This window comes from Streptomyces sp. NPDC037083, assembly GCF_055606485.1.
On record NZ_JBVJSQ010000004.1, the window covers coordinates 458414 to 516084 of the forward strand.

Here is a 57671-nt window from a genome sequence, read left to right on the forward strand (position 1 = left end):
TTTTTTTTTGTTTCTCGGGGGGGGGGGCAGGGGGGGGGGGGGTGTGTGTTTGTCCTCTCTGGGGGGTGGTCGTCGGAATGTGGCCCACGGTCCGGGCCCCACCCACGCGCGAGTGCCGCTACACGAGCTCCAGCAGCTTCTCCGCCGGGGCCTGCGCCGCGATCCGCGACGTCCGCCACAGCCACATCACGTCACGGCCGAACGACCACACCAGCGAGCCCAGCGCCAGCAGCACCACCGCGAAGTTGGCGGCGTAGGGCAGCAGGTTCGCGCCCGCCAGCAGCAGCAGGACGCCCTGCAGTGCGGCGACCGTCTTGCGGGCGGTGCTCGGCGGGAGCGGGGCGTTGAGCCACGGGGCCACGCGGGCCGCGGCGACGAAGCCGTAGCGCATGCCGCCGATCAGCAGGACCCACGGGCCCAGCGCCATCGAGACGTACACGCTGAGCACCAGGATCAGGAACGCGTCCACCTCCATGTCGAAGCGTGCGCCCAGCGCCGTCGAGGTGCCGGTGCGCCGGGCGACCTTGCCGTCGACGCCGTCGAGGATCAGGGCCACGGCCGTCAGGCCGACCAGCAGCGTCACCGGGGGCGTGCTCTCGAAGGAGTCCGCGACCAGCGCGGTCACCCCGCCGACCAGCGTCGCCCTGCCGAGGGTGACCCGGTTGGCCGGGCCGAACGTGCGCAGGCTGGAGCGGTGCAGCGCCCGGGAGAGCACCGCCCAGGTGGCGATGGCGAAGACGAGACCGGTCACCCAGCCCGCCGGCCCCATGCCGATCGCCGTGCCGAGCAGGGCCAGCAACAGGATCTGAACGCCCGCTCCCACAGCGGTCTCCTGCTGGACCAGCCTTGCGTCGTAAGTGTTGTTCAGGGCCACCGCACATTCCTCCGGCCAGGTGACAGAGATGATCAGTGCCGCGTACTGTGCGCGGACTGTGCACACCTCGGTACGTGAACAGGTTCCCGATCGTTCAGGAGGATGTGGATGTCGATCGCCGCACGTGCGTTCTGGGTCGGCTCTCCCGGTGAAGGAGAGATCCGCGAAGTCGTCGTTCCGGAGCCGGCCGAGGGCGAGGTCCTGGTCCGCTCGCTGTGGTCCGGCGTCAGCCGCGGCACGGAGACCCTCGTCTTCCGCGGCGGGGTGCCCGAGAACCAGCGCGCCGTCATGCGGGCGCCGTTCCAGGAGGGCGACTTCCCCGCGCCCGTGAAGTACGGCTATCTCAACGTCGGGGTGGTGGAGCGGGGTCCGGCGGCGCTGGTCGGGCGCACGGTGTTCTGTCTGTATCCGCACCAGACGCGGTACGTGGTCCCGGCGTCGGCGGTGACGGTCGTACCGGACTCGGTGCCGGCGCAGCGGGCCGTGCTGGCCGGCACCGTGGAGACGGCCGTCAACGCGCTGTGGGACGCGGCCCCGCTGGTCGGCGACCGTATCGCGGTGGTCGGCGGCGGCATGGTCGGCTGCTCGGTGGTCGCGCTGCTGGCCCGCTTCCCCGGGGTGCGCGTGCAGTTGGTCGACGCCGACCCGGCGCGGGCGAAGGTCGCCGAAGCCCTCGGCGTGGACTTCGCCGTCCCTCAGGACGCGCTCGGCGGCTGCGACCTCGTCGTCCACGCCAGCGCCACCGAAGAGGGCCTGGCCCGCTCGCTGGAGCTGCTCGCCGACGAGGGCACCGTCCTCGAACTGAGCTGGTACGGCGACCGGAAGGTGTCCCTCCCGCTCGGTGAGGACTTCCACTCCCGGCGGCTGGTCGTCCGCAGCAGTCAGGTCGGCACCGTCTCCCCGGCCCGCCGTTCCAGCCGGACGTACGCCGACCGGCTCGCCCTCGCCCTGGAACTGCTGGCAGACCCGGCGCTGGACGCCCTCGTCACCGGAGACAGCGCTTTCGAGGAGCTGCCGGAGGTGATGCCGAAGCTCGCATCGGGCGAGATCCCGGCGCTGTGTCACCGCGTCAGGTACGAGCAAGAGCGCCTGACCTGAGAAAAGAGTGAGATCCGGCTGAACAGGGGGAAGCGAAGAGCCGTACTACACGGCATCCCCCGGCGGCCATCGGCCGGGGGACCAGAGGCGCCGCACCTGGAGGGTCGTCCGTTGTTCAGTGTCACCGTCCGCGATCACATCATGATCGCCCACAGCTTCCGCGGCGAGGTCTTCGGACCCGCGCAGCGCCTGCACGGAGCGACGTTCCTCGTGGACGCCACCTTCCGCCGCGAGCAGCTGGACGACGACAACATCGTCGTCGACATCGGACTGGCCACCCAGGAGCTCGGTGCGGTGGTCAGCGAGCTGAACTACCGCAATCTCGACAACGAGCCCGATTTCGCGGGGGTCAACACCTCCACGGAGTTCCTGGCCAAGGTCGTGGCGGACCGGCTCGCGGAGCGGATCCACAAGGGCGCCCTGGGCGAGGGAGCCCGGGGCATCGCCGCCGTCGCCGTCACCCTGCACGAGTCGCACGTCGCCTGGGCGAGTTACGAGCGTGCGCTGTGAGCGACGTGACCCTGGAGAAGGCCGCCGTGCAGGCCGTGCAGACCGTGCAGAAGACCCCGCTCGCGTACGTGCCCGTGCAGGCGGCGCTTCCCAAGATGGGCGGGATCATCCCCATGTCCCTGCGCTCCGTGCAGTTCGTGATGCCGGGCGGCGTCGACGATCAGGCGAACCCGAGCGGCGGCAACGCCTACGACCGGCGTCTGTGCCTGGACCTGCCCGGTTTCGGCTGGCAGGTCCACAAGCACCTGGTGTCCGGCTCCTGGCCCCGCCCGGAGGCGGAGGCCCGCGCGGAACTGGCGCGCACGCTGCGTGAGTTCCCCGACGGCACGGTCGTCCTCATCGACGGCCTGGTGGCCTGCGGGGTTCCGGAGATCATCGCTCCCGAGGCGGAGCGGCTGCGGCTCGCCGTCCTCGTGCACCTGCCGCTGGGCGACGAGCGGGGGCTGGCGCCCGAGGTGGCCGCCGAACTCGACGCCAGGGAACGGGCCGTGCTGCGGGCCGTCCCCGCGGTGATCGCCACCAGCGACTGGGCGGTCCGGCGTCTGGTCTCCCACCACGGCCTCGCCCCCGAGCGCGTGCACGTCGCCGCCCCCGGCGCCGACATCGCCCCCCTCGCCTCGGGCACCGACGGCGTCTCCCGCCTGCTGTGCGTGGCCGCCGTGACCCCCCGCAAGGGGCAGCACCGGCTGGTGGAGGCGCTGGCCGCGGCGCGGGACCTGCCGTGGAGCTGCGTGTGCGTGGGCGGTCTCGGGCAGGACCCGGAGTACGTCGCCCATCTGCGCGGCCTCATCGCGAAGTACGGCCTGCAGGACCGGCTGGAGCTCGCGGGCCCCAAGGCCGGCGCCGAGCTCGACGCCGCGTACGCCTCGGCCGACCTGATGGTGCTCACCTCGTACGCGGAGACGTACGGCATGGCCGTCACCGAGGCGCTCGCCCGCGGCATCCCCGTCCTCGCGACGGACGTCGGCGGACTGCCCGAGGCGGTCGGACGCGCCCCCGACGGCGGCGTCCCCGGCATCCTCGTCCCGCCGGAGGACCCGGCCGCCCTCGCGGCCGAACTGCGCGGCTGGTTCGGCGAGGCCGACGTACGACGGCGGCTCAAGGCGGCCGCACGCGGCCGCCGGGCCGCCCTGAACGGCTGGGCGTCCACCGCCCAGAGCCTGGCCGGCGTTCTGGGCAGGCTTCCCAGCGAACCGCGGAGGGCGGCATGAGGAAGACGACGGCGACCCCGGCCGACGTGGCACGACGCGTGGGCGGCATCCCCGCCCAGCCCGGCCGCAAGGAGGCTGCTTCCGTGGTGGAGCCCGCACTTTCCGCAGGCGGCCCTGGTGTGCGGGCCCTGGCCGCGTCGCAGCCGGAGGCGTCCGACGCCGACTCCGTGGCCCTGCCGGTGAACGCCGGTTCCGTGCCGCAGGCGGTGGCGCCGGGCGCGGACTCCGGGCCGCGGGCGGTGACTTCCGGCGACGTGCCGCAGACCGCCGGCGACGGCTCCGTGCCGCGCACGGCCGTGCTCGCCGCCGGTTCCGCGGCGGACGTGGTCATCGCCGGCGCCGGACCCGTCGCCCGGACCGGCGAACGGCCCACCGTGCGGCTGCGGGACGCCGGACCGGACGAGCAGCCCCGCTACGCGCCGGAGTGGCTTGAGCTGCGCGAGCCCGCCGACGCCGCCGCCCGGTCCATGGAACTGCTGGACCCGCTGCGCATCCGGCTCGCCAACCTGCCCGGCCGCAGCGGCCTGGCCATCCACGACCTGGGCTGCGGCACCGGCTCCATGGGCCGCTGGCTGGCCCCGCGGCTGGACGGCGCCCAGCACTGGGTCCTGCACGACCGCGACCCCTACCTGCTGCACTTCGCCGCCGTGGCCTCCCCCCGCGCGGGCGCCGACGGCAGCCGGGTCACCGTGGAGACGCGGCGCGGCGACGTCGCCCGCCTCACCCCGGACGCCCTGCTCGGCGCCTCGCTGGTCACCGCGTCCGCGCTGCTCGACGTCCTCACCCGCGAGGAGGTCGAGACGCTCGCCGCGGCCTGCGCGGGCGCCGGCTGCCCCGCGCTGCTGACCCTCTCGGTCGCCGGACGCGTCGAATTCGGCACGCCCGACCCGCTGGACGACGAGATCGCCGCCGCCTTCAACGACCACCAGCGGCGCGGCGGCCTCCTCGGCCCCGACGCGGTCTCCGTGGCCTGCGAGGCGTTCGCCGACCAGGGCGCGACGGTCAAGGTGCACCCGAGCCCGTGGCGGCTCGGCCCCGAGAACGTCGGCCTGACCGCCCAGTGGCTGCGCGGCTGGGTCGGCGCGGCCGTGGAGGAGCGCCCCGAACTGGCCGAGCGCGCCGAGGGCTACCTCGCCGCACGGCTCGCGGCCTGCGCGGCGGGCGACCTGCACGCCACCGTCCACCACAGCGACCTGCTGGCACTGGCCCGGCCGACGGGCAGGGCCTGATGAGCGCGGAGACGATCGGCCCGCCGGTGACGGCCGCGCCGCCCGTGCTGTGGAGCGAGACGGCCTCCCCGGTCGTGCGGCGGCCCCCGCGCGGCCCGGTGGCGATCCGCACCGGCTCCGCCGTGTCACCGGCCCGCATCGGCGTCATCGTGACCGAGCCGCACACCGAGCGGCCCTCGCGGCTGCGCGCCCTGCTCGGCAGCCGCGCCCTGCGCACGCACTTCGGGACCGTCGCCGGAGTCGCCATCCTCACCGTCCTGCTGTGGCGGCTGGGCACCGGCGTCTTCCTGGACGGGCTGCGGCGGATCGACGCGGCGACCCTGCTGGCGGCGCTCGCCATCGGCGCGGTCACCACCGTGTTCAGCGCCTGGCGCTGGGCGTTGGTGGCCCGCGGCCTGCGGATACGGCTGCCGCTCGGTCCGGCGGTCGCCGACTACTACCGCGCCCTGTTCCTCAACGCGGCGCTGCCCGGCGGGATCCTCGGCGACGTGCACCGCGCGGTGCGGCACGGGCAGAGCGAGGGCGACGTCGGACGCGGTGTGCGGGCCGTCGTCCTGGAACGCACCGCGGGTCAGCTCGTCCTGGCCGTCGCGGGTCTGACGGTCCTGCTGACGCTGCCCTCGCCGGTCATGCAGGACGTCCGGCAGATCACGCCGCTGGTCCTGCTGGCCGGCGCGGGCGCCTGCGCCGTCGTCCTCGCCGTGCGGATGAACTCCTCGGCGCCGCGCCGCGGCACCCGGCTGCGGGCGGCGCTGGCCGAGGCGCGCGAGGGGCTGCTGTCGCGGCGCAACGGGCCGGGCGTCGCCGTGTCGTCGGCGGTCGTGCTGGCCGGGCACCTCGGCATGTTCGTGGTGGCCGCCCGGGTGGCCGGCTCGGCCGCCTCCGTGCTCACGCTGCTGCCCATCGCCGTCCTCGCCCTGCTCGCCATGGGCCTGCCGCTGAACGTCGGCGGCTGGGGCCCCCGCGAGGGCGTCACCGCCTGGGCGTTCGGCGCCGCCGGGCTCGGCGCGAGCACCGGCCTCGCGGTCGCCGTCGTCTACGGAGTGCTCAGCTTCGTGGCGGCGCTGCCGGGGGCGGTCGTGCTGGTGGTGCGCTGGTACGCGGGACTGCGCACCCGGGCCGCGGGACCGGCCGGCCCCGGCGCCGACGAGCGGCGCTACGACGAGGCCGCGTCGCCCGCCGCGATGGCGTCGGCGCCGGTCGCCGTGGCGCCCGAAGTCAGCAACGAGAAATACGCGCCGAAGGAATCCACCAGGCTCGCCAGGAGTTCCTTTCCCTTTTCCGCCGAACCCAGGGAAGGACGGCCGATGACGCCCGAATCGGTATAGGCGGACATTCCGAGCGAGAGCAGATGGCGACGGTCGTCCGCGACGAAATCGGCCGACTCGTAACCGGGCCGGACGAATTCGGGACGATCGTGCAGCAGGATCGAGGTCTCGATCTCCCCGGCGTGCATGTCGGTGAGCAGTGAGGTCGACACCCCGGACCGCTCCAGCGCCGCCTCCCAGTCCTCCGGGGCCGGGAAGAGCGCCATCCGCTCGCCGCGGGCGGAGGACTCCTGGACGACGTTGCCCAGGACGTAGTTCCCGCCGTGTCCGTTGACCAGCACCAGGGCCTCGACGCCCGAGCGGCGCAGCGAAGCCGCGATGTCCCGTACCACCGCGTGAAGGGTCACGGAGGAAATGCTGACGGTTCCCGGCCAGGCCGCGTGCTCGTGCGAGCAGGCGATGGTCACCGGCGGGAGGAGGTGTACCGGATACGCCTCGGCGATCTCCCGCGCGATGGCGCAGGCGACCAGCGTGTCGGTGGCCAGCGGCAGGTACGGACCGTGCTGTTCGAAGCTTCCGACGGGCAGGACCGCCACCTGTGTCGAGACGCCGGCGCCCCTGGCCCGTACGTCTTCGGTAGTGTCCGTCGGCACCAGTCCGTGCGCCGCCGACCGTATGTCCGAACCACTCATTTCTTCCCGGCCCTTCGTCTCTGCTTAGGAACCAGATCATGACAGAAAAAATTGGCGTACTCGGCACGAAGACCCCGCAGCGCACCGGTGTGGAACGCGTGGTGAATGCCCCCCTGCCCACCGTGTACGGGAAATTCCAGGCGATCGGTTATATGGACCACGACCGCGGTGACGAGCAAGTCGCCCTGGTCTACGGAGAGATCGGCACGGAGGACGTGCTGACCCGGCTGCACTCGGAGTGCCTGACCGGCGACGCGTTCGGCTCCCAGCACTGCGAGTGCGGCGACCAGTTGGAGTCCGCGCTGCGCGCGGTCGTCGCCGAGGGCCGCGGCATCGTCGTCTACCTGCGCGGTCACGAGGGCCGTGGCATCGGGCTGCTGGGCAAGCTGCGGGCGATGGCACTGCAGGCTGAGGGCCTGGACACCGTCGAGGCCAACGTCGCGCTCGGCTTCCCGGTGGACGCCCGCGACTACAAGGTGGCCGCCGACATCCTGCGCGACCTGGGCGTGCGTTCGGTCCGCCTGATGTCGAACAACCCGCGCAAGCGCGAGGCGCTCGTGGACAACGGCGTCAAGGTCGCGGAGGAGGTGCCGCTGCTGATCGAGCCCTGCGAGAACAACATCACCTACCTGCGGACCAAGCGCGAGCGCATGGACCACCGGCTGCCCCACCTGGACGCGGTGGCGCACTGGTCCTGAGCGCGCTTCGCCGCCGCCGCCCGGACGGGTAGGGATCACGGCGGCCATGCCGTACGACAGCCTCGGCCTCGGTGCACGGGCCGGGGCCGCCGCCGGAAGGAGCCGCTCGCGTGAACACGCATGCCTCGGTCGTCGTCATCGGCGGCGGGGTGATGGGCACCAGCATCGCCTACCACCTCGCCGCCGCCGGTGTCCGTGACGTCCTGCTGCTCGAACGGGACGAGCTCGGCGCGGGCTCCACCTCGAAGGCCGCCGGAGGGGTCCGTGCCCAGTTCTCCGACGAGCTGAACATCCGGCTCGGGGCGCGCAGCCTGGAGGCGTTCGGGCGGTTCGGGGAGGAGATCGGGCACGACATCGGGCTGCGCCGGGTCGGCTACCTCTTCCTGCTGTCCACCCCGCAGGAGGTCGCCGCCTTCGAGGCGGGCGTGCGGCTGCAGAACGCGCTCGGCGTGCCCAGCCGGATGATCGACCCGGCCGAGGCCCGGCGCCTCTCCCCGCTGATCGACTCCGACGGGTTACTGGCGGCCGCGTTCTCGCCCGACGACGGCCACTGCACCCCGGAAGCCGTCGTCCACGGGTACGCGGCCGCCGCCCGCCGGTGCGGTGCGCGCATCCTGCGGCACACCGCGGTCACCGGCATCGAACGGCAGGGCGCCACCGTCACCGCCGTGCAGACCACGCTCGGCCGGATCGCCACGAACACCGTGATCTGCGCGGCCGGCGCCTGGTCCAGGGCCGTCGGCGCGATGGCCGGCGTGGATCTGCCGGTGCAGCCGCTGCGCCGCCAGATCGCGGTCACCGAACCGGTCCCCGGCCTCCCGCCGGACCTCCCGATGACCATCGACTTCGCCAGCACCCTCTACTTCCACTCCGAGGGCCCCGGCCTTCTGGTCGGCATGTCCGACCCGGACGAGCGCCCCGGCTTCGCCACCGACACCCACGACCGGTGGATCCCCCGTCTGGCCGGGGCCATGGCGCGCCGCGCCCCCGCCCTGCTCGACCTGCGCCGCACGGGCGGCTGGGCGGGCCTGTACGAGGTCACCCCGGACCACAACGCCCTGATCGGCGAGGCGTCGACGGTCTCCCGTTTCCTGTACGCGACGGGCTTCTCCGGGCACGGCTTCCTCCAGGGCCCGGCCGTCGGCGAGGTCGTCCGCGACCTGTATCTGGGCCGCGTACCCTTCGTGGACGTCACCCCCCTGAGCGCCGACCGTTTCGCGGCCGGCGCCCCGCGTCCGGAGGTCAACTGCGTATGACCGAACTGCACCTGTGGCTGCGCCACGAGGCCCGCACCACCGAACGGCGCACCCCGGTCGTCCCCGACGACGCCCGCCGACTCGTCGAGGCCGGCGTCCGCCTGACCGTCGAGGACTCCCCGCAGCGCGTGTTCCCGATCGAGCAGTACGACGTCGCCGGCGCGCGGATCGTCCCCGCGGGCTCCTGGGTCTCCGCGCCGCGTGACGCAGTCGTGCTCGGCCTGAAGGAACTCCCCGACGAACCGGCGGAGCTGACGCACCGGCACATCTTCTTCGGGCACGCCTACAAGCAACAGCCGGGCGCGGACGCCCTGTTGCGTCGGTTCGCCGACGGCGGCGGAGCGCTGCTCGACCTGGAGTACCTGGTCGACGACGACGGCCGTCGCCTCGCCGCGTTCGGGTTCTGGGCGGGCTATCTCGGCGCGGCCCTGGCGGTCCTCCAGCACCGGGGCAGGCTGACCTCTCCGCTGCGGCCCACCGACAAGGACGAGTTGGACGGGACGCTGCGTCCGGAGCCGGGCGACGAGGAGTTCACCGCCGTCGTCGTCGGCGCCCTCGGGCGTAGCGGCCGGGGCGCGCGGGCCGCGTTCGCCACGGCCGGCGTGGACCCCTCCTGCTGGGACCTGGCGGAGACCCGCGACCTGGACCGGCGGGCCCTGCTGGCGCACGACGTGCTGGTCAACTGCGTCCTCGCCACGACTCCCGTGCCGCCGTTCGTCCGCGAGGAGGACCTCGACGACCCCGCCCGACGGCTGCGCACCCTCTCCGACGTCACCTGCGACGTGGGCTCGCCCCTCAACGTCCTGCCGGTGTACGACCGCACGACCGAGTGGACCGACCCCGTGCGCCGTCTGCGCAAGGAACCGGCGCTGGACCTGATCGCCATCGACAACCTGCCGTCCCTGCTGCCGCGCGAGTCCAGCGTCGACTTCTCGGCGGCCCTCACACCCCAGCTGCTCGGCTTCGGCGCCGACGGGCCGTGGGGCCGCTGCCTGGCCCGCTTCCAGGAGGCGAGCCGTGAACTCGGCCTGACGCAAGGGCACTTCGGCGCGGAAGGACGCTCCGGCCGTGTCTGATCCCGTACCCGCCACCGGAACCGTCCACTGGGTCGGCGCGGGCCTGTCCACGGGCAGCGGCCTGGCCGCGCTGTGCGGGCACGGCGCCCGCGTGCGCCTGTGGCACCGCACCGCGGAGCGGGCGGCCGGGGCCCTCGACCGGCTGGGCCTGACCGGACGTGCCGAGCCCCGCGCGTACACCCTGGACGCGCTCACCGCCGAGCTGGCCCCCGGGGACGTCGTCGTGTCGATGCTGCCCGCGCCCGAGCACGCCCCGCTGCTGTCGGCGTGTCTGGCCCGGCGAGCCCACTTCGCCTGCTCCAGTTATGTCTCCGACGCGCTGCGGGAGCAGGCGACCGCGGCGGCCGGGGCCGGGATCGTCGTCCTCACCGAGGCCGGACTCGACCCGGGAGTCGACCATCTCTTCGCGCACAGCCTCGTCGCCCGTGCCCGGGCGGCGATCGGGGACGACACTCCGGCCTCGTACCGCCTCACCTCGTACTGCGGGGGCGTTCCCGCGGTCCCCGACGACTTCAGGTACCGCTTCAGCTGGGCGCCCCTCGGCGTCCTCAACGCGCTGCGCACACCGGCGCGTTACGTCGAGGAGGGGGCCGAGACCGTCGTCGAGCGGCCCTGGGAGGCCACGCGCGCGCACCTCGTCGGCGACGAGAGGTTCGAGGCCTACCCCAACCGCGACAGCGTTCCGTTCATCGAGCAGTACGCACTGCCCCGGGCCTGGAGGCCGCGGACCTTCGTGCGCGGCACGCTGCGCCTGGACGGCTGGCTGCGGGCCTGGGACGCGGTGTTCGAGGAGCTGCGGACCGGCGACGACGCCCGGATCGCCGCCCTGGCCGGGGAACTGGCGGCCGCCCACCCGACCACGGACGCCGACCGCGACCGGGTGGTCCTCGCCGTGTCGCTGGAGGTGCGCGCGGACGCGGGAGGGGGCGTCGGCGACGGCCGCTCGTGGTCCGGCGGTTACCTCCTGGACCTGGAGGGCGACGAGGAGGAGAGCGCGATGGCCCGCTGCGTCTCCCGGCCGCTCGCCCTCGGCGTCCGGCACATCCTGGACGGCTCCCTGCCGCCGGGCCTGAACCGGGCGGCCGGGACGGCGGCCCGGTCCGAACAGTGGCTGCGCGAACTCCAGGACGACGGACTGGAGTTCAGCCTGCGGATCGCGGACTGACGGTCGGGGCGGAGGGCGGACGGCGGAGGCCGGGCCGGCCCGGTCCGGTAGTGGTCCGGACGGGGGGCCGGTCGGGGGACCGGTCGTCGTCCGCCGCCCGCCGGCCGACGCGTGTCTGCCGGTCCTCGGCCGCCCGCCGCTGCCGGCCTCCTCGCCTCGGGGCCTGGCGGTCAGCCCGTGATCGCCTCGTGCACCAGACGCTTGAGGTCGGGGTAGAGCTTCAGGGACTTCCGGGGCCTGAGCTGGGTCAGGAACTGGACGCTCACGTCGTGGGCCGGGTCGATCCAGAAGGTGGTCGTGGCGACGCCGCTCCAGCCGTAGGCGCCGAGACCGGAGGGGGCCTGGGTGCGGCTGGGGTCGACGACCACGGAGACGCCGAGCCCGAAGCCGACGCCGTCGTTGCCGGGCTCGTCGTGGGCGGGGCGGCTGCCGAAGGCGCGCAGGTCGGCGCCGCCGGGGAGGTGGTTGCGGGTCATCAGGTCGACCGTCTCGGGCGCGAGCAGGCGGACGCCGTCGAGCTCGCCGCGCCGCCGCAGCAGCTCGCTGAACCGGTGCACGTCGTACGCGGTCGCCACCATGCCGCCGCTGCCCGACAGGAACCGGGGGCGGCCGGACAGCGGCAGGCCCGGGATCGGCTCGATGCCGCCGCCGTCCGCGTCCCCGTACAACTCCGCCAGCCGGCCGGCCTGCTCGTCCGTGACCTGGAAGCCGGCGTCGGACATGCCGAGCGGGCGGAAGATCCGCTCGGCGAGGAACTCGTCCAGCGGACGGCCGGAGACCACCTCGATGATCCGGCCCAGGACGTTGGTGGCCACCGAGTAGTTCCACTGGGTGCCCGGCTCGAACTGCAGCGGCAGGCGCGCGTAGGCCTCGACGGTGGTCGCCAGGTCCGAGCCCGGCAGCACCGCCGACTCCAGTCCGGCCTCGCGGTAGAGGGCGTCGACCGGGTGGCAGTGGTAGAAGGCGAAGGTCAGGCCCGCGGTGTGGGTCATCAGGTGCCGCACCAGCATGGGCTGCTCGACCGGACGGGTGGTGAGGCCGGCGCCGGAGCCGCCCGTGTACACGCGCTGGTCGGCGAAGGCCGGCAGATGGTCGGCGACGGGGTCGTCGAGCCCTAGCCGGCCCTCCTCCATCAGTATCAGCGCGGCGACCGAGGTCACCGGCTTGGTCATGGAGTAGATCCGGTAGAGGGTGTCCGCCTCGACGGGCAGCCCGGCGGCGATGTCGCGACGGCCGTGCGTGGTGAGGTGCGCGACCCTGCCGCCGCGCGAGACGGCCAGGAGGAACCCGGGAAGGCGCCCCTCGTCGACATAGTGGGCGACGTGCTGGTCGAGGCGGTCCAGCGCCTTCCCGTCCAGCCCGACCTCGCTCGGGTCGACCTCTTGTCGCAGCAGTGCCATCGTTCTCCTCCGGTGCGCTCGTTCAAGGTGCGCTCCCGGCCTACCCGCCGGGACGACCTCGGACCTCATCGTCGCTCAGGGAACGCGCGTGCGGACCCCTTTCGACGCCGTGATCCGTGTGCGTTGCGTCGCTTGCCCCAGCCGGGTGACCTGCGGGGCGGACGGCGGAGGCGGGCCGCGAACGGCCCGGCAGCGCCCGGCAGGCCGCCGGAGCGGCCGCGGCCGCGCACGCCAGCACCAGCAGGGGCGCCCGCGGCGCGCCGAGGTCCATGAGCACGGCCGCCGTCGCCACGCCGAGCACCGGTCCGACGTTCATCGCCGTCTGCTGCAGCCCGCCCGCCACGCCGGCCGACTCGGCGGGCGCCGCCCGTACGACGACATGGGTCGCCGCCACCATCACGGCGCCGAACCCGGCTCCCACCAGGGCGAACCCGGTGCAGAACGCGGCCGGTCCCGACGCCGCGGAGAGCACGAGGAGACCGGCGGCGAGGACCGTCGTCGCGCCGCAGACCGTGACGCGGGCGCCGGCCCGGCGCAGCAGGACCGCGGCGGCGGGGGCGGCGGCCACCAGCAGCACGGCCAGCGGCAGGCTGAGCAGCGCGGTGCGCAGTGGGGTCAGCCCCAGGCCGTCCTGCAGCAGGTAGACACAGGCGAACAGCCCGCCGTTCAGGGCGGCCGACGCGATGACGAGCACGCCGAGCCCCGCGCCCACCGCCGGCGCCCCGACGACCTCCGGGGGCAGCAGGGGAGCGGCGGCGCGGCGCTCGTGCCGTACGAAGGCGACGCCGCCGACGAGGGCGACCGGCGCCGACCAGCTGATGCCCGGCAGGGTGACGAGGGCGTGCACCAGACAGGCCAGGGCCACCGCCGCCAGCAGGGCGCCGGGGAGGTCCAGCGGGACGCCGGCGGGCGGACGGGCGCGCTCGCGCCGGGCGAGGGCGAGCGCGCCGCACAGCAGGGCGGGCAGGACGTTGAGGAGGAACACGGCACGCCAGCCGAACTGCGTGGCCAGGGCGCCGCCCACCACCGGTCCGGCGGCCGCGGCCACCCCGATGGACGCGGTGCGCACGGCGATCGGGGTCCGCAGCCGCTCGGGCGGGTACGCGGACCGCAGCATCCCGAGCGTGGCCGGCTGCAGGAGCGCCCCGAACACGCCCTGCACGATCCGCAGCCCGATCACCCAGCCGATGCTCGGAGCCCCCGCGATGCCCGCCGAGGCGGCGCCGAAGCCGAGCATGCCGAGGGCGAAGGCACGACGGTGCCCGTAGCGGTCGCCGAGCCGCCCGGCGAACACCAGCAGGCCCGCCACCGCGACCAGATAGCCCGTGCCGGCCCACTGCACCTCGGCGACGGAGGCGTGCAGGTCGTGCCGCAGGGCGGGCTGGGCGACGGTGAGCACGGTGCCGTCGAGGGCGACCACCACGGCACCGGCCACACTGCCGGCCAGGGTCAGCCCCGGGGAGCGCGAGGAGGACGTCACCGGCCGGCCTCCGGGCCCAGGTGCGCGTCCAGGGCCGTGCGCAGCAGGGGCGTGAAGTCATCGCTCCCGGTGGCGAGTTGGAGACTGCCCCAACGCCACAGTTGCGCGATGCCGTGCAGGTTCGCCCACAGCACGCCGGCGACCGCCCGGGCGTCGGCGTCCGCGCGGACCCGGCCGACCAGCTCCACCAGGACGCCGAACAGCGGCAGGCTGGTGTCCCGGAGCCGCAGATGCCCGCTCTCCAGCAGGTCGTGACGGAACATCAGCTCGTACATTCCCGGGTTCTCGGCGGCGAACTCCAGGTAGACGCGGCCGAGTTCGGTGAGCTGCTCGCGCGGGCCCGCCGTCCCGTCGCCGCGAGCCGCCGTCACGCGCGCGGCGAGATCGGCGAAGCCCCGGTGTGCGATGGCCGACAGCAGTTCCAGGTGGGTGGGGAAGTGGCGGCGCGGCGCTCCGTGCGAGACGCCTGCCCGCCGGGCGATCTCGCGCAGGCTCAGCGCCCCGGCGCCCTCCCGGGACACCAGGTCCACGCCGACGTCGACCAGACGGGTGCGCAGGTCCGGATCGCCCGCGGCCCGGTCCGGGGCGGGGGGCTCGGGTCTCTTCATGGGCACTGTCTACCAGGGGTCGGTAGACAGTGTCTACTCTCTTCGGTGGGGGGAATGCGCCCCCGGGGGGCGCGGGTTGTGCCAGGCATGACTCAGGACATGACGCAGAACGCACTGCTCGCGCTGCTCTCCGAGGGACGCGGCGGGGTGCTGGTGACCCTCAAGCGCGACGGCCGCCCCCAGCTGTCGAACGTCAGTCACCACTACTACCCGGACGAGGGTGTCATCCGGATCTCCGTCACCGACGACCGCGCCAAGACCCGTAACCTGCGCCGCGACCCCCGCGCGTCGTACCACGTCACCGCCTCCGACCGCCGCGCCTACACGGTCGCCGAGGGCACCGCCGATCTCTCGCCGGTCGCGGCGGACCCCTACGACGAGACGGTCGAGGAGCTGATCCGCCTCTATCGCGACGTCCTGGGCGAGCACCCCGACTGGGAGGACTACCGCGCCGCCATGGTCCGCGACCGCCGGCTGGTGCTGCGCCTGCGGGTGGAGCGGGCGTACGGCATCCCCAAGGGCGCGAACGACGGCTGAGGGGTCGCACGACGACGGTCGTAGGCCGACGGTCGCACGACCTGGGTCCGCAGACGCAGGACCGACGGCCGATGCCCCGGCCGGCGCCCGACGCCCAGGCTGCCGGAGCAGTCCGCCCCCCTCGTGAGGAGAAGTCGCGATGCCCGTCGACGGCCGTAGTCACATCCGGTTCGCCCGGCCCTCCCGCGACCTGGTCGCGGCGGAACGGTTCTGGGGGGAGGGACTCGGGCTCGGCGTGCTGTGGCGGGCCGAGGGCGGCACGGAGCCCGGCGAGCACGACCTGCTGATGCTCGGCTGGCCGGACGCCGACTGGCACCTGGAACTCGTCCATGAGCCGGCCCGTCCCGTGGAGCCCCGCCCCACGGAGGAGGACCTTCTGGTGATCTACGTCGACGGTCCCGTCCCCGACGACCTGGTGGCCCGGCTGGAGCGGTGCGGGGGCAGACAGGTGCGCTCGCCGAACCCGTACTGGAACGAGTGGGGCGTCACCGTCGAGGATCCGGACGGATACCGGCTGGTGCTGTGCCGACGCGGATGGTCGAACGCCTGACGCCCCCGGGCGACGCGCGGCCCGGCGGGGTTCACGCGTCCCTCGCCGCCAGGCGCACCCGGCGGCGGCGCGCCCGGGATCCCGGAGCCGGTGGGCTCCGGGATCCCGGGCGGGGGTGGACCTGACGGTCCGCCGGGTCCGGCGGTGCGCTCGGGGACCGCGGTCCGCCCGGGCTTGGCCTCCGGGCGACTCGGCGGTTCGCTCAGGCGGTCACCGTCTCCGGCCGGGCGGCCTCCGGACGGTCGCGCTCGCCGAGCCGCTCCGTCGGGATCCTTGCCGTCTCCCGGGCCGACAGGGCCGCGATCACCGGAGGTACGCACAGCGCCGCCGTGAAGAAGGCCACCGAGGACCAGTCGTCGCCGTCCGGGCCCGCGAGCTCCGCGGCGAAGGTGACCGCGAAGCCGGCCACGGCGAAGCCGATCTGGGTGCCGATCGCCATGCCGGACAGCCGGACGCGGGTGGAGAACATCTCCCCGTAGAGCGAGGGCCACACGCCGTTGGCGGCGCTGTAGACCACGCCGAAGGCGAGGACGCCCAGCAGCAGGATCAGCGGGTAGGAGCCGGTGGAGATCGCCCACAGGTAGGCGAACATCGTCACCGCGCTGCCGGCCGCGCCGAGCAGGTACACCGGACGGCGGCCGATGCGGTCGGAGAGCGTGGCCCATGCCGGGATGGCCGCCAGCGCGACCAGGTTGGCCAGCGCGCCCACCCACAGCATGGAGGAGCGGCTCATCCCGACCGAGTCGCTGGTGGCGTAGGCCAGCGCCCACACCGTGAAGATGGTGCTGACCGAGGCGACGAGCGCCCCCGCGATCACCCGCAGGACGTCGGCCCAGTGCTCCCGCAGCAGGACCGCCAGGGGCAGCCTGACGACCTCGCCGGTGGCCTGCTGCGCCGTGAACGCGGGGGTCTCCTCCAGCTTGCGGCGGATGACGTAGCCGGCGACGGCGACCGCGATGCTCAGCCAGAACGGCACCCGCCAGCCCCAGGACAGCAGCTGCTCCTCGGGGAGGGCCGCGATCGGGATGAAGACGAGCGTGGCGAGGAGCTGACCGCCCTGGGTGCCGCTGAGGGTGAAACTGGTGAAGAAGCCCCGCCGCTCCGACGGCGCGTGTTCCAGCGTCATCGAGTTGGCGCTGGCCTGCTCCCCGGCCGCGGAGATGCCCTGGAGGACGCGGCACAGCACCAGCAGGACGGGCGCGAGCGTGCCGACCTGCGCACGGGTGGGCAGACAGCCGATGAGGAACGTCGAGACGCCCATCAGGATCAGCGTGAAGACCATGATCTTCTTGCGGCCCACGCGGTCGCCGAAGTGCCCGAGGAAGAGCGCGCCGACCGGACGGGCGGCGTAGGCGACGCCGAACGTCGCCAGGGAGAGCAGGGTCGCGGTGGCCGGGTCGGACTCGTCGAAGAAGACCTTCGGAAAGATCAGTGCTGCCGCGCTGCCGTAGATGAAGAAGTCGTAGTACTCCAGAGCGCTGCCGATCCAGGCCGCCGTGGCGGCTTTCTTCGGCTGGCCGGGAGGTGCGGCGGGGACGGACACGGCGTGCTCCTTCGAGGGGACTCCAACATAGGTGGAGTGAGGGAAGGGGAGAAGGGCCGGTTCCCTGGGGTGCGGGGCGGCTGCGCCGGGTGCGTGCCCGGCTAATTAACCCACTGGGTAGTTAGTAGCGGATGGCTACGGATGTTGCGCTGATGTTTCTCGGCTGTCAATAGGTCCTGCGGATTCCCGCGGATTCCCGCTGGGTCCCGCGGGCGGATCCACGGATCCCCACCCGCACCGGGCCGCCGCCGGGCGGGCGCATCGGCCGCCGGATGCGCCCATGGGCCGGTCGGCGGATCGGCCGGCGGATCGGGCGGCCGATCCGCGGCGGGTCGGTCCGTTCGGCCGCCTGCGGATCAGTCCGCGGACCCGTCGGCCGCGCGCTCCGCCGTCAGATAGGCGATCACCATGTCGCCGAGCATCGCGCGGTAGTGCTCGCGCTGGGCGGGATCGACGAGGTCGCGGCCGAACAGGGCGCCGAAGGTGTGCCGGTTGGCCACCCGGAAGAAGCAGAACGAGCTGATCATCGCGTGCAGGTCGACGGCGTCCACCTCGGCCGTGAACAGGCCCGACTCCTGTCCGGAGGCCAGGATGCGGCCGATCACGTCGAGCGCGGGGGACCCGATCCGCCCGAGCTTCTCGGAGGCGGCGATGTGCTCGGCCTCGTGGATGTTCTCGATGCTCACCAGGCGGATGAAGTCGGGGTGCTGCTCGTGGTGGTCGAAGGTCAGCTCCGCCAGCCGGCGGATGGCCGCGACCGGGTCGAGGTGCTCGACGTCGAGCTGCTGCTCCGCCTCGCGGATCACCCCGTAGGCCCGCTCCAGCACGGCGGTGAACAGCTGGTCCTTGCCGCCGAAGTAGTAGTAGATCATCCGCTTGGTGGTGCTGGTGCGGGCCGCGATGTCGTCCACCCGGGCCCCGGCGTAGCCGACCCGGGCGAATTCCTGGGTCGCCACGTCGAGGATCTCGGCCCGGGTCCGGGCGGCGTCGCGGATGCGGCCGTTGCCGTGGGGTCGTGCCGGTTCGTCGACGCTGGTCATCGGGTTCCTTCGGGCGGCGTGGGTGCAGTGCCGAGATTCTAGAAGCCCGCTCGCGGCCCGTGCGGTGACAGGGCTTCCCCTGAGGCCCGCCCCGGTGCTATGACTAACTCACCAGTTCGTACATTAGCTACCCGATCAGGAGGTCCGCCGTGGCCGTCGTCTCCCAGGACTCGTATCTCGTCGGGCTGATCGGTTCCGGCATCGGACCGTCGCTCAGCCCGGCACTGCACGAGCGGGAGGCCGACCGCCAGGGGCTGCGCTGCCTCTACCGCCTCATCGACATCGACGTGCTCGGCGTCGGTCCGGAGGCGGTGGGCGACCTGGTGCGGGCCGCCCGCGACCTCGGCTTCGACGGGCTGAACATCACGCATCCGTGCAAGCAGCTGGTCGTCGAGCACCTCGACGCGCTCTCCCCGCAGGCCGAGGCGCTCGGCGCGGTCAACACCATCGTCTTCGAGGACGGCCGGGCCGTCGGCCACAACACGGACGTGACCGGTTTCGCCGCGTCCTTCGCTCGCGGCCTGCCGGACGCCCCGCTGGAGCGGGTGGTGCAGCTGGGCGCGGGCGGCGCGGGGGCCGCCGTCGCGCACGCCACGCTCACCCTGGGCGCCGGGCGGGTCACCGTCGTGGACGCGCTGCCCGACCGGGCCGCGGAACTCGCCGCCTCCCTCAACCGCCACTTCGGACCCGGCCGGGCCGCGGCCGCCGCCCCGGACCGGCTGGCCGCCCTGCTCGCGTCGGCCGACGGCGTGGTCCACGCCACCCCCACCGGGATGGCCGCCCACCCCGGCCTGCCCTTCCCCGCCGCACTGCTGCGCCCCGGCCTGTGGGTCGCCGAGGTCGTCTACCGCCCCCTGGAGACCGAACTGGTGCGCACCGCCCGCGCGGTGGGCTGCGCCACGCTGGACGGGGGCGGCATGGCCGTCTTCCAGGCCGTGGACGCCTTCCGCCTGTTCACCGGCCGTGAGCCCGACAGCGCCGGCATGCTGGCCGACTTCGCGGAGATGGTCCGCGGCGCGGAGCACTCGGCGGGCCACGCCGTATGACGGCCGCCGGCCGTCCGCGGACGGCCGGCGGAGCCGCAGGATGCCACGCCCCGCGCCCCGCACGGGACGCGGCACAGCCCCCGAAGGAGCACGACCGTGCGTACGTCCATAGCCACCGTCTCCCTCAGCGGATCCCTCACCGAGAAGCTCACGGCCGCCGCCCGGGCCGGTTTCGACGGCGTCGAGATCTTCGAGAACGACCTGCTGGCGAGCCCCCTCGCCCCGACGGAGATCCGCGCCCGCTGCGCCGACCTCGGCCTCGCCGTCGACCTCTACCAGCCCATGCGGGACATCGAGGCCGTGCCCGCCGAGGAGTTCGCCCGCAACCTGCGCCGCGCCCGGCACAAGTTCGCGCTGATGCGGGAACTCGGCGCGGACACCGTCCTGGTCTGCTCCAGCGTCTCCCCGCTGGCCCGCGACGACGACGCGCTCGCCGCCGAGCAGCTGAGCGAACTGGCCGACCTCGCACAGGACTTCGGCGTTCGCGTCGCCTACGAGGCGCTCGCCTGGGGACGGCACGTGAACACCTACGACCATGCCTGGCGCATCGTCGAGACGGCCGGCCACCCGGGGCTCGGCACCTGCCTGGACAGCTTCCACATCCTGTCCGGGGGAGCCGGTCCCGACGTCCTCGACGGCATCGAGGACATCCCCGGCGAGAAGATCTTCTTCCTCCAGCTGGCCGACGCCCCACTGCTCGGCATGGACGTGCTGCAGTGGAGCCGCCACCACCGCTGCTTCCCCGGGCAGGGCGGGTTCGACGTCGCCGGCCTGGTCGAACGCGTGCTGCGCACCGGCTACGACGGCCCGCTCTCCCTGGAGGTCTTCAACGACGTCTTCCGGCAGGCCGAGGCCGGCCCGACCGCCGTGGACGCCCGCCGTTCCCTGCTGATCCTCCAGGAGGAGGTCGGCATCGAGGTCCTGCCCGCGCCCGTGACCCCCTCCGCGGTGGCCTTCGCCGAGCTGGTCACCCACGACGCCGAGCCCGTCGCCGCCCTGCTCACCGGGCTCGGTTTCGCCCGCACCGCCCGGCACCGGGGCAAACCGGTCGATCTGTGGGAGCAGGGCGAGGCCCGGATCCTGGTCAACACCGGTGCGGACGCCCTCCCGCACACCCGGCTTCGCTCGCGCGGGGGGAGCCCCGTCGACGGCACCGCTCTCGCCGCGATCGGCCTGGAGTCCCCGGACCCGGCCGCCGCCGCCCGCCGCGCGGAGGCCCTGCTCGCCCCGGTCCTGCCGCGCCGGCGCGCCGAGGGGGACGTCCCGCTGGACGCCGTCGCCGCCCCCGACGGCACGGATCTCTTCCTGTGCGCGACGAACCGGCCCGGACTGCCCGACTGGCGGGCCGACTTCGAGGACGCGCCGCACCACCGCGCCGCGGACGGCGACTTCCGCATCGACCACGTGGCCCTGACCCAGCCCTGGCACCACTTCGACGAGGCCGTCCTCTTCCACCGCGGCGTCCTCGGCCTCGACGCCCAGGAGAGCGTCGACGTGGCCGACCCCTACGGGCTGCTGCGCAGCCGGGCCGTCGCCAACGCCGACGGCAGCGTCCGGTTCCCGCTCACCGTCGGCGCGGCCCCCGGCGACGACACCGCGCACGCCCGGCACATCGCGCTGGCCACCGACGACGTGGTCGCCGCGGCCCGCCGTCTCGTCGAGGCCGGCGGCCGCCCGCTGCCGATCCCCGCGAACTACTACGACGACCTGGCCGCCCGCTTCGAGTTCGCCGACGGCGAGCTGGAGACCTACCGCGACCTCGGCATCCTCTACGACCGGGACGCACACGGCGTCTTCCGGCACTGCTACACGCGCACCGTCGGCCGCGTCTTCTTCGAACTCGTCCAGCGCGACGGTGGCTACCAGGGCTACGGCGCCGCGAACGCGCCGGTGCGGCTGGCGGCCCAGCACACGGCGCGCTGACCTACTGGCGGCTGACGGTCCTGGTCACACCGGCGGCGACGGTCGTGGCCAGGATCCAGCCGGTGACGATGAGGACGTAGGACAGCGTCTGGTACCAGCCCCTCGGCGCGAACGCGCTCTCCTGCCCGAAGGAGATCACCGGCAGCAGCAGGTCGAGGGTGTAGAAGACCGGGTCGAAGGGAGGAGCCTCGCCCGCCTTGAGCGGCGGCGGGTGGTGCCCGGCGTACGCGACCGAGCCGACGGCCAGCAGCGACAGCAGCCAGACGGCCGCGCGCAGCGGGCGGAACCCGTAGCCGACGGCCGCGTCCTGCAGATGACCCCACAGGCGGCCGTACCAGGGGAGTGTGCCGCGGTGACGACGCTGCTTGGCGAGCTGCACCAGCCGGGCGGCCCGGTCGTCGCCGGTGTTGCGGTAGGCGGCGGTGAGCTGCTCGTAGGCGTGCGGGTCGAACGCGCCGTCGTCGCGCTCCAGCATCGGCAGCCGGCGCTCGGCGGGCTCGTGCGGGGTGAGGAAGGTGTAGGTGAGGTCGAGCAGCCGCACCTGGTCGGGCAGCATCTCGGGCTCCAGCTGGAGCTGCCCCACCTCGGCGCGCCGCAGGTTGAGCCTGCCCTCGATCGGGGGGCCCTCGCGCAGCCAGAGCTCGCCTATGACGCAGCTGCTGGCCCGCAGGGCGGTGCCGCCCGGGTTCGACAGAGAGGCGCGCAGCAGATCCACCCGGCCGGGTATGCGCGAGCCGCGCAGATCGATCCGGCCCCGGGCCCGCATCCGCCGGCCCAGCACGTTGGCTCCCACGTCGAGGGCCTCCGCCTCCAGGACGAAGCCGCCGGGATTGCTCAGCTCGGCGTCCTCCAGGTCGATGGAGCCGGCCACGGTGGCGCCGTCCAGCCGGATCAGCCCGTGGGCGCGCAGCCCTCGCGCGCACAGGTCGTCGTCGACGCAGACCCGGTTGAGCTGGAGGACGGGCTGCGCGGGATCCGTGGCGGTGACGTCGGCCCCGTCGAGGTACAGCGCACCCGAGATCTGCGCCCTGCTGAGGAGCACCGGGCCGCCGACACGGCAGCGGGTCAGCCGCAGCCCCCCGTCGATCCGGGTGTGCGACGCGTCCAGACCGGGCAGCTCGGAGTCGCGCAGGCTCAGGTAGTTGAGCTGGGCGCCGACCAGCCGCGGGGCCTCGTCGAAGCGGCAGTGGATCAGGCGGAACATGCAGTCGACGACCGCGTTCCGCAGATCGAGGAGGCCGGTGACGCGCGCGCCGACCACCTTGAGCGCGGCGATCTCCCCGGGTTCCCGGGGGCCGTTGAGGAGCAGCGCCCGCAACACGGCCGCCCGTACGCGGCGTTCGGGACCGCCTTCCTCGCCCCGGTCCCGGAAGTCCACGGTCGCGCCCGTGGCGAAGGCCCGCCAGACGCGTCGTTCGGCCGGTGTCAGATCGTCGATCTCCATCAGCCGCGACTCTGGCGGGCCTTCGCGAGCGGTGTCAACCCGGCTCAGCGCCGACGTTCCGCTCGGCGGTCACGGGCCGCTCGTGCTCCGTCGGCAGCCGGCTGACCGTGCCCGAGGCCGGCCGGAACGACCGGCCCTCGGGGCGAGGGACCCGGCCCGTTCCTCTCCGGGATCCCCACGGTCCTCGCCTACTTCTTCGCCGACTCGACGGCGTGCCCGCCGAACTGGTTGCGCAGCGCCGCGATCATCTTCATCTGCGGCGAGTCGTCCTGACGGGAGGCGAACCGCGCGAAGAGGGACGCGGTGATGGCCGGCAGCGGCACGGCGTTGTCGATGGCGGCCTCGACCGTCCACCGCCCCTCGCCGGAGTCCTCGGCGTAGCCGCGCAGCTTGTCCAGGTGGGTGTCCTCGTCGAGGGCGTTGACCGCCAGGTCCAGCAGCCAGGAACGGATGACCGTGCCCTCCTGCCAGGACCGGAAGACCTCGCGGACGTTCTCCACGGAGTCGACCTTCTCCAGCAGTTCCCAGCCCTCGGCGTAGGCCTGCATCATGGCGTACTCGATGCCGTTGTGGACCATCTTGGAGAAGTGCCCGGCGCCGACCCTGCCCGCGTGGACGTAGCCGTACGGGCCCTCGGGCTTGAGCGCGTCGAAGATCGGCCGGAGCCTGTCGACGTGCTCCTGCTCGCCGCCGACCATCAGCGCGTACCCGTTCTCGAGGCCCCAGACGCCGCCGGAGACGCCGGCGTCGACGAAGCCGATGCCCTTGGCGGCGAGCTCCTCGGCGTGCTTCTCGTCGTCCGTCCAGCGGGAGTTGCCGCCGTCGACGACCGTGTCACCGGCCTGGAGCAGGCCGCCGAGCTCGTCGACGACGGACTGGGTGGGGCCGCCGGCCGGGACCATCACCCAGACGGTGCGCGGCGCCTCCAGCCGTTCGACGAGTTCGGCGAGGTCCTTGACGTCGGAGAGTTCGGGGTTGCGGTCGTAGCCGACGACGGTGTGGCCGGCGCGGCGGATGCGCTCGCGCATGTTGCCGCCCATCCTGCCGAGGCCGATCAGACCCAGCTGCATCGATGTCATGTCAGTTCACTGCTTCCTGAGTTCGCGGTAGGCGGCGACGAGAGCGGCGGTGGAGGGATCGAGGCCGGGCACCTCGGCGCCCTCGGTGAGGGCGGGTTCGACGCGCTTGGCGAGGACCTTGCCGAGCTCCACGCCCCACTGGTCGAAGGAGTCGATGTCCCAGATCGCGCCCTGGACGAACACCTTGTGCTCGTAGAGGGCGATGAGCTGGCCGAGGACCGACGGGGTCAGCTCGGGGGCGAGGATCGTGGTGGTGGGGCGGTTGCCCTGGAAGGTGCGGTGCGGGACCTGCTCCTCGGGCACGCCCTCCGCCCGGACCTCCTCGGCGGTCTTGCCGAAGGCGAGCGCCTGCCCCTGCGCGAACAGGTTGGCCGTCAACAGGTCGTGCTGCGCCTTGAGTTCGTCGCTCAGCTCGCCGACGGGACGGGCGAAGCCGATCAGGTCGGCCGGGATCAGCTTCGTGCCCTGGTGGATCAACTGGTAGTAGGCGTGCTGGCCGTTGGTTCCCGGGGTGCCCCACACCACCGGCCCGGTCTGCCACTGCACGGGCCGGCCGGAGCGGTCCACCGACTTGCCGTTGGACTCCATGTCGAGCTGCTGGAGATAGGCGGTGAACTTGGACAGGTAGTGGCTGTAGGGCAGCACGGCGTGCGACTGCGCGTCGAAGAAGTTGCCGTACCAGATGCCCAGCAGACCGAGGATCATGGGGGCGTTGGACTCGGCGGGAGCGGTGCGGAAGTGGTCGTCGACGATCCTGAAGCCGTCGAGCAGCTCCCGGAAGCGGTCCGGACCGATGGCGATCATCAGGGACAGACCGATCGCGGAGTCGAAGGAGTAGCGGCCGCCGACCCAGTCCCAGAACTCGAACATGTTGTCCACGTCGATGCCGAAGGCGGTGACCTTCTCGGCGTTCGTGGACAGGGCGACGAAGTGCCTGGCGACGGCCTTCTCGTCGCCGTCCAGACCGTTGAGCAGCCAGGAGCGGGCCGAGGTGGCGTTGGTGATCGTCTCGATCGTGGTGAAGGTCTTGGAGGCGACGACGAACAGCGTCTCGGCCGGGTCCAGGTCCCGTACCGCTTCGTGCAGGTCGGCGCCGTCGACGTTGGACACGAATCGCAGCGTCAGGTCCCGTGCCGTGTAGGCCCGCAGCGCCTCGTACGCCATCGCCGGGCCCAGGTCGGAGCCGCCGATGCCGATGTTGACGACGTTGCGGATGCGGCGGCCGGTGTGACCGGTCCACTCGCCGGAGCGGACGCGCTCGGCGAAGTCGCTCATCCGGTCGAGCACGGCGTGCACGTGGGGGACGACGTTCTCGCCGTCGACCTCGACGGAGGTGCCGGCGGGGGCGCGCAGCGCGGTGTGCAGGACCGCGCGGTCCTCGGTGATGTTGATCTTCTCGCCGCGGAACATGGCGTCGCGCAGCCCGGACACGTCGGTGGCGGCGGCGAGTTCGCGCAGCAGGGCGAGGGTCTCGTCGGTGACCAGGTGCTTGGAGAAGTCGATGCGCAGGTCGCCCACGCGCACCACGTACCGCTGCGCGCGCTGCGGGTCCGTGGCGAACAGGTCGCGCAGGTGCGCCTGCCACTGGGCGCGGTGGTCCACCAGGGCGGCCCATTCGGGCCGCTGGTCGAGCCGGGGGGTGTCAGACATGGGAAGGGGTCTCCTTGGTGGCCTCGCCCCGCAGGGCGACGGCGTACATCTCGTCCGCGTCGAGGCGCCTGAGCTCCTCGGCGATGAGTTCGGAGGTGGTGCGGACCTTCAGGGCCAGGGTGCGCGGGGGCTGGCCCGGCAGGGAGAGCGTGGCCAGCGGGCCCTCGGGGCGGTCGATGACGATGTCGCCGTCCGCGGTGCCCAGGCGCACGGCCGTGACGACCGGTCCGGCGGTGACGACGCGGTCGATCGTGACGTTCAGCCGCGCCTCCAGCCAGCGGGCCAGCAGCTCCGCGGCGGGGTTCTCCGCCTCGGCCTCCACGGCGCCCGCGACGATCGGCACCCGGGCCTGGTCCAGGGCCGCCGCCAGCATCGAGCGCCACGGGGTCAGCCGGGTCCAGGCGAGGTCGGTGTCGCCGGGGGCGTAGGAGCGGACCCGGGCCTCCAGCGTCGCCAGCGGGTTCTCGACGGCGTACAGGTCGGTGATCCTGCGCTGGGCCAGCGCGCCCAGGGGGTCCTTCGCGGGGTTGTCCGGCGCGTCCACCGGCCACCACACGACGACGGGCGCGTCCGGCAGCAGCAGCGGCAGGACGACGGAGTCGGCGTGGTCGGACACCTCGCCGTACGTCCGCAGGATGACCGTCTCGCCGGTGCCCGCGTCGGCGCCCACCCGCACCTCGGCGTCGAGGTGGGAGTTGGTGCGGTCGCGAGGGCTGCGGGCGTGCCGCTTGATGACGACCAGGGTGCGCGAGGGGTGCTCGTGCGAGGCCTCCTCGGCCGCCTTGATCGAGTCGTAGGCGTTCTCCTCGTCCGTGACGATGACCATCGTCAGGACCATGCCCACGGCCGGTGTGCCGATCGCGCGGCGACCCTTCACCAGCGCCTTGTTGATCTTGCTTGCAGTGGTGTCGGTCAGGTCGATCTTCATGGCCTGCGCCAGCTCCGTCCGTCTCGTGCGAGCATCTCGTCGGCTTCCTCGGGTCCCCAGCTGCCCGATGCGTACTGCGCGGGCCTGCCGTGCCGCGCCCAGTACTCCTCGATCGGGTCGAGGATCCTCCAGGACTCTTCCACTTCCTGGTGGCGCGGGAACAGGTTGGCGTCCCCGAGCAGCACGTCCAGGATGAGCCGCTCGTACGCCTCCGGGCTGGACTCGGTGAAGGACTCGCCGTAGGCGAAGTCCATCGTGACGTCCCGGATCTCCATCGACGTGCCCGGCACCTTGGAGCCGAAGCGGACCGTGATGCCCTCGTCCGGCTGGACGCGGATGACGATCGCGTTCTGGCCGAGCTCCTCGGTGGCGGTGGAGTCGAAGGGGGAGTGCGGCGCCCGCTGGAAGACGACCGCGATCTCGGTGACGCGCCGGCCGAGCCGCTTGCCGGTGCGCAGGTAGAACGGCACGCCCGCCCAGCGACGGTTGTCGACGTTCAGTTTCACGGCGGCGAAGGTGTCCGTCGTGGAGGCCGGATCGATGCCCTCCTCCTCCAGATAGCCGGGCACCCTCTCACCGCCCTGCCAGGCGCCCGCGTACTGCGCGCGCACGGTGTGCCGGCCGAGGTCCTCCGGCAGCTTCACCGCCCTGAGCACCTTGAGCTTCTCGGTGAGCAGCGAGGGCGCGTCGAAGGAGGCGGGCTCCTCCATCGCGGTGAGCGCCATCAGCTGCAGAAGGTGGTTCTGGATGACGTCACGGGCCGAGCCGATGCCGTCGTAGTAGCCGGCCCGCCCGCCGATGCCGATGTCCTCGGCCATCGTGATCTGGACGTGGTCGACGTACGACCGGTTCCAGATCGGCTCGAACATCGTGTTGGCGAAGCGCAGCGCCAGGATGTTCTGGACGGTCTCCTTGCCCAGGTAGTGGTCGATGCGGAAGACCTGGTCCGGTTCGAACACGTCGTGCACGACCGCGTTCAGCTCCTGCGCGCTGGCCAGGTCGTGTCCGAACGGCTTCTCGATGACCGCCCGCCGCCAGGCACCCTCCCGCGCCTTCGCCAGCCCGTGCTTCTTGAGCTGTTCGACGACCTTGGGGAAGAACTTCGGCGGCACGGACAGGTAGAAGGCGAAGTTGCCGCCGGTGCCGCGGGAGGAGTCCAGTTCCTCGACGGCGTTCTTGAGCTGCTTGAACGCCGTGTCGTCGTCGAAGTCGCCCGGGACGAACCGCATGCCCTCGGCGAGCTGCTGCCAGACCTCCTCGCGGAACGGGGTCCGGGAGTGCTCGCGCACCGCGTCGTGGACGACCTGCGCGAAGTCCTGGTCCTCCCAGTCGCGACGGGCGAAGCCGACGAGCGAGAAGCCCGGCGGGAGCAGGCCGCGGTTGGCGAGGTCGTAGACGGCCGGCATCAGCTTCTTGCGGGACAGGTCGCCGGTCACACCGAAGATGACGAGACCGGAGGGGCCCGCGATGCGGGGCAGGCGCCGGTCGCGCGGGTCCCGCAGGGGGTTCTCCCAGGCCGCGCCGAGACTGCTGGTGCTCATTCCGCGTCAACTCCCTTGCTGATCAGCGACTTCGTGACCGTGTCCAGAAGGTCCTGCCACGCCACCGCGAACTTGGCGACACCTTCGTCCTCCAACCGGGTGACGACCTCGTCGTAGGAGATGCCGAGCGCCTCGACGGCGGCGAGGTCGGCGCGCGCCCGGGCGTAGCCGCCGGTGACCGTGTCGCCGCTGACGTCGCCGTGGTCGGCGGTGGCGTTCAGCGTGGCCTCGGGCATGGTGTTGACCGTGCCCGGCGCGACGAGGTCGTCCACGTACAGGGTGTCCTTGTACGCGGGATCCTTCACACCGGTGGACGCCCACAGCGGACGCTGCTCGTTCGCCCCCGCCCCGGCCAGCGCCGTCCAGCGCCCGCCGGGCGGTGTCGAGCCGTCGGCGGAGCCGAACACCTCCTCGTAAGCCGCGTAGGCCAGCCGCGCGTTGGCGAGCGCCGCCCGGCCCTTCAGCGCGAGGGCGGTGTCGGTGCCGAGGGCGGTCAGCCGCTTGTCGACCTCGGCGTCGACGCGGGAGACGAAGAAGGACGCCACGGAGTGGATCCGAGCCAGGTCCAGGCCCCTGGCCAGAGCCTTCTCCAGGCCCGCCAGGTAGGCGTCCATGACCTCCCGGTAGCGCTCCAGCGAGAAGATCAGCGTGACGTTGACGCTGATGCCGAGGCCGACCACCTCGGTGATCGCCGGCAGACCGGCCTTCGTCGCCGGAATCTTGATCATGACGTTGGGGCGGTCGACCAGCCAGGCGAGCTGCTTGGCCTCGGCGACGGTGGCGGCCGTGTCATGGGCCAGCCGGGGGTCGACCTCGATGGAGACGCGCCCGTCACGCCCCCCGGTGGCCGCGTACACGGAACGCAGGACGTCGGCCGCGGCGCGCACGTCGGCGGTCGTCATCATCCGTACGGCCTCGTCGACGGTGACGCCCCGCACCGCCAGGTCGGCGAGCTGTTCCTCGTACCCCTCTCCGGAGCCGATGGCGGCCTGGAAGATGGACGGGTTGGTGGTCACGCCGACGACGTTCCTCGTCTCGACGAGCTCGGCGAGGTTGCCGGACCGGATCCGGTCGCGCGACAGGTCGTCCAGCCAGACGGAGACGCCTTCGGCGGACAGGCGTTCGAGGGCTCCCGCGGTCGCGGTCGCTCGGGTCACTTCGATCATCTTCTCTCTTGCGGTCGGATCAACCGCGCGCGGCGGCCAGCGATTCCCTGGCTGCGGCGGCGACGTTCTCGGCGGTGAAGCCGTAGGCGGCGAACAGGGTCCCGGCGTCGGCGGAGGCGCCGAAGTGCTCCAGGGAGACGATGCGTCCGGCGTCGCCCACGAAGCGGTGCCAGGTCAGGCCGATGCCCGCCTCCACGGCCACCCGCGCCCGCACCGACGGTGGCAGCACCCGCTCGCGGTACTCCCGCGGCTGCTCCTCGAACCACTCCACGGACGGCATCGACACCACCCGCGCGCCGATTCCCTCGGCCTCGAGCGCCTCGCGCGCGGCGACGGCGAGCTGCACCTCGGAGCCGGTGGCGATGAGCACGACGTCGGGCACGTCGGACGAGGAGTCCTGGAGCACGTAACCGCCCTTCGCCGCATCGGGGTCGGGCGCGTACGCCGGCACGCCCTGGCGGGTGAGGGCCAGTCCGTGCGGGGCCGGGTGGGTGGCGTGCCGCCTGAGTATCTCGGCCCAGGCGATCGCCGTCTCGTTGGCGTCGGCGGGGCGGACGATGTTCAGGCCCGGGATCGCGCGCAGCGACGCGAGGTGCTCGACGGGCTGGTGGGTGGGGCCGTCCTCGCCGAGTCCGATGGAGTCGTGCGTCCACACGTACGTCACCGGCAGCTGCATCAGCGCCGACATGCGCACGGCGTTGCGCATGTAGTCGGAGAACACCAGGAACGTGCCGCCGTAGACGCGGGTGTTGCCGTGCAGGGCGATGCCGTTCATCTCCGCGGCCATCGAGAACTCGCGGATGCCGAAGTGCACGGTGCGGCCGTACGGGCTCGCCTCGGGCAGCGGGTTGCCCTCGGGCAGGAACGACGACGTCTTGTCGATCGTCGTGTTGTTGGAGCCCGCGAGGTCGGCGGAGCCGCCCCACAGCTCGGGGATGACCGCGCCGAGCGCCTGGAGCACCTTGCCGGACGCGGCGCGCGTGGCGACGGACTTCCCCGGCTCGAACACCGGCAGCGCGTCCTCCCAGCCCTCGGGGAGCCGGCCCGCGACGACCCGGTCGAAGAGCTCGGCCCGCTCGGGGGCCGAGCCGCGCCACGCGTCGAGCTGCTTGTCCCAGGCGGCGTGCGCCTCGGCGCCCCGGTCGAGCGCCGCACGGGTGTGGGCGAGGACGTCGTCGGAGACGTGGAAGGTCTGCTCGGGGTCGAAGCCGAGGACCCGCTTGGTGGCCGCGACCTCGTCCGCGCCGAGGGCGGAGCCGTGGGCGGCCCCGGTGTTCCGCGCGTGGGGCGCGGGCCAGGCGATGATCGTGCGCAGCGAGATGATCGAGGGACGCCCGGTCTCGGCCTGTGCGGCCGTCAGGGCCGCGTACAGGGCCGGGACGTCGACGTCGCCGTCCTCGGTCGGCTCGACGCGCTGGGTGTGCCAGCCGTAGGCCTCGTAACGACCCAGAACGTCCTCGGAGAACGCGGTGGCGGTGTCGCCCTCGATGGAGATGTGGTTGTCGTCGTAGACGAGGACGAGGTTGCCGAGCTTCTGGTGCCCGGCCAGCGAGGAGGCCTCGGCGGAGACGCCCTCCTGGAGGTCGCCGTCGGAGACGATCGCCCAGATCGTGTGGTCGAACGGCGACTCGCCCGCGGGAGCCTCGGGGTCGAACAGGCCGCGCTCGTAGCGGGCGGCCATCGCCATGCCCACGGCGTTGGCGACGCCCTGGCCCAGCGGCCCGGTGGTGGTCTCGACGCCGGCGGTGTGCCCGTACTCGGGGTGCCCGGGCGTCCTGGACCCATGGGTGCGGAAGCTCTTCAGGTCGTCCAGCTCCAGTTCGTAGCCGGAGAGGTAGAGCTGGGTGTAGAGGGTCAGCGAGGTGTGGCCGGGGGACAGGACGAAGCGGTCGCGTCCGGTCCACTCGGGGTCCGCGGGGTCGTGCCGCATCACCTTCTGAAAGATCGTGTACGCGACCGGTGCCAGGCTCATCGCGGTTCCGGGGTGGCCGTTGCCCACCTGCTGCACGGCATCCGCCGCCAGAAGACGGGCTGTGTCGACGGCACGCCGGTCGATGTCGGTCCACTCGAAGCTGTTCGGTGTCTGCGTGCTCATCTTCAAGAAATCCTCGATCGGAGCGGTTGGTGTGCTCTGACGCGTTCAAACTTAAAAGTCTGACTTTTACGGTGGAAGGTCTGTCTGTGTCAGCCTGTGGTGAAAGTGGGACACCCCCGGACGACAGATGAGCGGCACGCAGCGGCAACTGGGCGACACGAGAAGGACATGGCGGACACACCTACCCAAGACGGCGCCGGTGAGGGCATCCGAACCCTTCCTTTCCCCGTCGAGCACAGCGTCGGCGGCGTCGGCATGCAGATCGGCCCCATGGGCGCCGGACGCACCTGGCACACTGATGCCCCGCTGGACCGGGTCCACCGCATCGACTTCCACGTGGTGATGCTGTTCGACGACGGTCCCGTCCACCACATGATCGACTTCGCCGAGCACGAGGCGGCGGCCGGCGACCTGCTGTGGATCCGCCCGGGCCAGGTCCATCGCTTCTCGAAGTCGAGCGAGTACCGCGGAACCGTCCTGACCATGCAGCCGGGTTTCCTGCCGCGCGCCACCGTCGAGGCGGCCGGCCTGTACCGCTACGATCTGCCGCCGCTGCTGCACCCCGACCGGGCGCAATTGGCGGGCCTGCGCGCGGCGCTGACGTATCTGCGCGGGGAGTACGAGGACAGCGCCCGCGCCACCCTGCCCGTGGGTCTGCACACGGCGGTGCTGCGGCACGCCCTGAGCGCGTTCCTGCTGCGGCTGGCGCACCTCGCGACCAGCGGCGTGGAGGCGTCGCGGCGGCAGGCCGACACCACCTTCACGCTCTTCCGCAACGCCGTGGAGCGGGACTTCGCCGCCAATCACAGCGTCAGCGCCTACGCCGACGCCCTCGGCTACTCCCGCCGTACCCTCGTGCGCGCGGTGCGAGCGGCCACCGGCGAGACGCCGAAGGGGTTCATCGACAAGCGGGTCGTCCTCGAGGCCAAGCGGCTGCTGGCCCACACGGACCTGCCGATCGGCCGGATCGGCGCCGCGGTGGGCTTCCCCGATCCGGCGAACTTCTCCAAGTTCTTCCAACTGCACACGGGACTCACCCCGGTGGCCTTCCGCGCGGAGCTGCGCCGAGGCCGGCCGGGGTGAGTCCCGCCGACGTGGGCGCCGGGGCCGCGTGGCCCGTCGCCCGGGGTGGTGTCCTTCCGTCGGGTCCGGTCAGCGGCCGAAGGTGAACCAGTTGACGTTCACGAAGTCCGCCGGCTGGCCGCTGGTGAAGGTCAGATACACGTCGTGGGTGCCGGTGACGGCGCCGATGTTCGCCGGGATCGTCCGCCAGGACTGCCAGCCGCCGGTGCCGGCCACCGAGAAGCTGCCGACGGGCGTGGCGGTACGGCTGTCGAGGCGCACCTCGACCAGTCCGCTGACCCCGCCGGCCGCACCGCTGGCGACCCGTGCGCTGAACTGGGTGGCCGCCGTGGAGCCGAAGTTCACGCCTTTGTAGAGCGCCCAGTCGCCGTTCGCGAGGGAGCCGATGTTCTGGCCGCCGCCGCTGTCGGTCGTGTTCTCGGTGGCCGTGCCCGACTGACCGTCGTAGGACTCGGCCTGGATCGTGCCGTAGGCGTCACGGCTGCCCGACGGCGGGGGAGTAGTGGTACCGCCCCCGCCGCCTCCGGCCTGGAGCACCTGCACGTAGTCGACCACCATCGGGTGACCGGGCTCGGTGGCGCCGTCCAGACCGCCGCCGAACGCGTCCGGGAACGCCCCGCCCATCGCGACGTTCAGGATGACGAAGTAGCCGTGGTTCGTCGCGTTGGTCCACGTCGTGGCGTCGACCTGGTTCGCCGTGACGGTGTGGTAGTTGACGCCGTCGACGAAGAAGCGGATCGCCTCGGGGGTCGCCGAGCGGTCCCACTCCATCGTGTAGGTGTGGAAGCCGGACTGGCAGGTGGTGTTCGGACAGGCGACGGAGTTGCCGATGCCGGTGGTCTCGTTGCACGGGCCGCCCGGGTTGGTGCCGCAGTGCATCGTCGCCCACACCTTGTTCAGGCCCTGGACGTTCTCCATGATGTCCAACTCGCCGACGCCCGGCCAGTTCTGGTAGTTGCCCCGGTAGGGCGCGCCGAGCGCCCAGAACGCGGGCCAGTAGCCCTCGGCCGCGGTGCCGGTCACGTTCGGCATCTGCAGGCGCGCCTCCACCCGCAGCTTGCCGCCGGACGGGGGCTGGAAGTCGGTGCGCCGGGTCTCGATGCGGCCCGAGGTCCAGCGTCCGGCGGAGTCGCGCAGCGGGGTGATGCGCAGGTTGCCGTTGCCGTCGAGCGAGACGTTGCTGGTGCTGTTCGTCATCGTCTCGACCTCGCCGGTGCCCCAGTTGGCCGGCCCGCCGGGATACGAAGTCCCGGTGCTGTACTGCCAGTTGGCGGTGCTGACGCCGGTGCCCGCGGCGCCGGTGAAGTCGTCGAGGAAGACCTGCGTCCAGCCGGACGGCGGGGTGGGCGCGGAGGCGTTCGCGGGCAGGGTGACGGCCGCCGCCGCGGCGGCGGCCAGCCCGAGCGTGCTGAGGACGGCGAGGAGAGCGCGTCGCCTTCTGGGGATGCCGGAGGTTGCACTCATGGGGGCCTCTCGGGTACGGGGTGAGGTGCGCGGGTGGCTTCGAGAGAACTCTGAGAGCGCTCTCAAAGTGGGCCCAATGTGCTCTCCGTCCCAGGGGCCGTCAAGACTTAAAGCAAGGAAAGTCCTTTCACCGCACGGAAGTTCACGGCTTGAACCGCCCAAACCCGCCAAAGCGCGCTGCGCGCCCTCCCTCTGCGACTCCTGTGACGAAGGGCCGAGCGGCCCCCGGCCGGCCCGTCGGGCGCCACCGCGGGCGTCCTACGTGAGCGGGTGGTCGTAACGGATGAAGCCGTTGAAGGACGCCACCCTGTCGTACAGGGCACGGGCGGTGGCGTTGCCCTCCTGGGTGGTCCAGTACAGGCGGGCGGCGCCCCTCGCGCGCGCCGCCTCGGCGACCCGTTCGATCAGCGCCCGGGCCACGCCGCGGCCGCGCGCCGCCTCGTCGACGTAGAGGTCCTGGAGGTAGCAGCTGTCCGCCGTCCATGCCGTGGCGTGGAACAGGTAGTGCGCGATGCCCACCAGTTCACCGTCCGCCCGGGCGGCCACGGCGTGCACCTCGCCGCCGTCGTTCAGGCGTCGCCACATCCGCTCGTACCCCTCGTCGGGCACGTCCGTGCGGTAGAAGCTCTTGTAGCCGCGCGCCAGTTCTTCCCAGGCGGCGCGATCCGACGGGCCCAGTGAACCGATCTCGATCATATGGGCATTCTCGTCGGCGGTGCCCGGTTCGCCGACCCCGGGCGGCCGGCTCACTCGCGCCGGTCCTCGGGCCGCCAGCCCAGCGCCCGTGAGATCCCGCGGGCCGCGAGCCGTACCGCCGGCGCCAGCACCGGGATCCGGGCGTCGGCGTGCGGGACGACGACCGACACGGCGGCCACCACCGGGCCGCCCGGACCGCGCACCGGCGCGGCCACCGACAGGGCGTCGTCGGTCACCTGACGGCTGCTCACCGCCACGCCCGTGCGCCGCACTTCGGCGAGCACCCGGCGCAACCGGACCGGATCGGTGAGGGTGTGCGAGGTGTAGGCGGCCAACGGCTGTGCGCAGTACGTCTCCTGCAGCTCGGACGGGCAATGGGCCAGCAGTGCGAGTCCCACGCCGGTGACGTGCAGGGGCCAGCGGGCTCCCACCCGGATGTGCACGCCGACCGCCGAACGCCCGGACAGCCACTCGGTGTAGACGACCTCGGACCCGTCCCGCACCGCCAACTGCACGTTCTCGTGCGTGGCCTCGTACAGGTCCTCCAGATAGGGCAGCGCCACCTGACGCAGGGCCAGGCCGCGCGGCGCCAGCGCCGCGACCTCCCACAGCCGCAGCCCCACGTGGTACGTCCCGGACGGGTCCCGCTCCAGGGCGCCCCACTCGGTCAGCGCGCCCACCAGCCGGTGCGCGGTGGTGAGGGTCAGCCCCGCGCGACGGCTGATGTCGCTCAGGGTCAGCGCGGCATGCGCGTGGTCGAACGCGGCCAGCACCGAGAGCAGCCGGTCGGGCGCGGAGCGGGAGTGCGCGGCGAGGTCGGCCCGGTCCATCAGGTTCTCCTCACGGCGTCAGGCCAGTCCGTCCTCGGCGATCCGCCGCAGCAGCGTGTGCAGCGTCTCGCGTTCGGCCGGACCGAGGGGGTTCAGCAGCTCGTTCGTCACCCGCAGACCGGCCTCGTCGGTGCCGCGCAGGAAGGCACGGCCTTCCTCGGTGAGGACGACGATCCGGCTGCGACGGTCGTCCGGGGCGGGCCGGCGCTCGGCGAAGCCCAGCTTCTCCAGGTCGTCGACCAGGCCGACGATCGCGCTGGGGTCGTAGCCGAGCCGTGCGCTGAGCTCGCGCTGGAGCGCCCCCTCGCAGGTGGCGAGGAAGCGCAGCACCGCGTAGTGGCGCAGCCGCAGACCCGACTCCTGGAGGAACGTGTTGAACAACTGACCCGAGCGCAGTCCCAGGCGGTAGAGCAGATACCCCGCGTCCGCGTGCAGCCCGCGCATCCACGGCTCGTCCGCGTCGATGGGGGCGGCGTTCACTGCGTTGTCCTGGCGGGCGATGGCGGGCTCCCTGGGATCGGTCCCCCTTCCGGGGGTGTTTCGACGTACAGATTCCAGCATGGCGCACCCGCAGGTCCACAACAACTATTGACGACAACAATTATTGCTCTTAGCTTCGATTACCACGCCACACTCCAGGCGACGCGAAGTCGCACCCCATGTGAAGGGACACCGTCGTGCCCAGCATCGATCTCACCGGCAAGGTCGCCGTCGTCACCGGCAGCGGCCGGGGCCTCGGCCTCGCCTACGCTCACGCCCTGGTCGCCCACGGCGCCGCCGTGGTCGTCAACGACGTCGACGAGGCGGTCGCCGAGCAGGCCGTGAAGTCCCTGGTCGAGGCCGGCGGCCGGGCCGTCGCCGAGGTGGTCCCGGTCGGCACCGCCGAGGCCGCCGAGCGGCTGGTCGACCGCGCGGTCCAGGAGTTCGGACGGCTCGACGTCCTGGTCACCAACGCGGGCATCCTGCGCGACAAGGTGCTGTGGAAGATGACCGACGACGACTTCGACGCGGTGATCACCACCCACCTCAAGGGCACCTTCACCTGCGCCCGCGCCGCCGCCGTACGGATGCGCGAGCAGGGCGAGGGCGGCACGCTGATCCTCGTCGGCTCGCCGGCCGGCCAGCGCGGCAACTTCGGCCAGACGAACTACGCGGCCGCCAAGGCCGGCATCGCCGCGTTCGCCCGCACCTGGTCCATGGAGCTGGGCCGCGCGGGCATCACCGTCAACGCGATCGTCCCGGTGGCCGCCACCGCCATGACCGAGACGATCCCCGCGTTCGCCCCGTACGTCGAGGCGCTGAAGAACGGCGAGCCGTTCCCGGACTTCCTGCGCAAGGGCGAGGGTTTCGGCACCCCCGAGGACTGCGCGGCCCTCGTGCCCTTCCTGGCCTCCGAGGCCGCCCGGGGCATCACCGGCCAGGCCATCGGCATCGGCGGCGACAAGGTGGCACTCTGGTCGCATCCGCAGGAGATCCGCGCGGCCTACGCCGACGGCGGCTGGACCCCGGACACCCTCGCCGACGTCTTCCCCGCCTCGGTCGGCGCCGAACTCCAGACGGTCGGCATTCCGGCCCCCAAGTTCCCGGAGGCGTGATGAGCACCGCCATCGACGTGGACGCGCTGGTCGCCATCGACGTCCACACCCATGCGGAGGTGTCCTCCAAGGGGCACTCCTCGCTGGACGACGACCTGCACGACGCCTCCTCCGCCTACTTCAAGGTCGAGGGCAAGCGGAAGCCCACCCTGGAGGAGACGGCCCGCTACTACCGCGAGCGGAACATGGCCGCCGTGATCTTCACGGTGGACGCCGAGTCCGCCACCGGCACGGCGCCGGTGCCCAACGAGGAGGTCGCCGAGGCCGCCGCCGCCAACGCCGACGTCCTCATCCCCTTCGCCTCCATCGACCCCTTCCGGGGGAAGGCGGGCGTGAAGCAGGCCCGGCGCCTGGTCGAGGAGTACGGGGTGAAGGGCTTCAAGTTCCACCCCAGCGTGCAGGGCTTCTTCCCCAACGACCGCGCGGTGGCGTACGCCCTGTACGAGGTGATCGAGGAGACGGGGACCATCGCCCTGTTCCACACCGGCCAGACGGGCATCGGCGCCGGAGTCCCGGGCGGCGGCGGGATCCGGCTGAAGTACTCCAACCCGCTGCACGTGGACGACGTCGCCGCCGACTTCCCGCACCTCAAGATCATCTTGGCGCACCCGTCGTTCCCCTGGCAGGACGAGGCCCTCGCGGTCGCCACCCACAAGCCGGGCGTGCACATCGACCTGTCCGGCTGGTCGCCGAAGTACTTCCCCCCGCAGCTCGTGCAGTACGCCAACACACTGCTCAAGGACAAGGTCCTCTTCGGCTCCGACTTCCCCGTCCTCACCCCCGACCGCTGGCTCGCCGACTTCGACAAGCTGACGATCAAGGACGAGGTGAAGCCGAAGATCCTCAAGGAGAACGCCGCCCGTCTGCTCGGGCTGACCACACCGTAAGGGGCGTGGAAGATGCGCAACGAGGGACTGGGGTCATGGCCCGCCCGCCGGGCCCGCAAGACCCCGCACCGCACCGCCCTGGTGCACGGTGAACAGTCGACGGACTACCGCACGCTCCACACGCGCACCACACGCCTGGCCCACGCCCTGCGCGCCCGGGGCGTGCGGCGCGGCGACCGCATCGCGTTCCTCGGCCCGAACCACCCCGCCTACCTGGAGACCCTGTTCGCCGCAGGCACCCTCGGCGCGGTCTTCGTGCCCCTGAACACCCGGCTGGCCGGCCCCGAGATCGCCTACCAGCTCGCCGACTCCGGCGCCAAGGCCCTCGTCTACGGCCCCACGCACGCAGGCCTGGTCGCCGGACTGCCCGGGAACACCGACGTCCGCATCTACCTCGAGGTCGGCCCCGAGTACGAGGAGGCGCTCGCCCCGGCCTCCGAGGAGCCGATCGACACACCGGTCACCCCTGACGACACCTGCATCATCATGTACACCTCGGGGACCACGGGCCGTCCCAAGGGAGCCATGCTCACGCACGGCAACATCACCTGGAACGCGATCAACGTCCTGGTCGACACCGACCTGATCGCCGACGAGCGCGCCCTGGTCTCCGCGCCGTTGTTCCACACGGCCGGCCTGAACATGCTGACGCTCCCGGTGCTCCTCAAGGGCGGCTGCTGCGTCCTGGTCGAGGCGTTCGACCCGGACACCACCTTCGACCTGATCGCGCGGCACCGGATCACCTTCATGTTCGGGGTGCCGACGATGTTCGAGCAGGTGGCCCGGCACCCGCGCTGGGCGGCGGCCGACCTGTCGTCCCTGCGGATCCTGACCTGCGGCGGCTCCCCGGTCTCCACGCCGCTGATCGCCGCCTACCAGGAACGCGGGCTCACCTTCCTGCAGGGCTACGGCATGACCGAGGCCGCCCCCGGCACGCTGTTCCTGGACGCCGAGCACGCGGTCAGCAAGGCGGGCTCGGCCGGCGTGCCGCACTTCTTCAGCGACGTACGGGTCCTGCGGCCCGACCTCACCCCGGTCGACGTCGGCGAGACCGGCGAGGTCGTCGTGCACGGACCGCACGTCATGCCCGGCTACTGGGGACTGCCCGAGGAGACGGCCGCCTCCTTCGCCGACGGCTGGTTCCGCAGCGGGGACGCGGCCCGGGTCGACGAAGACGGTTACGTCCACATCGTCGACCGCATCAAGGACATGATCATCTCCGGTGGGGAGAACATCTACCCGGCCGAGATCGAGGACCTGCTCCTGACCCATCCCGACATCGTCGAGTGCGCGGTCATCGGCGTGCCGGACGACAAGTGGGGCGAGGTGCCGCGCGCCGTCGTCGTGCCCCGCGAGGGCGCCTCGCTCGACCCCGACGAGGTGCTGGCCTCGCTGGCCGGGCGGCTCGCCAAATACAAGATCCCCAAGTCGGCGGTGGTCGCGGACGAACTTCCGCGCACCGCCTCCGGAAAGCTGCTGAAATCCCGGGTGCGCTCCCGGTTCGGCTCCGACTCCTGAACAACTCCCCCGTGAGGAACGGCATATGAGCATCACCGTCAACGGCCTCGACGAACTGAAGAAGCTGGCCGGCAGCGACCTGGGCACCAGTGAGTGGATCGAGGTCACCCAGGAGCGCATCGACACGTTCGCCGACGCCACCGGCGACCACCAGTGGATCCACGTGGACCCCGAGCGGGCCAAGGAAGGGCCCTTCGGCGCTCCCATCGCCCACGGGTATCTCACGCTCTCCCTCTTCATCCCGCTGTTCACCGAGCTGCTGGACGTGCAGGGCGTCACCACGAAGGTCAACTACGGCCTGAACAAGGTCCGTTTCCCCTCGCCGGTCAAGGTCGGCTCCCGGATCCGCCTGGTCGGCAAGCTGACCGAGGTCGAGGACGTGCCGGGCGGGGTGCAGATCACCGTCGACGGGGCGATCGAGATCGAGGGCGGCGCCAAGCCCGCCGCTGTGCTGCAGAGTCTGTCGCGCTTCTACGCGTAGGGCTCCGCCGGCCGGACGGAGCCGGCGCCTGCGAGGTGGGCAACCGCGCGACCGATGCGTTCGGCCGCGCGGCTTTCCGCGTCCCCTTCTCCGGGCGATTCAGCCGACGACGTCCACGAAGATCGGGTTGGAGTAGAACCAGGTGTCGGCCCACGGGTCGCCGTTGCCCGGCTCGTGCGGGACCGGGCCGTGCGGGTCGACCGACGCACCCAGGTACCCGGCTCCGTTCCGGTTGCCGTCGCTGCCCCGAAGGCGGACGTAGAACGACTCGTCGCCCACCCCGAGGGGGACGCGCAGGGTGAACGTCCCCGTGCGGCCGCTCACGTCCGTCGTGCGGACGACCCTCGTGTCGGGCGCCCGCCACGCGTCGCGGTCGGACACCGCGCCGCGCACCGCGCCCCGGATCACGTCCACATGCGCCAACTCCGGCAGGATCCCGTGGGGGTTGGGCCGGGAGGCGGTCGTTACGGTGATGTCCAGGGTGAGCTTCTCGCCCCGGCGGACCCGCAGCCTGCCGCCGAGCGTGACGCCCCGCCCGCCGCCGTGCTCCCGCCGCAGCCGGACCTCGAGCCCGTCGAGCAGATGCCCGTGGTCGAGCCACACGCGGCCCTCGCGCAGCCCCGTCATCACCGCCCGGTAGCCGTACCGGGTGACGCCCACGTGGGTGCGGCTGAACTGACCGGGCCAGAAGTCGCTGCCCGGCTGGGGGGTGTCGGTGTTCACCGGGTCCGGCAGCCTGCCGGTGCTGTCGAAGTTCTGCCCGGCCGGCCAGTCGCCGTTCTTCCAGGTGTCGAAGACGGTCCGGTGGTTGTCGGAGTTGGTGGTGACGGAGAACAGTCGGCCCTCGGCCAGCATCGAGTCCCACAGACCGCCGACGGTGGCGGTCGCCCAGTCGAAGCCGCCGTACGTGAGATAGGCGTCCGCCGGATAGCCCGCCCAGGACTGCGCCGACGGCTTGTTCTCGTACTCGCCGCGGATCGAGGTGCTCCCTCGCCAGCCGGGGATCGCCGCGCCCTGGGCGCCGGGCGCGCCCTCCATGCCGACCATGATCTCGGGCGCCGCGTCGCGCCAGTTGCGCATCTCGTGCGGCGAGTCGATGCCGAGGCGAAGGGGATGGTTGGCGAGGACCAGGACGTCGTCGACGTAACCGGTGCGGCGCTGCTCAGCCAGCCACTTGAGGGCCTTGACGGCATGGGCCTCGTTGCGGGCGGTGTCGGCCGCGCCGGCGGCGCCCTCGGTGTAGCCCAGGAGCTTCCCGTCGTAGGCGAGCTCGAACCGCGTGAGCAGGTCCACCTCGTGCGGACCGGGCGCGGCGAACACCGTGCAGTGCTCGGCGGCCGGGATGTACCACTCCAGGCCCTGGAAGATCAGCTGGCGCGGGTTCTCCGCCCGTGCCTCGAGGATCTCCTCGTGCTCCAGCGCGGCGCCGTAGCGGGCGTGCCCGAAGTTGGAGTGCTCGTTGAACACCATCCAGTCCAGGCCGTACCGGGCGGCGGCCCGCGCCTGCTGGGAGAACGTGTACTTCGCGTCGTGGCTGTACACGGAGTGCACGTGGTGGTCGCCGACGAGGTAGGCAAGGCACGGGTCCTCACCGCCGGGGCCCCGGCCGCCGGTGGCCGCGACGGCCGGGGCGGCCGTCCCGCCCAGCGCGAACGCCGCGCCGAACAGACCGGCGCGACGCAGGAGTTGACGTCTCGACACGCCCTGGGCGTCGAGGTCGGCGGGGGAGACCGCCGGATCGGCCCAGACGGGCAGCTGCTGCTCGGTCATGATGTTCCTCGCGAAGGGAGTCAGTGGTTCATGAAGGACGTCACGGGCAGCGCCCGTGCGACGATGCGGACGTCGCCGAGGCGCCCGTGCAGGATCTGGTCGATCCGTCCTCCGTACTCGTAGCCGCCGAGCAGCCACGGCAGCCCGACGGAGGCGATGCCGACGGCCGCCGCCTTCGGGTTGCGCACGACGGGGCAGCCCTCCACGAACAGCGTGCTGTGCCCGCCGTCGTTGACGACCGCGACGTGCCACCAGGTCTCCAGCGGGGTCTCCTGGCCCCAGTTGGTGGCGATGCCCTCCTGGTTCAGCGGGCGCACCGCCCACTGCGGCTCCCGGTCGTCGGACAGGGAGAGGGTGGCGAGCGGCTCGTCGGGGTCGTCGCCGGTCCGGCCCGCGGCCCCGCCCGTGCCCGTCCGGCCGACCAGGCCCGACCAGGCGTGGTGCGCGGGGTCCCAGTCGGCGGGGAGCCGGTAGAACGCCTCGATGGTGTAACCGCTCCTGAACGTCGCCGCATTGAGCGGAGCGCCGTCGACCGTACGCAGGTAGGCGCCCCTCAACGGGGACTTGAAGCCCTGGAACTCCAGGCTGCCGTGCCCGGGCTGGTCGGGGTGGTGGTCGGACGACCAGGTCAGGGCGCCCCCGCCGACCGTGACGAGAGTGAGATCGTTGCCGTGCCCGGACAGGTCGCGCACGGCGCCGGACACGGTCGTGCCGTCGGCGTGCCCGTCGAAGCGCCAGTACGCGACCGTGCCGGGGACGACGACCTTCGCGGCGGGGCGGGCGGGACGCGCGGGCGTCGGGTCGAATCCGGCGAAGCGGGTCGTGAAGTCGATGTCGACCGAGAACCGGTCGGCGTCCCCGCTCAGTTCGATCTCCTGCCGCTCCAGCTCGTTGAGCCCCTTCGCGGCCCGGCCGAGGATCCACGGGGAGACCGTCTCCACGTCGATGACGTTGCGGTCGAGGTCGAAGCGGTAGAGGCGGATCATCGCCGCACCGCCGAAGTACCGGTTCTGATAGTTCGTCAGGTGAAGGTGGACGTCGTGCCCGGCCGCGTTCCTGCGCGTCGCCCGGCCCGCGGGCCAGTAGTGGCCGTTGAGCGTGAGGAAGATCTGGTCGTGCTCCTCGATCAGCCGGTCCCACAGCTGCTGCCCGTAGGCCGACAGGGAGTCGTCCGCCGCGACCAGCTCGTGCGTGGTCAGCACGACGGGCGTCCTCGGATGCCGGGCCAGGACGTCGGCGGCCCAGGCGTGGCCCTGGTCCGACAGCCGCCAGTCCAGTGCCAGCACCATCCACTCCCGCCCGGCCGCCCGGAACAGATGGAAGGTGTTGTAGCCGTCGGGGGAGGCCCCGGCGAAGGTGGGCTTCCCCCGGAAGCGCCGCGGACCGAAGGCGTCCAGGTACGGGCTCGCGCCGCGCTGGTCGGTCGTCGAGGACTTCACGTCGTGGTTGCCCGCCAGGACGCTGTAGCCGACCCCGCTCCGGTCGAGCAGCCCGAACGCCTCGCCGATCGCGCCGACTTCGTCCTTCGTCCCGTTCTGGGTGAGGTCGCCCAGATGGGACAGGAACACGATGTTCTCGTCCCTGCCGTGCTCGAGCAGGTAGCGCAGCGACGCCTCGACGGGAGCCCTGTCGATGCTCGGGCCGTCGAAGAGGTACTGCGTGTCCGGCATGACGGCGAGTGTGAAGCGTCGGCTGTCGGGGTCGGGGCGCCACCTGGCGGACGCCGCCTCGCCGGTGGCCCCCTCCGCGGTGGCCGGCAGCGCGAGGCCGGCCGTGGCGGCGGCGCCGAGCAGCGCGGTGGCCCGCAGGAATCCGCGTCGTGCGGCGCCGGCCTGCGCGGCCTCGCCCTGATCGTGGGCATGCGAAGTACACACGTGTGCTCCGTGGGAAGTCCGTTGCTGGGAAAGGGGGTTCAAAGAACGCGCAGGGTCCAGCTCCAGCGGTGGACGCCCGGTGCGACGAGGTAGGAGGGGAAGGTGTCGGGCCCGCACGAGGCCGTGCCGAGGCCGCGGTGCGCCGCGTCGAGGTGCACCACGCAGCCGGCGCGCGGGACGAGTTCGTCGTGGTGGGCGACGGCGGCCAGGTCCTCGGCGCGGTACCGCGTGACGGAGACCTGGCGCGGCTCGTCCAGCGTGACGGCGAGGCCGGTGGAGTCCGGCGCCGAGAGCGTGAAGCGCCGCACCCCGTGCCGGCCGCCGCTCTCCTGCGGACGCAGGTAGGGGGTGAACAGTTCGTCGACCGGGACGGAGTGGTGGCCCACCGGCGCACCGCAGCTGCGGTCGGGGTACGACTCCCAGGGGCCCTGCCCGAACCACTCCAGCAGGTCGAGCCCCGCGACCGTCTCGAAGACCGAGCCGACCCGCGCCACGTCGTCGAACTCCTCGGGCAGCTCGGCCTGTTCCTCGACGCGCACCCCGCCCTCGACCGGGGTGAACACCTGCCGGTGCCGGACGACGCCCGCGGTACCGGCGTACTCGGAGAGCACGGTCACCCCGTCGCCCTCCTGGCGGACCGAGAGCAGCTTGCGCACGAGGGCGTCCAGGCCCCAGGTCCGCCAGCGCAGGGCCATCCCGCCCAGCTCGTCGTTGTCGGTGGGCGCCCGCCACAGCGACAGGGCGGGCGCGGCGGTCAGCAGCGGGTGGACGAGCAGCCCGTCGGCGTCGACCTCGATGCGTCCGGTGCCCACCGGCTCCTCGGCCGGCACGGCCGCCCGCAGCCGTACCTGCGGCGCGCACACCTGTGTGCCGCGCGGCGCCCACGGCAGATCCTCCGCGGTCGTCACCCGCAGCGTCAGCCAGGCCTCGCCGCCGTCCGCCGGCAGTTCGAACGGCAGCGGCACCACGGTCGTCTCGCCCGGCCGTAGATCGGGCAGCTCGGCGGCCGCGGTGAGCGTCCCGCCGTGGGCGAGCGACAGCTCCCACTCGCCGGCGAGCCACTCCAGGCCGCGGAAGTGCTGGTGGTTGGAGAGGACGAGCCCCTCGTGCCGGAAGCCCTGCAGCCGCAGCGGCGCGGCGAGTTCGCGGTGCTCGTACATCACCGGTTTCGGAGTGCGGTCCGGCAGGACGACGCCGTCGGCGATGAACGCGCCGTCGTGGTCCTTCTCGCCGAAGTCGCCGCCGTACGCCCAGCGGTGACCGGGCGCGGCGACACCGTTGTCATAGAGTCCGGCGCCCCCACGCCCGACCGGTCTTCCGTCGTTCACATCCTGGAGGATGCCGTGGTCCCAGAACTCCCAGATGAACCCGCCCTGAAGACCCGGGGTGGCCTCGATGGCGGCCCAGTGGTCGGCCAGCGTGCCGTTGCTGTTGCCCATGGCGTGCGAGTACTCGCACTGGATGAGCGGCTTGGTCTGCTGCCCGGACAGCGCGTGCGCCACGCAGTCCTCCAGCGGCGCGTACATCGGGCAGGCGATGTCGGAGGCGACCCGCGGGTCCGCCCAGCCGCGTTTGGCGGCCCCTTCGTACTGCAGCGGCCGGGTCGGGTCGTGACGCCGGACCCAGCCCGCGGCCGCGTCGTGGTTCGCGCCGTAGTCGGACTCGTTGCCCAGCGACCAGACGATGACCGACGGGTGGTTCTTGTCCCGCAGCACCATCCGCGAGACCCGGTCGACGAAGGCGTTCAGATAGCGCGGGTCGTCGGCGATCTCGTGCGCGTGGTCGTGGGACTCGATGTCCGCCTCGTCCACGACGTAGAAGCCGAGTTCGTCGGCGAGGTCGTACAGGGCGGGGTCGTTCGGGTAGTGCGCGGTGCGGATCGCGTTGAATCCGAACCGCTTCAGCAGCACCAGGTCGGCCCGCATGTCCTCCTGGGTCACGGTCCGTCCGGTCAGCGGGTGGAAGTCGTGGCGGTTGACGCCCCGGATGAAGATCCGCTCGCCGTTGACCAGCAGGTCCCGGCCGACGATCGTCACGTCGCGGAAGCCGACGCGGTGCCGGGAGGTGTCGGCGACCGCACCGTCCGCGCGGTGCAGCCGCACCGTGAGGCCGTACAGCTCGGGCGTCTCGGCGGTCCAGGTGCGCACCTCGGGCACCCGCGCGTGCAGCCGGGCCTCGCCCAGGAACGCGGAGACGCGGTCGTCCTCGGCGTTGGCCAGGTCGAACCGCGCGTCCTGCGCCAGCGGCAGCCCGTCCAGCTCCCCGCTGACGTACCACCCCTCGGGCAGAGCCCCGTCCGTGTCCCGCACCCGGCAGTCGACCCGCAGTTCCCCGTCGGCCGACGCCCGCACGGTCACGTCGGCCAGATGCAGGCGCTCGGTGGCGTAGAGCAGCACCGAGCGGGTGACACCGCCGTGCCACCAGTGGTCCTGGTCCTCGATGTGGGAGGCGTCCGACCACTTGACGACCGTCAGCCGCACGACGGACCGCGCGCCGGGGCGCACCACGTCGGAGAGGTCGAACTCGGCCGCCAGATGGGAGTCCTTGGAGATGCCGACCGGCCGCCCGTCCACGTGCACCAGCAGCACGCTCTCGGCGGCCCCGACCTGCAGCACGATCCGCCGCCCGGCCCACTCGGCGGGGACGTCGATCCCGCGCTCGTAGACGCCCGTCGGATTCCCGGCGGGCGACAGCGGAGGGAACTCCGCGAACGGCATGCGGATGTTCAGGTACTGCGGAAGGTCGTCGGTGTCCTGCATGGTCCACACGCCGGGGACGGCCGCCGGGGACCACGCACCGCCGACCGGCGCGTCGGGAGCGGGCAGCAACTGGAAACGCCAGTCGCCGTCCAGGGAGTGTGCTCCGGTGCGCCGGTCGACGGCGTTCATGGGCAGCCGCCCCCAGGAGGTCAGCTCGGGGGCCTTCCAGGGGCGCAGCGCCAGCAGGGGGTCCGTCACTTGATCGCTCCCTTGGCGAGGTCCCCGATGATCTGGCGGGCGCCGATCGCGAACACGATCAGCAGCGGGACGAGGGCGAGCAGCGCGCCGGTCATGACCATTCCGTAGTCCGTGGTTCCGTGGGTGCCGTTGAGCTGGGACAGGGCGACCTGGAGGGTCACGTTGTCGGGGTTGGTGAGGGCGATCAGGGGCCAGGCGTAGTCGTTCCACTGGCCCATGAAGGTGAAGATGCCGAGGAAGGCGAGGCCCGGCCGGACGACGGGGAGGGCCACGTGCCAGTACTGGCGCAGGAAGTGCGCGCCGTCGATGCGGGAGGCGTCCAGCAGCTCGTCGTGGATCGCGCCCCGCATGTACTGGCGCATCCAGAAGATGCCGAACGCGTTGGCGGCCGCCGGCACGACCAGCGAGGTCATCGAGCCGATCCAGCCGAGCTTGGCCATGATGACGAACTGGGGGATGGCCTGCAGCTGCGCCGGGACCATGAAGATGAACATGAGCAACACGAACAGCAACCGCTTGCCGGGAAACGCGAACTTGGCGAAGACGAAGGCCGCCAATGAGTCGAAGAACAGGACCAGGAACGTCACCGACCCCGCCACCAGCAGCGAGTTGACCATCGAGCCGAAGAAGTCGATGTTGTCGAAGAGGTTGCGGACGTTCTCCAGGAAGTGTGTGCCCGGCAGCAGCTTGGGCGGGTAGGAGAAGATCTCCGACGACGTGTGCGTCGACATGATCACGGCCCAGTAGAACGGGAAGGCCGAGAGCAGGACGCCCAGGACGAGGACGGCGTGCAGCGCGATCCCCCTGCGGCGGGAGCCTTCGACGCCCCGGGTACGGCGGAGCCGGTTTCCTTGGATGGATGCCATGGTGTGCGGGCCTCCCTAGTCTTCGCCCCGGCGCTGCACCAGACGCCAGTTGATGATCGAGAAGAGGACGACGACGAGGAAGATGCCCCATGCCACGGCGGCGCCGTAGCCGAAGTCGTTGTTGTCGAAGGTCTGCTGGAAGAAGTAGAGGACCATCGTCCGGCCGGCGTGACCCGGACCGCCCGAGAAGGTCGAGTCGTTCGAGGTGTTCTGCAGCAGCACCTGGGGTTCGGAGAAGCTCTGCAGGCCGGTCACCGTCGACACGACGAGCACGAACAGCAGTACCGGACGCATCATCGGCAGCGTGATCCGGAAGAAGGTCTGCACGGGACCCGCGCCGTCCATCCGCGCCGCCTCGTAGAGCTCGCTCGGGACGGTCTGCAGGCCGGCGAGGAAGATGATCGCGTTGTAACCGGTCCACTGCCAGGTCATCAGCGTCGCGATGGCGATCCTGATGCCCCAGGGCGTGTTCAGCCAGGCGATCTGGTCGAGACCGACGGCCTGCAGGAAAGCGTTCACCAGACCGAAGTTGGTGGAGAAGACCGAGCCGAAGATGATCGCGATCGCCACGACCGAGGTGACGTTCGGCAGGAAGTAGGCGAAGCGGTAGAGGTTTCTGAAACGGACCGCGGAGTTGAGCATCACGGCCGTCACCATCGCCAGGAAGATCATGGGGAAGGTGGCCAGCGCCCAGATGACGATCGTGGTGCCGATCGAGTTCCAGAACTCGGAGTCGCCCAGCAGGTACTGGTACTGCGAGAGCCCCGCCCACTCCATCGAGCCCAGGCCGTCCCAGCGGTGCAGGGAGAGGTACAGGGAGAAGCCGACGGGGATCAGGCCGAAGCAGAGGAAGAGCAGATAGAAGGGGGAGATCGCGGCGTAGAGGTGCCAGTACGTGCGGAAGGCTCTTCGGGGCCGCGTGACGGGTGTCTGCGTCACGACGGCCGGGGGCTTCTCCAGCGCGGGGAGCGTGGCCATCAGTAGCTCACCCCCAGGTGCTTCGCGATGCGCCGGCATGTGCTCATGGCGTCACTCCAGGCCTGTTTCGGGTCCTTGCCGAGGACGCCGACGTTCTTGATCTCGTCCTTGATGGGCTGTCCGAGGGCCACGTCGAAGGGGCTGTTGTAGGCGACCGCGATCTTCTGCGCGGCGGGCCCGAAGACGTCCATCGTGACCTGGCCGCCGAAGAAGGGGTCGGGTTCACGGACCTGCTTCAGGCCGTAGGAGGCGGGGGTGGAGGGGAAGAGCCCGGCGTCGACGAAGCCCTGTGCCTGGTTGCCCGCGTCGAGCATCCAGCTGATGATCCGGAAGGCCTGTTCGGGCTCGCGGCACGCCTTGGTGATCGACAGGAACGAGCCGCCGTTGTTGGAGGGCCGCACGGGCATGTCGGCCACCCGCCACCGGCCCTTCGTCCTCGGCACGCCGTTCTTGAGGTCGCTGGTGGCCCAGGAGGCGCCCAGCTGGCTCGGCAGCTTGCCGTCCTCCACGGCCGACAGCTGGTCCGGGGTGCCGTTGACGAGGTTGGAGACGATGTTGCGCTGCTTGGCCTCGACGGCGAGCGCCCAGGCGTCGCGCACGTGCTCCTGGTCGCCGATGAAGTTGCGGTCCTTGTCGACGTACCGCCTGCTGCCCTGTTGCACCACGTTCTCGAAGACGCTGTTGACGTCGGTCAACAGCGAGGTCCCCGGGATCCGCCGTCCGAGGCGCTCGCCCGCGGCGAAGAACTTCTCCCAGGTGTTCAGTTCCCGGGAGACGTCGTCGGGCTCGTAGGGCAGGCCCGCCTCGCGGAAGACCGCGTACTGGTAGAGGTGCGCGACCGGGCCGCAGTCGATCGGGAATCCGACCATCGTGCCGTCGTCGGCGATGCCCTGGTCCCACTTCCACGGCAGGTACCGGCCCTTGTGCTGCTCCGCGCCCAGGGTGCGCAGATCCACGAACTGGTCGGCGTTGGGCAGATAGGACGCCATGTCCTCGCCCTTGAGCCCGGCGATGTCGGGGACGTGCGCGCGCCCGGCCATCGTGGTGATCAGCTTGGACCGGTAGTAGCCGCCGATCTTGACGGCCCTGAGGTCGACCGACCCGTCGTAGCGGGCCCTGGCGTTCTTGACGACGGTGTCGCCGAGGCCGCCGTCCCAGTACCACAGGACCATGTTCCGGCCGGTGGAGCCGGTCGGGACGGCGCAGCCGGTCGCCAGGCCGCCCAGCGCCGTCGCGGCCGTGCCGGCCAGGCTCGCGCGCAGCAGGCCTCTTCGTGAGAGCCGCACAGCTCCCACCGCCTTTCGGTTCTGTTCACGTCTTCGCGGACGAGGTGCACTTCGAGGGGGGCATGCGTGGGGGGCGTCCTGCCGGGGAGGTGCGGGTCAGGACCGCAGCACGGGCGGGGTGAGCGGGGCGTGGCGTACGGGCGGGCCCACGTCCGCGGGGATGCGGTCGGCCAGGAAGCCGTACGCCCGCCTGAGGTCGGGGTCGCTCAGCGAGCGCCACCAGCGTGCGACGCCGTACCAGCCGGGGGCCGCCGGCGCACCGCCGTGGTGCTGGACGGAGAGTCCGGCTGCCAGGACCGCGAACCGCAGCCGTTCCACCAGCGGCCAGCCGCCGAGCGAGGCCGCGACGAAGGCGGCGCCGAACACGTCGCCGGCGCCCGTCGCGTCCAGGACGTCCATGTCCAGGGCGGGGACCTCCGCGTACTCCCCGGTCGCCTGGTCGACCGCGATCGCGCCGTCGGCGCCCCGGGTGACCACGGCCACCGGCACCAGTTCCGCCAGCGTGCCGAGGGCGGCGACCGCGGTGTCGGTGCGGGTGTACGCCATCGCCTCGGTCTCGTTGGGGAGGAAGGCGTGGCACAGGGCGAGCTGCTCCAGCAGGCCGGTGGACCACTCCTGGGTGGGGTCCCAGCCGACGTCGGCGTAGATCTGCGTGCCGTTCGCGGCCGCCTTGGCGAGCCATGCGCGCGGTTCGGCCTCCAGGTGCACGAGGGCGGTGCGCGCCTCGGGCGGGTCGCCCATCAGCACGTCCTGCGAGTACGGCGGTTCCTGGCCGTGGGTGACCAGGGCCCGGTCGTGGCCCTGTGCGAGGGCGACGGTGACCGGCGTGTGCCAGCCCGGCGCCGTACGCGAGAGGGAGAGGTCCACGCCCTCCTGGCGGGCGAGGGCGTCGTGGCAGTGCGCGCCGTAGAAGTCGTCGCCGAAGACCGTGGCCAGCGAGGTCCGCAGGCCGAAGCGGGACGCGGCCACCGCGAGGTTGGCGATGCCGCCGGGGCCGCAGCCCATGCCGGTCGTCCAGATCTCCTCGCCGGGCGTCGGCGGTCCGCCGAGGCCCGAGAGGACCAGGTCGTAGAAGAGCAGCCCGGTGAGCAGCACCTCGGGCCGGTCGTCGTCCACCGCACATCCTCTCGTCAGAAATCTTCATTTCTGTGACCGGAATCGTGCGCCCCTCCGTGAGATTGGTCAATACCTCAGCAGAAGTGAGCATGGATTTGATTGAAGATGACGAGTAGTGTTCATGGCGTGCTGGCAGAACGACGACATCAACTCATCCTGCGGGCCCTGCGCTCCGGTGGTCCCGCGGCCGTGACCGATCTCTCCGAGCAGCTGGGTGTGAGCCCCGCCACGATCAGGCGGGACCTGGTCAAACTCGAGGAGGACGGTCTGCTGACCCGGGTGCACGGCGGCGCGCGCGCGGAGGAGGGCGACCAGCCCTTCGCCGAGGTCGCCGAGGTGCGCGTGGCCGAGAAGGACGCGATAGCGGCCAGCGCCGCGGCGATGGTCGCCGACGGCCAGTCGGTGCTCCTCGACATCGGCACCACCGCCTACCGCCTGGCCCGGCAGATGCACGGCCGCCGCCTCACCGTGATCACCAGCAACCTGGTCGTCTACGAGGAACTCGCCGACGACGAGGGCATCGAGCTGGTGCTGCTCGGCGGCATGGTCCGCCGCGAGTACCGCTCCCTGGTCGGCTTCCTCACCGAGGACAACCTGCGCCAGCTGCACGCCGACTGGCTCTTCCTCGGCACCAGTGGAGTGCGTCCGGGCGGGCAGGTGATGGACACGACGGTCGTCGAGGTGCCGGTGAAACGAGCCATGATCAAGGCAGGTGACAGGGTCGTCCTGCTCGCCGACTCGGCGAAGTTCCCGGGGACGGGAATGGCGAAGGTCTGCGGTCCCGAGGACCTCGACGTGGTGGTGACGGACACGCCGGTCGATCCGGCGACCCGGTCCTCCTTCGAGGAGGCGGGCGTCGAGGTGGTCGTGGCAGGAAAGGTGCGAGCGTGAAACTGACGATTCTGGGCGGCGGCGGGTTCCGGGTGCCGCTCGTGTACGGGGCGCTCCTGGGGGACCGCGGCGAGGGCCGCGTCACCGAGGTCGTGCTGCACGATCTGGACGACGGCCGGCTGAACGCGGTCGCCCGGGTGCTGGCCGAGCAGGCGGCCGCCGTCCCCGACGCGCCCCGGGTCACGGCCACCACCGACCTCGACGCGGCCCTGCGCGGCGCCGACTTCGTCTTCTCGGCGATCCGGGTCGGCGGCCTGCGGGGCCGCGCCGACGACGAGCGGGTGGCCCTCGCGCAAGGCGTCCTCGGTCAGGAGACGGTCGGCGCCGGGGGCATCGCCTACGGGCTGCGGACCGTCCCCGTCGCCGTCGACATCGCCCGGCGGGTGGCCCGTCTGGCCCCCGACGCCTGGGTCATCAACTTCACCAACCCGGCGGGACTCGTCACCGAGGCCATGTCCCGTCACCTCGGCGACCGGGTGATCGGCATCTGCGACTCCCCGGTCGGTCTGGGCCGCCGCATCGCCCGGGTCCTCGGCGCGGATCCGAAGCAGGCGTGGATCGACTACGTGGGACTCAACCACCTCGGCTGGGTGCGCGGCCTGCGCGTCGCCGGGCGCGACGAGCTGCCGCGGCTGCTGGCCGACCCCGACCTGCTCGGCTCCTTCGAGGAGGGCAAGCTCTTCGGCGTCGACTGGTTGCGGTCGCTCGGCGCGATCCCCAACGAGTACCTGCACTACTACTACTTCAACCGGGAGGCAGTGCGGGCCTACCAGCAGGCCGAGAAGACCCGCGGCGCCTTCCTGGCCGACCAGCAGGCACGCTTCTACGAGGAGATGAGGCGGCCCGGCGCCGCGGCGCTGACCGCCTGGGAGCGCACCCGGGCCGAACGCGAGGCCACCTACATGGCCGAGAACCGGGAGACCGCCGGCGCCGGCGAACGCGACGCCGACGACCTCTCCGGCGGCTACGAGAAGGTCGCCCTCGCCCTGATGCGGGCCATCGCCCGCGACGAGCGCACCACCCTGATCCTCAACGTCCGCAACCAGGGCACCCTCTCGGTGCTCGACACGGACGCCGTCATCGAGGTGCCCTGCCTCGTCGACGCCAACGGCGCGCACCCGGTCGCCGTGGCCCCGCTGCCCGACCACGCCACCGGGCTGGTCTGCGCGGTCAAGGGCGTCGAGCGCGAGGTGCTGGCCGCCGCCGGGTCCGGCTCGCGCGCGACGGCCGTGAAGGCGTTCGCGCTGCATCCGCTGGTCGACTCGGTGAACGTGGCCCGCAGGCTGGTCGAGGGCTACACCGACGTCCATCCAGGGCTGGCGTACCTTAAGTAGGCGTCGCGAGGGAAAGCGCTTTCCCCGCGGCTTGCCCAGCCCCTGGCCTCCGGGCCGCCTCGCCCCCGGCCCCCGGGCCGCCCTCCGTGGTCCCTCTCTGGAGATTCCCCATGCATGACGAACGCCGCCGCATCGAGGAGCGCGTCGAGCGCGTCCACACCCAGCGCGTCAAGCCCGCGATCTACGCGGCCACCGTGCCCTTCGAGGTCGAGGCCTGGCAGGCGCCGGGGGAGCCGGTCCCCTTCGCGGAGGCCGCGGCCGCCGCCTACGAGCCCTTCGCGATGGACACCCCGTGGGGCCCGCCGTGGGGCACCACCTGGTTCCGGATGCGCGGACAGGTGCCCGCCGAGTGGGCCGGCAGGCGCGTCGAGGCCGTCATCGACCTCGGCTTCGTCGGGGACTGGCCCGGCAACCAGGCCGAGGCCCTGGTCCACCTCACCGACGGGACGCCGCTGAAGGCCGTCAACCCGCTCAACCAGTACGTGCCGATCGGCAACCCGGCCGCCGGCGGGGAGAGCGTCGACTACCTGGTCGAGGCCGCCTCCAACCCGGACATCCTGGCCAACGACTTCGCCGCGCCCACCCCGCTGGGCGATGTGCTGACCGCGGGCGACCGTCCCCTGTACACGTTCCGCCGTGCCGACATCGCCGTCCTCGACGAGGAGGTCTGGCACCTCGACCTCGACCTGCAGGTGCTGCGCGGGCTGATGGTCCACCTCGGCGACCACGAGCCGCGCCGCCACGAGATCATGCACGCGCTGGACCGCGCGATGGACGCCCTCGACCTGGACGACGTCTCCGGCAGCGCCCGCGCCGTGCGGGACGTGCTCGCCCCCGTCCTGGCCAGGCCCGCCCACGCCAGCGCCCACACGATCTCCGGCGTCGGCCACGCGCACATCGACTCCGCCTGGCTGTGGCCGATCCGCGAGACCAAGCGCAAGACCTCCCGCACCTTCTCCAACGTCACCTCGCTGGCCGACGAGTACGACGACTTCATCTTCGCGTGCTCGCAGGCCCAGCAGTACGAGTGGGTGCGCGACAACTACCCCCAGGTGTGGGCCCGGATCCAGGAATCGGTGAAGAAGGGACAGTGGGCGCCGGTCGGCGGCATGTGGGTCGAGTCCGACGGCAACCTGCCCGGCGGCGAGGCCATCGCCCGCCAACTGGTGCACGGCAAGCGGTTCTTCATCGAGCACTTCGGCATCGAGACCAAGGGCGTCTGGCTGCCGGACTCCTTCGGCTACAACGCCGCCTACCCGCAGCTCGCCAAGCTCGCCGGCAACGAGTGGTTCCTCACCCAGAAGATCTCCTGGAACCAGACCAACAAGTTCCCCCACCACACGTTCTGGTGGGAGGGCATCGACGGAACCCGCATCTTCACCCACTTCCCGCCGGTCGACACCTACAACGCGCGCTTCAGCGGCGAGGAGATGGACCGCGCCGTGCGCAACTACGCCGAGAAGGGCGCCGGCACCCGGTCCCTGGCCCCCTTCGGCTGGGGCGACGGCGGCGGCGGCCCCACCCGCGAGATCATGGAACGGGCGCGCAGGCTGGCCGACCTGGAGGGCTCCCCGAAGGTCGTCGTGGAGCACCCCGACGCCTTCTTCGCCAAGGCCCGCGCCGAGTACCCGGACGCGCCCGTCTGGGTGGGCGAGCTCTACCTGGAGCTGCACCGCGCCACCTACACCACCCAGGCCCGCACCAAGCAGGGCAACCGGCGCAGTGAACACCGGCTGCGCGAGGCGGAGTTGTGGGCGACGACGGCAGCGCTGCACGCGCCGGGCTACGCCTACCCGTACGAGAAGCTGGACCGCCTGTGGAAGACGGTGCTGCTGCACCAGTTCCACGACATCCTGCCGGGTTCCTCGATCGCCTGGGTGCACCGCGAGGCGGAGGCCGAGTACGCCCGTGTCGCACGGGAGCTGGAGACCCTGACGGCCGAGGCGATCGCGGCGATCGGCGGCGGCGAGCCCGGTGAAGGGCAGCCGGGCGGCTCGCTGCGGGTGTTCAACACCAGCCCGTACGCCCGCGCCGAGGTGGTCCGCACGCCCGAGGGCCGGCCGGTGTACGTCGAGACGCCCGCGAGCGGCAGCGCGCCGGCCGTCGGCGCGCGGCCCGCGCAGCCGGTGACGGTCTCCGGCGGTGTCCTCGACAACGGGCTCGTCCGGGTGCAGGTGGCGCAGGACGGCACGCTGTCCTCCGTGTTCGATCTGCGGGCGAACCGCGAAGTCCTCGCCGACCCGGGCAACCTGCTGCGTCTGCACACCGACCTGCCCAACTACTGGGACGCCTGGGACATCGACAAGCACTACCAGAACCGCTACACCGACCTGCTGGAGCCGGACGCGGTGACGGTCGTCGAGGAGGACCCGCTCGTCGGCGCGATCCGGGTCACGCACTCCTTCGGCAGGGGCTCGACGATCACCCAGACCATCACCCTGCGGGCGGGCAGCCCCCGCGTCGACTTCGAGACCGACATCGACTGGCACGAGGCGGAGAAGATCCTCAAGGCGGCCTTCCCGGTCGACGTCCGGGCGCCGCACTCCTCGGCCGAGATCCAGTTCGGCCACGTCCAGCGCCCCACCCACACCAACACCAGTTGGGAGGCGGCCCGGTTCGAGGTCTCCGGCCATCGCTGGGTGCACATCGGCGAGCCCGGCTACGGCGTCGCGGTCATCAACGACTCCACCTACGGCCACGACGTCTCCCGCACCGTCCGCGAGGACGGCGGCACGACCACCACCGTCCGCCTCAGCCTGGTCCGCGCCCCGCGCATCCCCGACCCGGAGGCGGACCAGGGCCGGCACCGCTTCGCCTACGCGCTGCTCCCGGGCGCGAGCATCGAGGACGCGGTCGCCGAGGGCTACGCCCTCAACCTCCCGCTCCTTGTGGCGCAGGCGGCCGACGCTCCCGAGCCGGTCGTCTCCGTGGACGGCGAGGGCGTCACCGTGGAGGCGGTGAAGCTCGCCGACGACGCGTCCGGCGACGTCGTCGTACGGCTCTACGAGTCGCGCGGCGGGCGGGCCACTGGCGCCCTGCGCACCGGGTTCCCGCTCGCCGGAGCCCAGGTCACCGATCTGCTGGAACGGCCCCTGGAGCCCGCGACCGTCGGAGAGGACGGAGCCGTCGCCGTCACCCTGCGTCCCTTCCAGATCCTGACGCTCCGTCTGGAACGCGCCGCCGCCGGCCTGTGACGTAGTCCCGGGGGGCGGGCGCGGCCAGACGCCGCGCCCCCCCCCGCCCCGGCCGCACACCGAAGTGCCCTGCTCTGCGGAGGAGTTCAGCTATGCCGATGCAACCGTGGTTCACCGAAGCCAAGTTGGGGATCTTCGTCCACTGGGGGATCTACGCCGTCGACGGGGTCCAGGAGTCCTGGTCGTTCTACGACGACATCGTGCCGCACGACCGCTACATGTCCCAGCTCGAACGCTTCACCGGCGCTCGCTACGACCCCAGGGCCTGGGCCGACCTCTTCGCCCGGGCCGGCGCCAGGTACGCCGTCCTCACCAGCCGCCATCACGACGGCGTCGCCCTGTGGGACACCGCGTACGGGGACCTCGGCCTGGGCCGTGACTACCTCACCGGCTACGCCGAAGCCCTGCGCGAGAAGGGCCTCAAGGTCGGTCTGTACTACTCGCACTCGGACTGGAACCACCCCGACTACGCCACCACCCGCAAGCCGGGCCGCCCCCCGGAGCTGGAGGACAACCGCTACTCCGAGTGCGCGGCCGAGGACGAGGACCTCCAGGCCTGGGACCGGTTCATCGCCTACCGGGACGGACAGGTCGGGGAGCTGGCCTCCCGCTACCGACCCGACCTGATGTGGTTCGACGGCGAGTGGGACCGCAGTGCGGAACAGTGGCGCATCACGGACCTCGCCGAGCTGATCCGCTCGTACGTGCCGGACGTCGTCTTCAACGCCCGGATGCTCGGCGAGGGCGACTACGCCACCCCCGAGCAGGGGGCTCCCGTCGAACCCCCGGACGGCCCCTGGGAGTTGTGTCTCACCATCAACGACTCGTGGGGATACCGGCACCACGACCACAACCACAAGTCGCTCAGCCTGCTGGTCCGTTACTTCACCGAGACCATCGGCGGGGGCGGCAACCTGCTGCTCGACGTCGGCCCGCGGGAGGACGGCACCGTCCCGCAGCCCCAGGTCGAGCGCCTGGAGGGGCTGGGGGAGTGGATCCGCAAGCACTCCGAGGCCGTGTACGGGACGGGGCGCGGCCTCCCGGCCGGCCACCACTACGGACCGAGCACGCTCTCGGCCGACCGCCGTACGCTCTACCTCACCCTGTTCGACGTCCCGCGCGCCGGGATCGGCGTCCGCGGTCTGGTCACGCGGGTCCGCAGGGTCACGGTGCTCGGCACCGGAACGGAGCTCGCCCACCGGGTCGTCGGCGGACTGCACGAGGCGGTGGGGGTGCTGTGGATCGACCCGCCGGCCGGGTCCGACCTCGACCCGCACGCCACGGTCCTCGCGGTCGAACTCGACGGCGAACTGGAGCTGTACCGCGGTTCGGGCCGCTTCTGACGCGGTGGGGGCGGACGTTCGTGTGTTCGGGCCGGCCGGTCGCTCCCCGTGACAGCGGCCGACCGACCCGATCCCCCGTTCCCCCGGGAATCCCCCGTCGATTCCCGTTCCTCCCCCGTGGATCCCCGTGCTTCCCCCGAGACCCCGGTGTTCCCCCGGCTCCCCCGATGGGGTCCTGCACTCCTAAGAGCAGGCGCCCCGGCCCCTGATACACCCTGCGCGGAAAAAAAGTCCCCCGGACCGCAGTCCGGGGGACCTTCGCCGTGTTCCGGGTGCTCAGCCGGTGAAGCCCGCGGTGATGGAGGTGAACTGCCAGGTGCTCTGGCTGATGCCGGAGCAGTTGCTCACCACGCCCCCGCCAGGGCAGGGCCGGTCGCGGTTGACGGCCCAGTAGGCGAGCC

General features: G+C 72.3%; 47 protein-coding genes and 1 pseudogene (1 of these 48 cut by a window edge). 22 read left to right on the plus strand and 26 right to left on the minus strand.

From position 1 onward, the window contains the following. Positions 1-118: 118 nt before the first annotated feature. Positions 119-874 (minus strand): CDP-alcohol phosphatidyltransferase family protein, encoded by a 756-nt coding sequence (locus tag ACZ7DE_RS14130; RefSeq protein WP_470760816.1) that lies wholly within the window; start codon positions 872-874, stop codon positions 119-121. 108 nt (positions 875-982) lie between these two features. On the opposite strand from ACZ7DE_RS14130, the gene ACZ7DE_RS14135 reads away from it, so the two are divergent. The 5 genes and pseudogenes from ACZ7DE_RS14135 to ACZ7DE_RS14155 all read left to right on the plus strand — a co-directional run. Further along, entirely contained in the window at positions 983-1972 is a 990-nt protein-coding gene (locus tag ACZ7DE_RS14135) for a zinc-dependent alcohol dehydrogenase (protein ID WP_470760818.1), read from the plus strand. 111 nt (positions 1973-2083) lie between these two features. Beyond that, positions 2084-2482 (plus strand): 6-pyruvoyl trahydropterin synthase family protein, encoded by a 399-nt coding sequence (locus tag ACZ7DE_RS14140; protein ID WP_470760820.1) that lies wholly within the window; start codon positions 2084-2086, stop codon positions 2480-2482. Beyond that, positions 2479-3693 carry a glycosyltransferase family 4 protein gene (locus tag ACZ7DE_RS14145; protein WP_470760823.1) on the plus strand — a complete coding sequence of 405 codons (1215 nt, stop codon included), beginning with the start codon at positions 2479-2481 and terminating at the stop codon, positions 3691-3693. The genes ACZ7DE_RS14140 and ACZ7DE_RS14145 overlap by 4 nt, the downstream gene beginning before the upstream one ends. Continuing rightward, positions 3690-4922, plus strand: coding sequence for a class I SAM-dependent methyltransferase (locus ACZ7DE_RS14150; RefSeq protein ID WP_470760825.1), 1233 nt, complete (start codon positions 3690-3692; stop codon positions 4920-4922). The genes ACZ7DE_RS14145 and ACZ7DE_RS14150 overlap by 4 nt, the downstream gene beginning before the upstream one ends. After that, a pseudogene (locus ACZ7DE_RS14155) lies at positions 4922-5932 on the plus strand (lysylphosphatidylglycerol synthase transmembrane domain-containing protein); the annotation flags it as partial. The gene ACZ7DE_RS14150 and the pseudogene ACZ7DE_RS14155, both read left to right, overlap by 1 nt. A gap of 146 nt (positions 5933-6078) precedes the next feature. Here ACZ7DE_RS14155 and ACZ7DE_RS14160 read toward each other — a convergent pair. After that, positions 6079-6882: a creatininase family protein gene (locus ACZ7DE_RS14160; protein WP_470760828.1), complete on the minus strand. Its 804-nt coding sequence runs from the start codon at positions 6880-6882 to the stop codon at positions 6079-6081. A 38-nt stretch (positions 6883-6920) separates the two neighbouring features. Here ACZ7DE_RS14160 and ribA point away from each other — a divergent pair, with 38 nt between their 5' ends. The 4 genes from ribA (at position 6921) to ACZ7DE_RS14180 (ending at position 11077) form a co-directional block, all read left to right on the plus strand. Beyond that, complete coding sequence (gene ribA / locus ACZ7DE_RS14165; protein ID WP_470760830.1) at positions 6921-7580, plus strand: GTP cyclohydrolase II; 660 nt, start codon at positions 6921-6923, stop codon at positions 7578-7580. A gap of 110 nt (positions 7581-7690) precedes the next feature. After that, a complete protein-coding gene (locus ACZ7DE_RS14170) occupies positions 7691-8836 on the plus strand; it encodes an NAD(P)/FAD-dependent oxidoreductase (RefSeq protein ID WP_470760833.1) in 1146 nt (381 codons plus the stop codon). Then, positions 8833-9912, plus strand: a complete 1080-nt coding sequence (locus ACZ7DE_RS14175) for a saccharopine dehydrogenase (RefSeq protein WP_470760835.1) — start codon at positions 8833-8835, stop codon at positions 9910-9912. Before ACZ7DE_RS14170 ends, ACZ7DE_RS14175 begins: the two co-directional genes overlap by 4 nt. Then, positions 9905-11077 carry a saccharopine dehydrogenase family protein gene (locus ACZ7DE_RS14180; RefSeq protein WP_470760837.1) on the plus strand — a complete coding sequence of 391 codons (1173 nt, stop codon included), beginning with the start codon at positions 9905-9907 and terminating at the stop codon, positions 11075-11077. The genes ACZ7DE_RS14175 and ACZ7DE_RS14180 overlap by 8 nt, the downstream gene beginning before the upstream one ends. Positions 11078-11247: 170 nt before the next feature. On the opposite strand, the gene ACZ7DE_RS14185 is transcribed toward ACZ7DE_RS14180, so the two are convergent. From ACZ7DE_RS14185 to ACZ7DE_RS14195, 3 genes are read right to left on the minus strand one after another with little or no spacing between them, the layout of a single operon-like run. Continuing rightward, a complete protein-coding gene (locus tag ACZ7DE_RS14185) occupies positions 11248-12477 on the minus strand; it encodes a serine hydrolase domain-containing protein (protein WP_470760840.1) in 1230 nt (409 codons plus the stop codon). 40 nt (positions 12478-12517) lie between these two features. After that, a complete protein-coding gene (locus ACZ7DE_RS14190) occupies positions 12518-13957 on the minus strand; it encodes an MFS transporter (protein WP_470760843.1) in 1440 nt (479 codons plus the stop codon). Beyond that, positions 13954-14565: a TetR/AcrR family transcriptional regulator gene (locus ACZ7DE_RS14195; protein WP_470760845.1), complete on the minus strand. Its 612-nt coding sequence runs from the start codon at positions 14563-14565 to the stop codon at positions 13954-13956. Before ACZ7DE_RS14195 ends, ACZ7DE_RS14190 begins: the two co-directional genes overlap by 4 nt. A gap of 87 nt (positions 14566-14652) precedes the next feature. Between ACZ7DE_RS14195 and ACZ7DE_RS14200 the strand changes: the two genes are divergently transcribed. Next, on the plus strand, positions 14653-15102 hold the full coding sequence (locus ACZ7DE_RS14200) for a PPOX class F420-dependent oxidoreductase (protein ID WP_470760847.1): 450 nt from the start codon (positions 14653-14655) through the stop codon (positions 15100-15102). Between the two features lie 139 nt (positions 15103-15241). Continuing rightward, entirely contained in the window at positions 15242-15652 is a 411-nt protein-coding gene (locus ACZ7DE_RS14205; RefSeq protein ID WP_470760849.1) for a VOC family protein, read from the plus strand. 202 nt (positions 15653-15854) lie between these two features. On the opposite strand, the gene ACZ7DE_RS14210 is transcribed toward ACZ7DE_RS14205, so the two are convergent. Next, positions 15855-17195 (minus strand): MFS transporter, encoded by a 1341-nt coding sequence (locus ACZ7DE_RS14210; RefSeq protein ID WP_470760851.1) that lies wholly within the window; start codon positions 17193-17195, stop codon positions 15855-15857. Positions 17196-17551: 356 nt separating this feature from the next. Beyond that, the gene (locus ACZ7DE_RS14215; RefSeq protein ID WP_470760853.1) at positions 17552-18235 is read right to left on the minus strand and encodes a TetR family transcriptional regulator; all 684 of its coding nucleotides are present in this window, start codon (positions 18233-18235) and stop codon (positions 17552-17554) included. Between the two features lie 149 nt (positions 18236-18384). Between ACZ7DE_RS14215 and ACZ7DE_RS14220 the strand changes: the two genes are divergently transcribed. Continuing rightward, positions 18385-19281 (plus strand): shikimate dehydrogenase, encoded by an 897-nt coding sequence (locus tag ACZ7DE_RS14220; RefSeq protein ID WP_470760855.1) that lies wholly within the window; start codon positions 18385-18387, stop codon positions 19279-19281. A gap of 96 nt (positions 19282-19377) precedes the next feature. After that, the gene (locus tag ACZ7DE_RS14225; protein ID WP_470760857.1) at positions 19378-21204 is read left to right on the plus strand and encodes a bifunctional sugar phosphate isomerase/epimerase/4-hydroxyphenylpyruvate dioxygenase family protein; all 1827 of its coding nucleotides are present in this window, start codon (positions 19378-19380) and stop codon (positions 21202-21204) included. A gap of 1 nt (position 21205) precedes the next feature. On the opposite strand, the gene ACZ7DE_RS14230 is transcribed toward ACZ7DE_RS14225, so the two are convergent. From ACZ7DE_RS14230 to tkt, 7 genes are all read right to left on the minus strand, one after another. Further along, positions 21206-22648, minus strand: coding sequence for a membrane-associated oxidoreductase (locus ACZ7DE_RS14230; protein WP_470760859.1), 1443 nt, complete (start codon positions 22646-22648; stop codon positions 21206-21208). A gap of 188 nt (positions 22649-22836) precedes the next feature. Further along, positions 22837-23718 (minus strand): phosphogluconate dehydrogenase (NAD(+)-dependent, decarboxylating), encoded by an 882-nt coding sequence (gene gnd, locus ACZ7DE_RS14235; protein ID WP_470761102.1) that lies wholly within the window; start codon positions 23716-23718, stop codon positions 22837-22839. A gap of 15 nt (positions 23719-23733) precedes the next feature. After that, a complete protein-coding gene (gene pgi / locus ACZ7DE_RS14240; protein WP_470760861.1) occupies positions 23734-25377 on the minus strand; it encodes a glucose-6-phosphate isomerase in 1644 nt (547 codons plus the stop codon). Then, positions 25370-26305 carry a glucose-6-phosphate dehydrogenase assembly protein OpcA gene (opcA, locus tag ACZ7DE_RS14245; protein ID WP_470760863.1) on the minus strand — a complete coding sequence of 312 codons (936 nt, stop codon included), beginning with the start codon at positions 26303-26305 and terminating at the stop codon, positions 25370-25372. The genes pgi and opcA overlap by 8 nt, the downstream gene beginning before the upstream one ends. Next, complete coding sequence (zwf, locus tag ACZ7DE_RS14250) at positions 26302-27846, minus strand: glucose-6-phosphate dehydrogenase (protein WP_470760865.1); 1545 nt, start codon at positions 27844-27846, stop codon at positions 26302-26304. The genes opcA and zwf overlap by 4 nt, the downstream gene beginning before the upstream one ends. Further along, positions 27843-29012, minus strand: coding sequence for a transaldolase (tal, locus tag ACZ7DE_RS14255; protein ID WP_470760867.1), 1170 nt, complete (start codon positions 29010-29012; stop codon positions 27843-27845). Before tal ends, zwf begins: the two co-directional genes overlap by 4 nt. 19 nt (positions 29013-29031) lie before the next feature. Next, positions 29032-31107, minus strand: coding sequence for a transketolase (gene tkt, locus ACZ7DE_RS14260; protein WP_470760869.1), 2076 nt, complete (start codon positions 31105-31107; stop codon positions 29032-29034). 168 nt (positions 31108-31275) lie between these two features. Between tkt and ACZ7DE_RS14265 the strand changes: the two genes are divergently transcribed. After that, complete coding sequence (locus ACZ7DE_RS14265) at positions 31276-32190, plus strand: helix-turn-helix domain-containing protein (RefSeq protein ID WP_470760870.1); 915 nt, start codon at positions 31276-31278, stop codon at positions 32188-32190. A 69-nt stretch (positions 32191-32259) separates the two neighbouring features. Here the strand turns inward: ACZ7DE_RS14265 and ACZ7DE_RS14270 are convergent, their stop codons facing one another. From ACZ7DE_RS14270 to ACZ7DE_RS14285, 4 genes are all read right to left on the minus strand, one after another. Beyond that, positions 32260-33654, minus strand: coding sequence for a glycoside hydrolase family 16 protein (locus ACZ7DE_RS14270; protein WP_470760871.1), 1395 nt, complete (start codon positions 33652-33654; stop codon positions 32260-32262). Positions 33655-33912: 258 nt separating this feature from the next. After that, positions 33913-34350: a GNAT family N-acetyltransferase gene (locus ACZ7DE_RS14275; RefSeq protein ID WP_470760873.1), complete on the minus strand. Its 438-nt coding sequence runs from the start codon at positions 34348-34350 to the stop codon at positions 33913-33915. A gap of 50 nt (positions 34351-34400) precedes the next feature. Further along, complete coding sequence (locus ACZ7DE_RS14280; protein ID WP_470760874.1) at positions 34401-35180, minus strand: IclR family transcriptional regulator; 780 nt, start codon at positions 35178-35180, stop codon at positions 34401-34403. An 18-nt stretch (positions 35181-35198) separates the two neighbouring features. Further along, complete coding sequence (locus ACZ7DE_RS14285) at positions 35199-35741, minus strand: MarR family winged helix-turn-helix transcriptional regulator (protein ID WP_470760875.1); 543 nt, start codon at positions 35739-35741, stop codon at positions 35199-35201. Between the two features lie 116 nt (positions 35742-35857). Between ACZ7DE_RS14285 and ACZ7DE_RS14290 the strand changes: the two genes are divergently transcribed. From ACZ7DE_RS14290 to ACZ7DE_RS14305, 4 genes are read left to right on the plus strand one after another with little or no spacing between them, the layout of a single operon-like run. After that, a complete protein-coding gene (locus ACZ7DE_RS14290; RefSeq protein ID WP_470760876.1) occupies positions 35858-36775 on the plus strand; it encodes an SDR family NAD(P)-dependent oxidoreductase in 918 nt (305 codons plus the stop codon). A gap of 11 nt (positions 36776-36786) precedes the next feature. Beyond that, the gene (locus tag ACZ7DE_RS14295) at positions 36787-37662 is read left to right on the plus strand and encodes an amidohydrolase family protein (RefSeq protein WP_470761104.1); all 876 of its coding nucleotides are present in this window, start codon (positions 36787-36789) and stop codon (positions 37660-37662) included. A gap of 12 nt (positions 37663-37674) precedes the next feature. Next, positions 37675-39180, plus strand: coding sequence for an acyl-CoA synthetase (locus ACZ7DE_RS14300; RefSeq protein ID WP_470760877.1), 1506 nt, complete (start codon positions 37675-37677; stop codon positions 39178-39180). A 25-nt stretch (positions 39181-39205) separates the two neighbouring features. Further along, positions 39206-39661: a MaoC family dehydratase gene (locus tag ACZ7DE_RS14305; RefSeq protein WP_470760879.1), complete on the plus strand. Its 456-nt coding sequence runs from the start codon at positions 39206-39208 to the stop codon at positions 39659-39661. Between the two features lie 99 nt (positions 39662-39760). Here the strand turns inward: ACZ7DE_RS14305 and ACZ7DE_RS14310 are convergent, their stop codons facing one another. The 7 genes from ACZ7DE_RS14310 to ACZ7DE_RS14340 all read right to left on the minus strand — a co-directional run bounded on the left by ACZ7DE_RS14310 (position 39761) and on the right by ACZ7DE_RS14340 (position 50508). Further along, entirely contained in the window at positions 39761-41431 is a 1671-nt protein-coding gene (locus ACZ7DE_RS14310; RefSeq protein ID WP_470760881.1) for a histidinol-phosphatase, read from the minus strand. A gap of 20 nt (positions 41432-41451) precedes the next feature. Next, complete coding sequence (locus ACZ7DE_RS14315) at positions 41452-43305, minus strand: LamG-like jellyroll fold domain-containing protein (protein ID WP_470760883.1); 1854 nt, start codon at positions 43303-43305, stop codon at positions 41452-41454. A 38-nt stretch (positions 43306-43343) separates the two neighbouring features. Next, on the minus strand, positions 43344-46262 hold the full coding sequence (locus tag ACZ7DE_RS14320; RefSeq protein WP_470760884.1) for a glycoside hydrolase family 2 TIM barrel-domain containing protein: 2919 nt from the start codon (positions 46260-46262) through the stop codon (positions 43344-43346). Continuing rightward, positions 46259-47128 (minus strand): carbohydrate ABC transporter permease, encoded by an 870-nt coding sequence (locus ACZ7DE_RS14325; protein ID WP_470760886.1) that lies wholly within the window; start codon positions 47126-47128, stop codon positions 46259-46261. Before ACZ7DE_RS14325 ends, ACZ7DE_RS14320 begins: the two co-directional genes overlap by 4 nt. A 15-nt stretch (positions 47129-47143) precedes the next feature. Beyond that, positions 47144-48106 carry a carbohydrate ABC transporter permease gene (locus ACZ7DE_RS14330; RefSeq protein ID WP_470760888.1) on the minus strand — a complete coding sequence of 321 codons (963 nt, stop codon included), beginning with the start codon at positions 48104-48106 and terminating at the stop codon, positions 47144-47146. Beyond that, positions 48106-49392 (minus strand): ABC transporter substrate-binding protein, encoded by a 1287-nt coding sequence (locus tag ACZ7DE_RS14335; protein WP_470760890.1) that lies wholly within the window; start codon positions 49390-49392, stop codon positions 48106-48108. Before ACZ7DE_RS14335 ends, ACZ7DE_RS14330 begins: the two co-directional genes overlap by 1 nt. A gap of 96 nt (positions 49393-49488) precedes the next feature. Beyond that, positions 49489-50508, minus strand: coding sequence for a carbohydrate kinase family protein (locus ACZ7DE_RS14340; protein WP_470760892.1), 1020 nt, complete (start codon positions 50506-50508; stop codon positions 49489-49491). A gap of 126 nt (positions 50509-50634) precedes the next feature. Here ACZ7DE_RS14340 and ACZ7DE_RS14345 point away from each other — a divergent pair, with 126 nt between their 5' ends. From ACZ7DE_RS14345 to ACZ7DE_RS14360, 4 genes are all read left to right on the plus strand, one after another. Then, entirely contained in the window at positions 50635-51399 is a 765-nt protein-coding gene (locus ACZ7DE_RS14345; protein WP_470760894.1) for a DeoR/GlpR family DNA-binding transcription regulator, read from the plus strand. Beyond that, positions 51396-52733 (plus strand): 6-phospho-beta-glucosidase, encoded by a 1338-nt coding sequence (locus ACZ7DE_RS14350; RefSeq protein WP_470760896.1) that lies wholly within the window; start codon positions 51396-51398, stop codon positions 52731-52733. Before ACZ7DE_RS14345 ends, ACZ7DE_RS14350 begins: the two co-directional genes overlap by 4 nt. A gap of 110 nt (positions 52734-52843) precedes the next feature. Next, complete coding sequence (locus tag ACZ7DE_RS14355; protein WP_470760898.1) at positions 52844-55927, plus strand: alpha-mannosidase; 3084 nt, start codon at positions 52844-52846, stop codon at positions 55925-55927. A 92-nt stretch (positions 55928-56019) separates the two neighbouring features. Then, the gene (locus ACZ7DE_RS14360; protein ID WP_470760900.1) at positions 56020-57270 is read left to right on the plus strand and encodes an alpha-L-fucosidase; all 1251 of its coding nucleotides are present in this window, start codon (positions 56020-56022) and stop codon (positions 57268-57270) included. A 276-nt stretch (positions 57271-57546) separates the two neighbouring features. On the opposite strand, the gene ACZ7DE_RS14365 is transcribed toward ACZ7DE_RS14360, so the two are convergent. Continuing rightward, positions 57547-57671, minus strand: partial view of a carbohydrate binding domain-containing protein gene (locus ACZ7DE_RS14365; RefSeq protein WP_470760902.1) — the 3' portion only. 1564 nt of this gene lie beyond the right edge of the window; the window shows 125 of its 1689 coding nt (coding positions 1565-1689); the start codon falls outside the window, past its right edge; the stop codon is at positions 57547-57549.

Bases quoted from the DNA above. Each gene is read 5' to 3' on its own strand.
- ACZ7DE_RS14310 (WP_470760881.1), bottom strand. From the start codon at position 41,431: ATGACCGAGCAGCAGCTGCCCGTCTGGGCCGATCCGGCGGTCTCCCCC.
- ACZ7DE_RS14300 (WP_470760877.1), top strand. From the start codon at position 37,675: ATGCGCAACGAGGGACTGGGGTCATGGCCCGCCCGCCGGGCCCGCAAG.
- ACZ7DE_RS14265 (WP_470760870.1), top strand. From the start codon at position 31,276: ATGGCGGACACACCTACCCAAGACGGCGCCGGTGAGGGCATCCGAACC.
- ribA (WP_470760830.1), top strand. From the start codon at position 6,921: ATGACAGAAAAAATTGGCGTACTCGGCACGAAGACCCCGCAGCGCACC.
- ACZ7DE_RS14325 (WP_470760886.1), bottom strand. From the start codon at position 47,128: ATGGCATCCATCCAAGGAAACCGGCTCCGCCGTACCCGGGGCGTCGAA.
- ACZ7DE_RS14175 (WP_470760835.1), top strand. From the start codon at position 8,833: ATGACCGAACTGCACCTGTGGCTGCGCCACGAGGCCCGCACCACCGAA.
- ACZ7DE_RS14305 (WP_470760879.1), top strand. From the start codon at position 39,206: ATGAGCATCACCGTCAACGGCCTCGACGAACTGAAGAAGCTGGCCGGC.
- ACZ7DE_RS14160 (WP_470760828.1), bottom strand. From the start codon at position 6,882: ATGAGTGGTTCGGACATACGGTCGGCGGCGCACGGACTGGTGCCGACG.
- ACZ7DE_RS14285 (WP_470760875.1), bottom strand. From the start codon at position 35,741: ATGCTGGAATCTGTACGTCGAAACACCCCCGGAAGGGGGACCGATCCC.
- ACZ7DE_RS14135 (WP_470760818.1), top strand. From the start codon at position 983: ATGTCGATCGCCGCACGTGCGTTCTGGGTCGGCTCTCCCGGTGAAGGA.
- zwf (WP_470760865.1), bottom strand. From the start codon at position 27,846: ATGAGCACCAGCAGTCTCGGCGCGGCCTGGGAGAACCCCCTGCGGGAC.
- ACZ7DE_RS14330 (WP_470760888.1), bottom strand. From the start codon at position 48,106: ATGGCCACGCTCCCCGCGCTGGAGAAGCCCCCGGCCGTCGTGACGCAG.
- gnd (WP_470761102.1), bottom strand. From the start codon at position 23,718: ATGCAGCTGGGTCTGATCGGCCTCGGCAGGATGGGCGGCAACATGCGC.
- ACZ7DE_RS14280 (WP_470760874.1), bottom strand. From the start codon at position 35,180: ATGGACCGGGCCGACCTCGCCGCGCACTCCCGCTCCGCGCCCGACCGG.
- tal (WP_470760867.1), bottom strand. From the start codon at position 29,012: ATGATCGAAGTGACCCGAGCGACCGCGACCGCGGGAGCCCTCGAACGC.
- ACZ7DE_RS14270 (WP_470760871.1), bottom strand. From the start codon at position 33,654: ATGAGTGCAACCTCCGGCATCCCCAGAAGGCGACGCGCTCTCCTCGCC.
- ACZ7DE_RS14195 (WP_470760845.1), bottom strand. From the start codon at position 14,565: ATGAAGAGACCCGAGCCCCCCGCCCCGGACCGGGCCGCGGGCGATCCG.
- ACZ7DE_RS14275 (WP_470760873.1), bottom strand. From the start codon at position 34,350: ATGATCGAGATCGGTTCACTGGGCCCGTCGGATCGCGCCGCCTGGGAA.
- opcA (WP_470760863.1), bottom strand. From the start codon at position 26,305: ATGAAGATCGACCTGACCGACACCACTGCAAGCAAGATCAACAAGGCG.
- pgi (WP_470760861.1), bottom strand. From the start codon at position 25,377: ATGTCTGACACCCCCCGGCTCGACCAGCGGCCCGAATGGGCCGCCCTG.
- ACZ7DE_RS14360 (WP_470760900.1), top strand. From the start codon at position 56,020: ATGCCGATGCAACCGTGGTTCACCGAAGCCAAGTTGGGGATCTTCGTC.
- ACZ7DE_RS14215 (WP_470760853.1), bottom strand. From the start codon at position 18,235: ATGACCAGCGTCGACGAACCGGCACGACCCCACGGCAACGGCCGCATC.
- ACZ7DE_RS14355 (WP_470760898.1), top strand. From the start codon at position 52,844: ATGCATGACGAACGCCGCCGCATCGAGGAGCGCGTCGAGCGCGTCCAC.
- tkt (WP_470760869.1), bottom strand. From the start codon at position 31,107: ATGAGCACGCAGACACCGAACAGCTTCGAGTGGACCGACATCGACCGG.
- ACZ7DE_RS14205 (WP_470760849.1), top strand. From the start codon at position 15,242: ATGCCCGTCGACGGCCGTAGTCACATCCGGTTCGCCCGGCCCTCCCGC.
- ACZ7DE_RS14150 (WP_470760825.1), top strand. From the start codon at position 3,690: ATGAGGAAGACGACGGCGACCCCGGCCGACGTGGCACGACGCGTGGGC.
- ACZ7DE_RS14200 (WP_470760847.1), top strand. From the start codon at position 14,653: ATGACTCAGGACATGACGCAGAACGCACTGCTCGCGCTGCTCTCCGAG.
- ACZ7DE_RS14230 (WP_470760859.1), bottom strand. From the start codon at position 22,648: ATGGAGATCGACGATCTGACACCGGCCGAACGACGCGTCTGGCGGGCC.
- ACZ7DE_RS14185 (WP_470760840.1), bottom strand. From the start codon at position 12,477: ATGGCACTGCTGCGACAAGAGGTCGACCCGAGCGAGGTCGGGCTGGAC.